Here is a 57,191-nt window from a genome sequence, read left to right as displayed (position 1 = left end):
TATGTTTCAGGCCGTATAAGGACACTTCGGTATTTTTCATCCCAACAGGAGATAAAGGCATCGAATACGTAAATAGAAGTGACCGCCATGGTTTCTGCCGTTTGTTTCCAGTCCAGGTTTTTGGCTTTTGAGGCAATGCCTGCGATTCCCATCCAATGGCCTCCGGGAGTAATTTTCTTCTCCGCATACATCACATGTCCTTTGACATTCATTTTATAGGGATTGCAGTCCCAAAAATAGGCTATTTCCTCTTGAACGTCATCCATCTGATTACCTGCTTCCATTACCTCATAAGCGTCCTGATAGAAACGACTATCAGGAACGGTGTCAAATGGCGGTGGTGGTGGCGGAATGAATTGATTTGCTGAATCCAAGAAGAACGTTCTTATTTTATTCCAATGGGGTTCGATCCCTTCCATATAGGCTGGAGGTGTGGGCCGCCAGCTTCCGGGGTCGTTTCGGATCGTGTATTTCTCAAAAGACCGGCTCTGGTGGTAATTGTCCTGTGCGGCATAAGCCAAAATTTGTTCGCCAATGGATTCACCCAAGTCAACAGCAGCTTCAAAGTCGGATTCGGGCATGCCTGCCTCCTGGATATTCTCAAAGGCAGCATCCCGGTATTCCATCATGTCCTGCTCAGAAAAAACCAATTGGGTGGCGACTTTATAATAGGCTGCCAGAGCTACGAGGTGGTAATTAATTATTTCCGGATCGCCTTCCATCTGAATCAAAAGGGGATTCGATCCTTTCAACTGACCCATTAACGAATTAAAGGTCTCCGGTTCTGCCAAAACAGCTGCTTCGTAGGCGGCTATTGCCGGGTACGCATAAATGCGACTTGCAACTGGTGGAGAAAAAATGTCGTGAACAATAATATCAGTCAATTGTCCATTGGCATCAATCAGCAAATGATTCTCCTCCAATAAGGCTTTGTAATCTTCGTTCGGAGAACAAGCAGAAAAAAGAATTGACCAGCCAAAAATGGCCATAATGAGGTTTATTCGTAGGTGTTTTGTCGCTAAGTTCATCTTAATTGAAATTAACCGATGGATAGATAAGTGAATCATTCATTTGCCAAGTGAGCATTGTTCTTGTTCAGGTGTGATTCGTGTTCTTTCAGGATCCATTCCCCAACTTTTTTCCCCTGATCCTGCCCCCGGGTAATGGCATCCATATAGTGAATTCCCCCATAAAGCCTAGAAATACTGGCTTCCTCAGAGGCCTGAAGAAAGGATTCGTAATCTCTGGTTCCCAAGCCATATTTTTCTTCCACAGTGTCCGTGTAGGGAAACCGGTTGCCAAAGAAATGGCTAAGAATGACAGCGGAAGTGGTAGAAATGGTGGAATGTCCGCTAAGGTATTCCGGAAACGGCGGCGTCTGCAACATGGGTTTATAGGAAGGATCCAGGTATTTACGGATGGCAGTTTCGGGTCGGATGCGATCGCTCCTGTATTTTTCGTCCCAACAGCTGATGAATCCGTCCATTAATCCTAAAGCGACTAAGGTGTTGATTTTCATCGCTTCTTCAAATTCCAGCCCTGCTTTGCGGCAAGCAATATCCGTAATTCCCATCCAGTGTCCTCCCGGAGAAATTTGTTTGACACCTACCATAAGGTGTCCGGTCTCCTCCAGGGCAAACGGATTACAATCCCAGAATGCAGCTATTTCACGCTGCTCCTTATTCATTTCCAATTCATACACCTCTTGCATTAACTCATAAAACTCAGAATCAGGGTTAGATGAAAAAGGAACCGGCGGCTTGGGTTTAAATTGATCCGAACTGCTGAGCAAAAAGGGCCTTACCGTATTAAAGTAGGGTTCTACCGGCGCAAAATATCCGGGAGGGGTAGGATACCATTTGCCTTCTCCGGGAGAGGGCTGGTAGCGGGGAAAATTACTAATTTCCCGGTATCGGTCCGCATTCGCGTATTCCAGTATTTGGCTGCTGATAAATTCCCCGAACTCCTTTGCCCTCGAGATTTCCTGCTCATCATAGCCCCAGTAGCTGCAGGAGTCTGCAAAGGCTTGCTGAAATGTTTTCATTTCCGTACCGGAGGGTTGCATGGCCCCGGCGGTGTGAGTCATGGCAAAGATAGCGCTCATAGGAAGCGAAGGGCTCTCCCAATCGGGTTGAGCAATGGCGTCAAGTTCATTTAGAAATCCAGAAAATGAAGGGTTTTCCTCATTATTTGTGGCCAATACTTCATAGCCTGACAGACAGGCATAGGCATAGAATCGCCCCGCAAGGGGAGGGTTGGTGATGTCATGCACCATTAAATCCGTCATTTTTTCAGTGACCCATCCAATACTTTCGGCTGGCAAAGGTTTTTTTTCTCCTGTCGATTGGCAGGACAAAAACAAGGGAACCAGCAGGGTTCCCAAAATGAAGGGGGTGTTCAAATTTATTTTTATCAACGAATTACCTTTTAGATTCATTTAAAATTCAATTTCCTGATTTTGTAAGCGATAGGCAACTACCGGTCCCTGGTTGATGCCAACAAGAAGGATTCCATTTAAGATTTTCAGACTTCTTACATCTCCTTTGATTGCTAAGCCAGCACTTTTTTGAGGTAAGTATCTAAAACCACCGTCCTCGTTTCCCAGCAGTACAGTTCCATAATTAGCATCGTACTTACCAAAACGTAATCGGGCCCTCTCAATGTTCCCTCCGAGTAGTAAATCCATGTGACCGTCCTTATTAAGGTCCGAACTTTCTATAGAGAAAACCGGGGAAAACTGAACTTCTGCTGGTAAAGAGCCTTTTTTAAGTAATTGATTACCCTGGCTAATAAATAGGCTGGTTTCCAATGTCGTGGCCTTGAGGTATCCTGCGTTTTCAAGTTCTGTTTCAGAAAAAATATTTTCCAGCTTCGCTTCTGAGTAACTTTCATAATCCGTAAAACGGGTTCTCATCATGGAAATCTGATCCAGAAGTTCATCCCGGGTAAGGTATGGATAGGGTTCGCCGCCAATGTAAAAACTCAGAATGGGATCCATTGCCCCGTTATTATCGAAATCCTTATAATACATTTCTGCAGGCTCTTCTGCACTTGCTCTTACCTGGCTATTTAACCCATGGTTTCCCACTATCAAATCTGGCTTTCCATCTGCGTTCACATCGGTTACATGCAGCGTGTTCCACCAACCATGCTGCGGATCTTCAAAATAGTTTTTAGTAGAACGAAAGAATTTGTCCCCTTTCTTTTCAAATACGGAAATGGGCATCCATTCCCCGACTACGACCAACTCGGTTGTTTCGTCGCTGTTGAGGTCTACCCAGGCCGCGTCGGTAACCAGGCCAAGACTGGAAAGTTCCGGAAGCCAGTCCTTGGTTTTGTCTGCCATTTTACCCTGACCTTCATTTAGGAGCAGGTAGCTTTGCGGGGTTTCCGGGTACCTTCCAGGTATCACCCTGCCGCCGACAAAGAGGTCTTGAAGCCCGTCATTGTTGATATCATGTGCGGCGAGGGCACCGGTACTTGTAAGCATTTTCGGTAGCAAATCTGTTGCCCGGGAGAAATTTCCCTGCCCGTCGTTTACATAGAGCCTGTCTTGTAATAAAGGGTCTTTCGGTAACAGGGAACCGTATCCACCACTCCCCACGTAAAGGTCGGCATGGCCGTCGCCTGTAAAATCTTCCAAAAGTGCATCTGTATCCTGGAAATCCCGATCATTATCCAAATCGGGGTTACTTTTTATCCAAAAACTTCCGTTGGCTTGTTGTAGGTAAATTTTTCCAGGTTGTCCCTTTTCTCCTCCTACAAAAAGATCATCCAAACCGTCCCCATTTAGATCGGATTGTTTCATCACCGGGCCTGAGAAAGAAATGGGATTGACCAGGAGCGGTTGCCGCTTAAAATCATTGATGGTGTTACCAGGAGACTGGTGTTCGATTGGAGAGGGTATTTTAACAAAAAGAGCAGGGGATTCTTCAGAAACCGGTAGCCTGTCCACTGCGTTTTCCTGCATCAAGCTTATAGTTTGATTGCTTTGAATATCGAATATTTTTTCAGACATACCTTCGGGCCAGGTAACTACCAGTGAATCAATCTGCGCTACTTCTCCCAGACCAAAATGCAGGATAGGAGAGACGCTGGACTGGTATCCCCTGGTAGGCATTTGTTCCAGGGTTTGTAACTGATTTTGATAATGAAGGGTGACTTTGGTACCAACACCGAGGGTATTTGCAGTGTTACCTGTTAGTTTAATTTTTAAAAAATGGTTGTTTTTAGCTAGCGAATCTGAATTGTTTTGATAGATAAAAGCAGGCTGGTTGATGTTGTTGACTACGAGGTCCAGGTCTCCGTCGTTATCCAGATCCGAATAGGCAGCCCCGTTGCTATTGGTCTGTTGATTGATTCCCCATTCTTCCGATTTTTTTTCGAAAAACAAACCGTCTTCATTCTTAAAAATGTAATTTGTCAAATCCGAAGAGGGCATGCTTTGCACCAATTCGAGAATATTTTCTCTCCGTAACCCATTTTGATTGTTTTTCAGGTAATCGGCCATGTATTTCAAAAAATCCTGATTGGTGTAATCCCGAAAATACCCGTTAGTGACGTAAAGGTCCTTTTGCCCGTCATTGTCAAAATCCGCCAATAAGGCAGCCCAGCTCCAATCGGTGTTGGAAACCCCTGCGAGCTGCCCCACTTCACTGAACAAGCCATTCCCATGGTTGATATGGAGCATGTTGCGCATGTACTGATGGTGAAAGCCGACATTCAGCTTGTATTCAAACTTTTCATAATTGTCCGGTGCCATCAATAATTTTTGTCGCTTGTTATCTTCCGGCAGCATGTCAAGTGTAAAAATATCAGGATACCCGTCATTATTGATGTCTGCAATATCATTGCCCATGGAAAAATGAGAGGTATGCCCCAGGGCATCGTCAATCACGTCAGTAAAGGTTCCATCGCCGTTATTCAGGTAGAGGTAGTCCGGTGCCGTATAGTCATTACTGACGTAGATATCGAGCCACCCATCATCATTTACATCTGCGATTCCGGCGCCTAGTCCGTAGGACAAGGCTACCTGCTGTATACCCGCTTCTTGGGTAATTTCCGTAAAAGTTCCACTATCGTTTCTGAAAAGTTGCGGTCCTGCCGGATCGGTGTTTTTCAGGATTTCGGCAGTGCTTGCTTCGTCTAGTACAGGTAGGGACTTTGGATTATGATTAAGTAGAAAAAGGTCCAGATCCCCATCATTGTCAAGATCAAAAAAGCTAGCTTGTGTGCTGGTAGCCTCACTATCGATACCAAATTGGGCTGCCATTTCTTTAAAAATGGGTATTCCCTGTTCGTTCACGCCTTGATTGATATACAATTCATTTTTTCGTTTTTCCGGAGGTAAGCTTCCGGAGTAGCAAACGTAAATATCCAATAGGCCGTCTCCGTCCACATCGGCGAATGCCACCCCCGTCTTCCAAGGCCCGGGTCGTGTTTGCACTCCTGCAATTTGTGTGACATCGTCAAACTCCATGTTACCCCGGTTTAGGTAAAGCCTATTTTCTACCATATTACCCGAGAAATAGACATCATCAAACCCATCTCCATTCAGGTCGCCAACAGCTACTCCACCTCCGTTATAAAAATATTCATACACCAAGATGTTCGTGTTCAATCCTTCGGTGAGGGTATTTTCAAAATCTACCCCGGTTATTTCCTTCGTTAAGAGGGTAAATTGCTTTATTTCAAGTGTTTTTTCCACTTTTTCCTGGCAGGAAAATGAAAAAAGGACTAATCCAAAAAGCTGTATTTTAAATAGGTAGTAATTGTACATAGGGATGACTTGATAATCATGCAAATATAGCAAGAATTGGGGAGCATCCGGGAATTTTGTACGAGGTATATAGCTCGTCGTCAGGTAGGGAGTGGCAGTGGCACTAGTTGGCAGCTTAAAGGGCACAAAAAAAGGCGATCCTACGATCGCCTTTTTAATGATTAAGTCTGAAGAATTAAGTTAATCTTCATAACCTGGATTTTGGATGAGGTTTTCATTTCGTTGTGATTCATCAAAACTAATGGGCATCCAGTACATTTTATCCAGCCATAACCTGTTTTCTTTACCCGGATCAATCTCGATCACTTCATAGGAATAATCGTAGAATTCCGGATCGTAACGGTAGATGGAAAGCTCCTTGCCTGGCTTGAGTGTACCCACGATACTGATACCGTTAGGCTGTCGACCTTGCGTTTCCGGAGCGATCATCCAACGTCTGGCATCGTAATAACGCTGTTCCTCGTGGACCATTTCCTTACGTTTTTCGTTAATGAAAATATTCCACAATTCTTCCCCTGAGGCAGTGACTGCCGGCAGTCCTGCTCTGAATCGGATTTTGTTCAGCCAATTTCTAGCTTCTTCATCGTTACCCAAGGCAATATTGGCTTCCACATAATTGAAGACCACTTCTGTGAAGCGGATGTGAGGCCAGGGTATCTCCTGCCAGGTATTCTGATCCACAAAATTTGGATCTGGTTCGATGAATTTACGTAGGTAATAACCGGTGTAGCTGCCATTCCAATCTTCGATGGGGCTGTTTCGGGTATCTAATCCGAAATGCGTTACCTTTTCTCCCTGGGCATTTACGACCTCATAGGTACCTGTTTGTATTTGTCCCAGAGGGTCTCTCGCCTGATTGGCTGGAGACCGTGGCTTCCATGGCGCTCCTTCGTATAGGAAAGTCGCGTAGAATCGGGGCTCGCGATCTTCATAAGGTGCGCTGGCATGCTCTTCATTATCCCAGTTAAAATCACTGCCATCCATCATTTGGTAGTCATCGATCAACAATTGAACAGGTGTATTTCCAGCCCAGTTGTTGTAACCGTTAGGGCCGTTGTGTAAGCCATGACGACCGCCAGTTTCTGGTTTTTGAGATAGGAAATACCTTCCAAATATCATCTCATTTTCTCCACCATTTCTGGAAAGGGAATTGTTGATATAGGTTTGGGTGGCTTCTTCCGGAGAGAGTGGTTCCGTCAGATCAAGCATGTTCCCACTTGCCATGTCTAATACAGCCTTAGCCGCATCAAGCGCTTTCTGGTATCTTTCGGTTTGGCTGCCAGAAGTGTATCCGATCAACTCTTTATTTTGGTATCCGGCAATTACGTCAGAGTTAGCAGAGGCAGTGGGCATGTCATGCAGGTCTGATGCGGCATAGATCAATACCCTCGATTTAAGTGCCAGGGCAGCGATTTCACTTGCTCTTCCCCGCGCAGGATCGTGCTCGCTCAATAGATCCGCGGCCTTGTCCAGATCAGCAACGATGAAATTCACCACCTCCTCATACGTATTTCGGGGCACTGCATAGGTTTCCTCACCCAGTGTAAAGGTACGGTCCGCTATAGGTACCGCTCCGAAATTCCGAAGTAATTGATGATGATAATAAGCCCGCATAAAATGGGCCTCTCCCAACAATCGATCTACAATGCCCCCGTCGTTTGGAAACTGAGGGTCTGTAAGGTTTTCGATTGCAATGTTCGTTGCCCGTAAGCTATTGTACATGTTTGGCCAGTTTCGGGTACCGTCCAGCCAACCTGGGTTTTGTGGATTGGAGCGGGCTTCCGTAACCGTAGTGATATTTCTACCCGGGTGGGTGAAGATGGCCTCATCCGTAAGTGAGGCTAAGGCCTGCTCACTGAATCCACCTTGTCCCAAACCGGTGTACAGGTCGGTGACAAAGGCTTCTGCAAGTCCTGCATCTGCCCATACGGCCGATTCAGATACTTCTCCTAATGGTTGAGTGTTCAAAAATTCCTCGTCACAAGATAAATTGAGAAAAGAAATGGCGAGACCCAACCCTAAATATTTAATATTTTTCATCATATTCAAAGTTTTTGGATTTAGAATGTAACGGACAGACCTGCATTGATTACCCTTGCCTGAGGATAGTACTGGCCGGTGGCATTATCAGATTCCGGATCGTATACCTTTAACTTATCCCAAGTAAGTAGGTTCAGTCCGTTGGCATAAAATCTGACATTGCTGAGACCAAATCTTTCTCCAACTTGCTGAGGAATCGTGTATCCGATTTCCAGGTTTTTCAAACGAATGTAATCGGAACTTCTGTACCAGAAATCGTTTCCACCGGAGTAATATTGATCACTTCGGTTAGCAATTCTTGGATACTCGGTGCTTTCGTTATCAATGGTCCATCGGTTTTCATAAAATTCCAACAGGTAGTTACCAATGTTTCCGGATTCTCCCAGACTAACCAACGCGATGGCCCCTGCGGCTCCCTGGAAAAGTACGGACATGTCCCAATTTCTGAAGTTGGCACCCATGTTTACACCTCCCTGAAGTCTTGGGATATTGTTTCGATCTAAACGTACCCTGTCCAAAGGCGTAATGGCACCGTCACCATCATAGTCCTTGAAGCGCATGTCTCCCGGACGTAATTGATTGGTAATGTCGGTATAATCCAATGTTTCCGCTTCAATAGCGTCTTCGTTAGGGAAAACACCGTCATAAAGGTATACAGGATTTGGCGTATTCATGGGTTTGCCTGTGGATCGTTGCCAATCCGGTGCTCCCGGAGGCTCGTCCCAGAAAAGGATTTTGTTTTTAGCATAGCCACCATTGGTACTGATGCTATAGGACAAGTCTCCTGTCTGACCACGGTAACCTAATCTGAAATCAAAACCTTTATTTTCAACTTCTCCAATATTTTCTGCTGGGAGAAGTGCTGCTAGTCCACTTGATTGAGGAACAGAAGCATTTTTTCTCCAAAGGATGTTGGTTCGTTTGTTATAGAAGTAATCAAATTCGAAGAATATTTGCCCCTGAAGCAGTTGGCCTTCCAGTCCAATATTGGAGTTGTTGGCAACTTCCCAGGTAATGGCTGTGTTTGGTACTCTGGTTTCGAAAAGGGTCTTTGCTTCGGTATCTCCGAGAATGTGACTTCTAAATCCATACGTGGACAAAAACTGATATTCCTGTAATGACCCATCGTAGAAGATTTGGTCGTTACCCATTTGTCCCCAAGAACCTCTAACCTTCAAGAAGTCCATTACAGGAACGTTGTTTTTCCAGAAATTCTCTTCCGAAATAACCCATCCGGCCATCACACCTGGAAAGAAACCGAATCGGGTAGGTTCAGGGAAAATATAGGAACCATCGTATCTCCAAAGGAATTCAAACAGGTATTTCTCCTGATAGTTATAAGCAACACGGCCAAAGTAATTGAGGCGGGCACGCTCATAAGCGCCACCACCATTGTCTTTTTCAGCATCGCCACCGGCGAACATCTGGTCAATGGCTGGTGAAATAAAATACCTTCGATAGGCAAAGAAATCGTCCCCTTCTACAGTCTCCTGGTTAACACCAGCCAGTGCATTAATTACGTGGTCCCCGATTTCCTTTTCATAGCTAAATACACCTCCCAGGAGGATGTTCAACTGATTAATATTGGCTTGCCTTAACCTGGGTTCAGCGGGCCCTCTCTTGCTTGGTACCAGGACTGGAGTGACTCCATCCTCCTCAAATCCATTGCCTCGCTGATACAAAATCCAGGGAGTTTCCCATCTTTTCTGAAACCTGCTCAAATTATCCACTGCCGCAGTTCCCTGAAATTTCAAACCTTCCACTCCTGGAATTTTGATATTCAAAGCGCCGTTGGTTTGGAAGTAGTTTCGGGTATCCCGGTCATAGCCGGTTGCGTTTGTAGTGATTACCACAGGATTTTCTCCGTTTTCAATGTCCGGTCCAGGTCTGCCGTCAGGCCAGAAAGCAGGCTCGTGAGGTTTTCCTCGCATCTGCATTCTAAAAATAGCTCCTGCACCACGGGTAGGGAAAAACCGGTACTCCTGTCGTGCTAAAACACCCAATTGCAAATCAACATACTCACTGATTTTTGCATCCAGGTTGATCCGCATGTCATACTGCTTATAACCAGTCGCTGAGTTTTTGTAATAGGCGTCCTGGTTTTGGTACCCCAAGGAGGCCATGTACTGCAAATTCTCCGAACCGCCATTCAACTGAAGGTTATGCCTTACCTGTGGAGACCATGTTTTTAAGGTTTCTCCGTACCAATCAGTATTGGGGTAATTCCAGGGATCTGTTCCCGCTCTGTGCAAAGCCAACGCCTCGGGGCTGAAAGGAGCTGTCCTTTCCTGGCCGTCTGGTCGGGTGTAGGTGCCTGTAGAACGAAAGGCGTCGGTAGCTGCTCTCCATTCACCGACAGGAAGTTCGTACACGCTCAGGTCATTCAGCATTTCTCCGTACTGAGCAGCATCAGACAATTCAGGAATAACGGTAGGCTGGGCAAAGCCCTGGTTGAATTGGTAGGTCAATTCAGGCTTACCTTCTTTCCCTCTTTTGGTAGTAACCAGTATTACTCCGTTTGCTGCCCTTGCACCGTAAATGGCCGCAGAAGCGTCTTTCAATACGGAGATGGTCTCGATGTCATTTGGATTAAGTCTGTCAATACCACCTGCTCTGGCAGGGATACCGTCAATTACAATCAAAGCATCGTTATTCCCAAGGGTGTTTGACCCCCGGATTCGAATTCCAGCGCCATCATAGCCTGGCTCGCCACTGCGGTTTACGGCAATTACTCCCGCCATTCGACCGGCGATAGAATTCGTCAGGTTCATAGCTGGCGATTTCACCAATTCTGCTCCCTCTACGGTAGCAACAGATCCCGTAATGGTTTCTTTCTTTTGCTCACCGTACCCAACGACGACGACCTCACTCAGGGATTGCATGTCTGGAGCAAGAGTAATGTCAATGGTGCTCTGGTTTCCCACCACAACTTCCTGGCTGACAAAACCTACAAAGGAGAATACCAGCGTTTCGTCCCCGGATTGTAATGATATTTGATAGTTTCCGTCAAGATCGGTCACAGCACCACGGGTGGTGCCTTTCACCAATACAGAAACCCCCGGTAGGGGCAAGTCGTCCTCCGATGAAATGACTGTTCCCGTCACCTCCCTGGACTGCGCATGTACTGTCAGGCTGCTCGCTAAAAGCAAGGCCAAACCCAACAAAAACAGTTTTGTTTTGGGTAAATAGTTTTGCATTCTTTAATTAATTAGGTTAATAATTATTGAAGTTATTGTTAAAATAACACTTTAAAATTGACGGTATTTTTTGGCATATGCAATAGGCTGTTAAAAGACGTTAATTCTACCGGGTAAACAACCCATAAAAAATGGGGTTAATTTAACAAAATATTTAATAATTAGCCATTTTTGCTAACCATTCATTAATGAAAACAAGAAATATTTAGAAGAAAGACAAGTCAATAAATCTTTAATTTTCACCAAAAAAAAATCAAAAATTCTTTAGAAATGCTGGAATCCACTTCAGATTCAGGGTAGTTACCCGAAAACGCCGGCGGTCACCATTTGCGTGTATTTCAATTGGTTGGGTAAGAAAAAAATTCGTCAGGAAGTGATAGCTATTCTGGCAATCCGGACATAAGTGTACGCAATACACGCATAAGATACCTCAACCCTTCGTTTAAACCAGGAAAATACGGAGAAACGGTTGTTTTTTTTTTATTCGGTAAATTCGTTAACTTTACAAGGTAAGGTTTAATACAGGAAAGAATAGTCAGCTTCTAGCTGTCTGTTCTTTATTTTTATATCCATCCCTGATTAAAATGGGAATTAAACCTTCATGATTTCCGCTTCCTTCTTTTCAAAAAGGTCATCAATTTTAGTAGAGTAAGTATCTGTGTATTTTTGAACCGTGTCTTCGCCACGCTTTACTTCATCCTCAGATGCTCCGTCCTTCAGTAGTTTTTTGAGTTCGTCGTTGGTGTCTTTCCGAACGGTTCGGATACTGATTTTCCCATTCTCGCACTCATTTTTAACTTGTTTGACAAGGTTTTTCCTTCTTTCTTCTGTGAGAGGCGGTATGGTTAGCAGAACCATCTCTCCATTATTCTGAGGATTTAGCCCCAGATCGGAGTTGATAATTGCTTTTTCCACTTCCTGAATCAGGGATTTTTCCCAAGGCTTGATCGCCAGAGTTCTGGCATCGGGGGTAGTGATGGAGGCTACCTGCTGAATGGGGGTAGGGTTTCCATAATACATCACCATGATTCCATCCACAAAATTGGGCATGGCTTTACCTGCCCGGATCTTGAGCAGCTCCGCAGACGTATGCTGAACCGCTTTTTCCATCAATGATTTCGCTTCCTCTAATAGTAACTGAATCTCTTCCATTGGTTTTTATTAGTTTGATGTAATCAATGTTCCTACTTCATTTCCCTGTATCAGGTGCAGCAGATTATCCGTTTTGTTCATGTCAAAAACGATAATTGGCAGGTTATTTTCCTGACAAAGAGTAAAGGCCGTCATGTCCATGACATTCAGATTTTTTTCGTACACCTCTTGGAAAGTAATGTTGGCATATCGGGTTGCATTTTTATCTTTTTCCGGATCAGCGGTGTAGACACCGTCTACGCGGGTGCCTTTTAGAACCACTTCAGCTTCGATTTCAATCGCCCGCAGACTGGCCGTCGAATCCGTCGTAAAATAAGGATTACCAATCCCAGCCCCAAAAATGACAATCCTTCCTTTTTCCAAATGCCGGATCGCTCTTCTTCGGATAAAGGGCTCGCAGACACTTTCTACCTTTATCCCCGACATCAAGCGTGTGTACATGCCATTCTGCTCCAGCGAACTTTGAAGCGCCATGGCGTTTATCAAAGTGGCCAGCATACCCATGTAATCCCCCTGAACACGATCTATTCCTACTTTTCCAGCTTGAACGCCTCTGAAGATATTCCCCCCTCCGATGACGATGGCTATTTCCACACCCAGGTCATGCACGTTTTTTATTTCTGTTGCGTATTCCTGTAGACGTTTGGAGTCTATACCATAATTGTTATCGCCCATTAGGGCTTCTCCACTTAACTTCAGGAGAATTCGTTTGTATTTCATACGATTATCATTGTTTTTTAGCGGCCATAACTTGTCCCGCGCCGAAGGTCCGGGTGGAATCTCGCATGGTTTATAATCAGCCTACTGTGTGACGCTTTCGTTATGCTCGATTTTATGTTGGAATATTTTTTTCACTTAATGACAGGCCAAGCTTTAAAATACAGACTTTGCTTACTTTTTTTTAAATTATAGCCCGACAAATATAAATCCTTGTTTCAAGAATACTAAATCTTATTCCTAAAAATGGACTAATGTCTGTTTTTTTTACCTCTCATTACTTGACGAAAATCTCTCTGAAACTCTTAAAATCAAGTACTGATTCTTTCGAATCGTCGGATTTTTAGGCTCTTAAACTGCGCAGTTTGCAGTTGCTACTTTGGTATTTAAAGCATAATTAGTTGTTTGTTTAGTTTTGTACCGGCATTTTCCTAATTTTAATTCGACGAAAGGGCAGGGCTTCAAGGGAGACATGGTAAACCGGCCCTCGGCATGCTCCAGTCTGTTCCCTTTTTATAAATTAAAAAAAAATATCCGTGTATTTCAAAACTGATCACGTACTTACCTTGCTGGGAGCTCTTCTATGCTTTCTTTCCTGTAAACCGACTTCTCAGACCCTGGTTGAGAGGGTTTCTGAGGAGGTGTTTTCTCCGGATACCGTTTTCCAAAATCAAAATCGACCATCTGCAGAATTAATCAGGGAAAAAGAAATGGCGCTTCAGAATTACAAAAACAGCGCAACCCGATCCTTTGACTTGTTACATACCGAGCTCAGATTGGCCTTCGATTATGGCCGACAAGCTGTTCTCGGGGATGCCTTGCTTACCCTGACTCCTTATTTTTATCCGCAGAATGTACTGGTATTGGATGCTAAAGATTTTGAAATACACAAAACAGTTCTTAAAAATGAAGAACAGGAAATTCAGCTACCCTTCACCTACGATCAGAAAGAAATGACCTTATTTCTTCCTCATGAAATAGGCAAGGAGGATACCTTACAAATTGAAATCAGCTACACGGCTTTTCCAGAAAATGGTGCCTCCGAAACATCGGCTGCTATTTCGGATTCCAAAGGGCTTTATTTCATTAACCCTGATAGCACCGATTCTGCCAAACCCGTTCAAATCTGGACCCAGGGAGAAACGGAATTCACCTCCAAGTGGTATCCGACCATAGATCATCCCAATGAGCGGCAAACGCACGACTTTTACCTGCGGGTTCCGGATGGGTATACTAGCCTTAGCAACGGGAGGTTACTAAGTAGTGAAAAGCACGAGAATGGATACCGAACCGATCATTGGCGAATGGATTTACCGCACGCCCCCTACTTATCTGCCTTGGTAGTTGGTGAATTTGCAGTCATTGAGGCAGATACGGTGGCAGGGGTACCCCTTCGCTATTTTGTAGAGCCGGAATTTGAGGAAGGCGCCAAAAAAGTGTTTGCCCATTCGGCTGAAATGATGCGCTTTTTTTCAGACATCCTGGATATTCCATTTCCGTGGCAAAAATACGATCAGGTAGTGGTTAGGGATTTTGTGTCCGGGGCGATGGAAAATACTACCCTGTCGATTTTTATGGAAGGGCTGCAATTGAATGAAAGGGAAGCCCTGGATAGTGAGTGGGATTATATCATTGCGCATGAATTGTTCCACCAATGGTTTGGGAATTACGTCACCACCGAATCCTGGGCGAATTTAACCTTAAACGAAGGATTTGCAGACTATTCCGAATACCTGTGGATGGAACACAAGGAAGGCAGGGACCAGGCCGACATGCATCATTTCAATGCACTGGAACAGTATTTGGATGAGGCTGATGAAAAACAGGAACCCTTGATTCGTTACTTTTATGAAGACAGCGAAGACATGTTTGACAGCCACACTTATGCCAAAGGAGGAAGGGTATTGCACATGCTGCGGCGGTATCTGGGGGATGACGTTTTTTTTCAGGCACTGCATAACTACCTTAAGGAAAATGCGTTCGGAAGCGTGGAAATTCACCAGCTGAGGCTGGCATTTGAGAAGGTCTCCGGCATGGACCTGAATTGGTTTTTTAACCAATGGTTTTTTAATCCCGGCCATCCTGAGTTAGCCGTAAGCTGGGATTTTTCCCAGAAAGACAACATTCTATTGACCGTGGAGCAGGTGCAAGACCTATCGGAAAGGCCGCTTTACAAAATTCCTTTCACAGTCAGTGTGTACAAAGAAGGTGAGCGAATAGAAAAAGACTTTATGCTGGATAAAGCTTCACAACAATTTGCATTGGAAAATGGCATTGGGACGGAATGGGTTGTATTCGATGAGCACCACACCTTGCTGGCTGAAAAAGTGCATCAGCGGGGAAAGGAATTTTTGGAAAAGCAGTTTTTTACTTCGCACTCTGGCCTGGCAAGGGTAGAGGCCCTCGACAGCCTTACCTCGCTTTATGAAGGAGAGGCAATGATTGAAAGGGCTGTAGAAAAAGCACTGAATGATTCTTTTGCGGTGGTGCGCGAACTAGCCCTTCAAAGGATGCTTCGGATGGCGGACAATCGTGAATTCATTTCACAATGGGAAACTAAAATCCTGGATATAGTTGAAAATGATTCAAATAATGCCGTTAGATCGGTAGCCTTGGAAGTACTGGCCGGGTTTGATTCTGAAAAATACCAATCCTTGTTTTACCGAATGGTTAACGACTCTTCCTATCAGGTATCAGGTGCGGCACTGGTAGCAATGATGGAGTTGGAGGGGGAAGCTGAAAGAAAAAAAGAAATTTTTGAACGATTCAGGGCTGAAGAAAATATTCGGGTACTAGCACCTCTGGCAGATTACCTGACGCAAACGGCGCAGGTGGAAGAAGCCACCTGGATGGACGAAAAATTGGAGCTTCTTTCGGGGGAATCGCTTTATTATTTCATTGGGTATTACGGAGATTATTATGCCAGTGTGGAGGGAGCACCCGATTCGGAAGCCATCTATCGCTTGGGTGAACTGGGCCGTGAGCACCCGCTGAATTATGTTCGCCTGGCCGCTTTTCAATCCCTGTTTGGATTTATAGATGAGGAAGGGGTTATTGAACTTGCCAAATCGCTGTTTACATCCGAAAAAGATGAAATGGTAAGGCGGTATCAGGAATATTACCTGGAACCCTACCTAGATGAGGAGTAAATTCCTGATCGTGAATGAGATACTTTTGATTTTGTAAAAAACAGAAGATTTTTTTTTATAATATTTTGAATGTTTAGTAAAAGGGTATAATTTTGCCATCCGTTACGACAACAAAGGAAATCCTATGAAGTTTTGAGTAGGTCAATTTGTTGTTATTTGGGGGAATACCAAAGCGGCCAACTGGGACGGACTGTAAATCCGTTGACTTATGTCTTCACAGGTTCGAATCCTGTTTCCCCCACCAATTCAATTGGATTTTTACCTCAAGGGTAAATTTCAAATATTCCGAAAAGGGTTGTTGTTTTATTAATAATAGCTTGATATTTTTGGATTCTAAAAATAAAATAGGGAATTTGGATGCCTCTAAAGAATTGAGGAATTCTAATTTGAATTGTAACGAGTAACAATAAGCGGGAGTAGCTCAGTTGGTAGAGCGGCAGCCTTCCAAGCTGCAGGTCGCGGGTTCGAGCCTCGTCTCCCGCTCTATGCTTTTATAGGGCATAAAACTGGATGTAAAAAGCCGACGTAGCTCAGTGGTAGAGTGCTTCCTTGGTAAGGAAGAGGTCACGGGTTCAAATCCCGTCGTTGGCTCTGAACATTTCAAACATTTAATGAAATTTAATCTTTAACTAAACAGAGGATTTTCACGCATGGCAAAAGCAACCTTTGACCGTTCCAAACCCCACGTTAATATAGGTACGATTGGTCACGTCGATCATGGTAAGACTACTTTGACTGCTGCCATTACCACTGTATTGGCCAGAAAGGGTCTTTCTGAATTAAGAGACTTTGCTTCCATCGACAACGCGCCGGAAGAAAAGGAAAGAGGTATTACAATCAATACCTCACACGTAGAGTATCAAACGGAGTTAAGGCATTATGCCCACGTTGACTGTCCCGGTCACGCTGACTACGTAAAAAACATGGTTACTGGTGCTGCCCAGATGGACGGTGCAATTCTTGTAGTTGCAGCGACTGATGGTCCAATGCCACAAACCAGAGAACACATTCTTCTTGCTCGTCAGGTAGGTGTACCCGCTTTGGTGGTATTCATGAACAAAGTAGATTTGGTAGATGATCCCGAACTACTTGAATTGGTGGAAATGGAAGTAAGAGAATTGCTTTCTTTCTATGAGTTTGATGGAGACAACATTCCTGTTATTGCAGGATCAGCCCTTGGAGCCCTGAACGGGGAAGCCAAATGGGAAGATGCAGTAATGGAATTAATGACTGCAGTGGATGAACACATTCCGCTTCCTGAGAGGGCTATCGACAAAGATTTCCTGATGCCTGTAGAGGACGTATTTTCTATCACTGGTAGAGGTACTGTTGCTACCGGAAGAATTGAAAGAGGAGTCGTTAACTCTGGAGAAGCAGTTGACATCATCGGTATGGGAGCGGAAGGACTTAAGTCTACCGTTACCGGTGTAGAGATGTTCCGTAAGATTTTGGATCGCGGTGAAGCAGGTGACAACGTTGGTTTGTTGTTGAGAGGTATTGAAAAAGCTCAGATCAAACGAGGGATGATTATCTGTAAGCCCGGATCTGTTACGCCTCACGCTCATTTCAAAGCGGAAGTTTACGTACTTTCGAAAGAAGAGGGTGGTAGACATACTCCATTCTTCAACAAATACCGTCCTCAGTTCTATTTAAGAACCACAGACGTAACAGGCGAGATCAAACTTCCTGAAAATGTTGAGATGGTGATGCCAGGTGATAATGTAACCATTGAAGTATCCCTTATCAGTCCGGTTGCTTTGGAAAAAGGTCTTCGATTTGCTATCCGTGAAGGTGGCAGAACGGTAGGAGCCGGCCAGGTTACTGAAATCTTGGACTAATTTTGATTTACTGATCATAGTACGAATGCGATCCTGATATTAATCGGGATCGCATTTGTTTCTTTGGCCTTTAATCACTACTTTTGCGTTCCTTATTTGAGGTTCGTAAATACGGGCGTAGTTCAATGGCAGAATAGCGGTCTCCAAAACCGTTGATGGGAGTTCGAATCTCTCCGCCCGTGCAATCAAACTAAGGGTAAAACCAGGTAAGAAACTTTGGGATCAAAGTTTTTGAAGCATGTTATAGAAATGAATCCATCTTCAGAACCTGAGGATTTAAGGGTTCTTTATTAACCAATTTCACAAGGATGAATGTAAAAAATTTTGTAGTCGAGTCCATCGATGAGATGAAAAACAAGGTCACCTGGCCTAAGTATTCATCTCTACAAAACAGCGCGGTACTAGTGCTGGTGGCTTCCTTGATTTTCGCTCTGGTCATCGGTTTAATAGACCTGACGTTCGAAAATATCATGACATGGTTTTATGATTTATTTTAAAGAATTTTAAAAAACGGGATGGCAGATCACAAATGGTACGTGCTCAGGGTAGTGGCAGGTCAGGAGAAAAAAGCGAAGACTTATCTGGACAATGAAATTGCCCGTCAAAAACTGGAGGAATTTATCCCCGAGGTTTTGATACCTTCTGAGAAAGTATATGAGATGCGAAACGGCAAGAAACGTGTTAGGGAGAGAAATTTCTTTCCTGGCTATGTTCTGGTTAATGCGGATCTCGGTCATGGAGAAGCCAATCACGTAATTACGAGCATACCGGGAGTTATCGGTTTTTTAGGGTCAAACCAAGGGGGGGCTTCCAAAACCCCTGAGCCATTACGTCAATCAGAAATTAACCGGATTTTAGGTCGGGTTGAGGAGATTGATGAGTTTGCGGAAAAACTAGATACACCATTTATAGTCGGAGAGACCGTTAAAGTAATGGACGGTCCCTTTAGTGGTTTCTCGGGTGTGATTGAGGAAGTGTTTGAAGACAAGAAGAAGCTTAATGTTATGGTTAAGATTTTCGGTCGAAACACTCCTGTTGAGTTAAACTTTATACAAGTAGAAAAACAAGATTAGGAAATGGCTAAAGAAATCTCTGGTTATCTAAAACTACAGGTTAAAGGTGGCCAGGCAAACCCATCTCCTCCAGTTGGTCCGGCCCTTGGTTCAAAAGGGTTGAACATCATGGAGTTCTGTAAGCAATATAATGCCAGAACTCAGGATAAAATGGGCCAGGTTCTTCCTGTACTTGTGACGATTTATTCGGACAAGTCATTTGATTTTGTTGTAAAAACACCACCGGCGGCAGTAATGTTACTGGAGGCGGCAAAATTAAAAAGTGGTTCATCAGAACCCAACAGGAAAAAGGTTGGCTCAGTGTCCTGGGATCAGGTAAAAGAAATTGCAGAAGTGAAAATGCCTGATTTAAATGCTTTTAAAGTAGATTCCGCCATGAAAATGATTGCGGGTACTGCTAGAAGTATGGGCCTCACAGTTTCAGGAAAAGCTCCTTGGGAGGAATAATACGTAAAAAATGGCTAAGTTAACAAAAAGTAAAAAAGAAGCTCTTTCTAAATACGACCCTAGCCAACACTATTCCCTGGCAGAGGCTTCTTCAATTGTTAAGGAAATATCAAAGACCAAATTTGATTCCTCAATAGACCTAGATATTCGTCTGGGAGTGGATCCACGAAAAGCTGACCAGATGGTCAGAGGTGTAGTGGCTCTTCCTCATGGAACAGGTAAGGAACTAAAAGTATTGGTACTTTGCAGTCCTGACAAAGAAGAAGAGGCCAAAGAGGCTGGAGCCGATTATGTTGGTTTAGATGAGTACATTGCTAAAATCGAAGGGGGATGGACTGACATGGATGTCATCATTACTACTCCGAATGTAATGGCTAAAGTAGGTAGATTGGGTAGGGTTTTGGGTCCGAGAGGATTGATGCCAAACCCCAAATCCGGTACGGTGACCCTTGATGTAGGGAAAGCGGTTAAAGAAGTAAAGGCTGGTAAAATCGACTTTAAAGTAGATAAGTTTGGAATTATTCATGCAAGCGTTGGGAAGGTTTCTTTCAGCCCTGAGAAAATTCAGGAAAACGCTCGTGAATTAATTTTAACCATCTCTAAATTGAAGCCATCTGCTGCGAAAGGTACTTATTTCAGAAGCATTCATTTATCCAGCACCATGTCTCCGGGTATCGTGATCGATAAAAGTAGTATTCAAGGTATATAATTATGACGAGAGAAGACAAAAAAACCATAATTGAAGAACTTACCGACAAACTGAAGACTACTCCGCATTTTTACATTGCCGATGCTTCGGGATTCAGTGTTGCTCAGGTAAATAGCTTCAGAAAAATGTGTTTCGATAAAGGGCTTGAATATCGGGTTTATAAAAATACCCTGATCAAGAAAGCCCTTGAAAATATGGAGGCAGATTACGCAGAGTTCGCTGAACAAACGTTGAAAGGCTTTTCCGGTATCCTGTTTTCTCAGGAGATAGGTAACCTTCCTGCAAAGGTAATTCTAGATTTCAGAAAGAAGCTGGGCCCTAAAAATAAGCGTCCCTTGTTTAAAGGAGCCTCCGTTGACGGAGATCAATTTTTAGGTGAAAGCAACCTGGAAGTTCTTTCCAATCTGAAATCCAAAGAGGAACTGGTCGGAGAAGTTATCAGCTTGCTGCAATCTCCTGCTACCAATGTTTTATCAGCGCTTCAAAGTGGAAAAAATACTCTTGCTGGTCTGGTGAAAACATTGGCCGAAAGAGAAGCTTAAAAAAATCATTCAAATTAGTAAAAACAATCAATTTAAATAGTTAATACAATGGCAGATCTTAAAGCATTCGCTGAGCAGTTAGTTAATTTAACTGTAAAAGAGGTAAATGAGTTAGCCGCAATTTTAAAAGATGAATATGGTATCGAACCTGCCGCTGCTGCCGCTACTGTAGTAGCTGGAGGTGGAGCCGCTGGCGAAGGTGCTGCTGAAGAAGAGAAGTCTTCTTTTGATGTTGTCTTAAAAGCTGCAGGTGGACAAAAATTGGCGGTAGTTAAACTTGTTAAGGAATTGACAGGGTTGGGACTAAAAGAAGCCAAAGAAGTGGTAGACAGTGCTCCTAAAGCCGTAAAAGAAGGAGTAAGTAAAGAAGAAGCGGAAGCTCTGAAAAAGCAACTTGAAGAAGCTGGAGCAGAAGTTGAGCTTAAATAGAATTGAATAGCCAACTCCGATTGGATTTGGTTACTCAGCATTAGACCTGACTTATCAGTCAGGTCTTTTCCTGTTTATGGACAGTTAATAAATTGCACTTTTTTAAGTGTAAATTGTCCTATATTTATAAAAACTTTCACTAAAATTATATACTGCCTTGGCTATCCAGAATCAAACCGAAAGGAAAAGTTTCTCATCCATAAAGGTAGTCAAAGACTATCCGGATTTCTTAGATATTCAGCTGCAATCTTTCAAAGATTTCTTCCAGTTGGATACTCCTGCAGAGAAAAGAAGGCAGGATGGTCTTTTCAAGGTGTTTTCCGAAAATTTCCCTATCAGTGATTCCCGGGAAAATTTCACCCTTGAATTTATCGACTATACCGTAGATCCTCCCAAATACAATGTATCCGAAAGTATTGACCGAGGTCTTACCTATTCAGTACCATTGAAAGCAAAATTGCGACTGCTTTGCTCCGATGAAGACAACGAGGATTTTGAAACCATCGAACAGGAAGTTTTTCTTGGAAATCTTCCTTATATGACGGAAAAGGGTTCTTTTGTAATCAATGGAGCAGAACGAGTTATCGTGTCTCAGCTTCACCGGTCCCCGGGTGTTTTCTTCGCTCAAAGTAAGCATACCAACGGTACCAAACTTTATTCTGCCCGAATCATTCCTTTTAAAGGTTCCTGGATAGAGTTTGCTACTGACATCAATAATGTCATGTATGCGTATATTGACCGGAAAAAGAAATTCCCCGTAACAACTCTTTTACGAGCTATTGGATATGGATCTGATAAGCAAATTCTGGATTTGTTTGGTCTTTCCGAAGAAGTAGAATCCAATAAGTCTACCCTCAAGAAAATCATCGGCAGGAAACTCGCAGCACGTGTTTTGCGAACCTGGGTAGAAGATTTTGTAGATGAAGATACCGGAGAGGTAGTTTCCATCGACAGGAATGAAGTCTTATTGGAAAGAGACAGCATCCTTACGGATGAAGACATTGAATTGATTTTGGAATCCGGCACCAAAAGCGTCATTCTCCATAGAGAGGACGTAAATATTGCCGACTATTCCATTATTTATAATACCCTACAGAAGGACAACTCCAATTCTGAAAAGGAAGCAGTGGAGGTAATCTACCGACAGCTGCGAAACACCGAAGCTCCGGATGAAGCTACTGCAAGGGAAGTAATCCATGGTTTATTTTTCTCTGATAAGCGTTACGATCTGGGAGAAGTAGGCAGGTACAGGATCAATAAAAAACTTGGTCTGGACATTGACTCAGAGAAGATTGTATTGACTACCGAGGATATCATATCCATCGTAAAATACCTGATCGGGCTTATCAATTCCAAGGCAGTAGTGGATGATATTGACCACTTGAGCAATCGTCGTGTAAGGACTGTAGGCGAACAGCTTTACAGCCAGTTTGGCGTTGGGCTTGCACGAATGGCCCGAACGATTCGTGAGAGGATGAATGTAAGGGATAACGAGGATTTCAAGCCTGTTGATCTGATCAACGCCAGAACGCTTTCTTCCGTGATTAACTCTTTCTTTGGTACCAACCAGTTGAGTCAGTTTATGGACCAAACCAATCCCTTGGCCGAATTGACACACAAAAGAAGGTTATCTGCCTTGGGCCCCGGGGGGCTATCGCGGGAACGTGCCGGGTTTGAGGTACGAGACGTGCACTACACGCACTATGGTCGTTTGTGCACCATTGAAACCCCGGAAGGACCAAATATTGGTTTGATATCTTCTCTTTGTGTACACGCAAAGGTAAATAGCATGGGCTTTCTGGAAACTCCTTACCGAAAGGTTAGTGAGGGTAAAGTAAGTATGAATGCCGAAGATATTGTATTCCTTACCGCTGAAGAAGAAGACGACAACAACATTGCCCAGGCAAATGCGCCATTGGATGGAAAAGGAAACTTTGTAAATGATAAGGTAAAGGCCAGGTTTGAGGGGGATTTCCCGGTTTTGGAACCCAAAGAGATCTCCTATATGGATGTGGCGCCAAACCAGATTGTTTCGGTGGCAGCTTCCCTGATTCCTTTCCTGGAGCACGATGATGCCAACCGGGCCCTGATGGGATCTAACATGCAGCGGCAGGCCGTTCCATTGTTAAAAGCAGAGGCACCGATCGTAGGTACCGGATTGGAAGGAAAGGCAGCAATCGATTCACGGTCGCTGATTCTTGCCGAAGCGGACGGTGTAGTGGATTACGTAGACGCTGAAAAAATCATTACCAAATACGAGCTTTCCAGTGATGAATTGCTGGTCAATTTCAGTGATGAGTATAAAACCTATGATCTGATAAAATTCAGAAGAACCAATCAGGACACCACTATTAACCTTACCCCGATTGTCTTAAAAGGACAAAGGGTCAAAAAGGGACAGGTGCTCGTTGAAGGGTATTCTACTAATAAAGGAGAGCTGGCCTTGGGTAAAAACCTACTAGTGGCCTACATGCCTTGGCAGGGGTACAATTTTGAAGATGCCATTGTAATATCCGAGCGGGTGGTGCGTGAAGATGTCTTCACCTCCATCCACATAGAGGAATTTCAGTTGGAGGTCAGGGATACTAAACGGGGTGAAGAAGAACTAACGTCAGAGATCCCCAATGTATCGGAAGATGCAGTGAAAAACCTGGACGAAAACGGAATTATCCGTGTTGGTTCCGAAATCAAAGAAGGGGACATCATCATTGGTAAAATTACGCCAAAGGGTGAAACGGATCCCACGCCGGAAGAGAAACTGTTACGCGCTATTTTCGGTGACAAGGCAGGCGATGTAAAAGACGCCTCTCTGAAAGCCTCTCCTTCCTTAAATGGAGTAGTGATTGAGACGAAGTTGTTTTCAAGACCTAAAAAGGACAAGGACCTACGTGTCAAAGCTAAAGCCGAGGTAGAACGATTAAAGCAGTCTTACGCCAAGGATTTGTTAGCTGTTCGGGCTAGAATGATCGAAAAACTGGTGCAGATTCTCGAAGGAAAAGTTTCCAATGGCGTTCGTCATAAGTTTGGGGACGAGATCATCAGCAAGGGGATGAAATTCAATTACCAGAACATTGAGAATAACCTATTTCCGGCAAAGAACCCCTACAGGGATGAGAGTAATTACAACGTGGCTGAAGAGGTAAACCTGATATCCGATATTATTTTGGATGATTGGACCGATGATGCCCATGCTAACTCACTTGTTCAGAAGTTGGTTAAAAATTATACCAATACCCGGAATGAAATTTCAGGTATCTTCAAAAGGGATAAATTTACCTTGGAGGTAGGAGATGAATTACCCGCGGGTATCGTTCAGTTGGCGAAAGTTTACGTAGCTAAGAAGCGAAAGCTTAAGGTTGGCGATAAAATGGCGGGTAGACATGGAAACAAAGGTATTGTTGCTCGGATCGTTCGGGATGAGGACATGCCATTCCTGGAGGACGGTTCTCCTATGGACATCGTACTTAACCCGCTTGGTGTACCATCCAGGATGAATATCGGTCAGATTTTCGAAACAGTACTGGCTTGGGCAGGTAAGAAATTGGGTAAGACCTATGCCACGCCAATCTTTGACGGAGCGACCACCGATGAGGTAGCAGCAGAGTTGGAAAAAGCAGGACTTCCTTCTTTCGGCAGGACCTATCTGTTTGACGGATTGACCGGTAAGAAATTTGATCAGCCCGTTACAGTGGGGGTTTCCTACATGTTGAAACTTGGTCACTTGGTGGACGATAAGATGCATGCCCGATCAATTGGGCCATATTCGTTGATTACCCAGCAGCCTTTGGGTGGTAAAGCCCAATTTGGTGGTCAGCGTTTTGGAGAGATGGAAGTGTGGGCTCTGGAGGCTTTTGGAGCATCGCACGTGTTGAGAGAAATCTTAACCGTGAAATCCGATGACGTCATTGGCCGGGCCAAAGCCTATGAATCCATTGTTAAGGGGGAAAATTTACCAAAGGCAAACATTCCGGAGTCTTTCAATGTACTGGTACATGAACTCAGGGGACTTGCTTTGGAAATTACGCTTGACTAACTTAGAAACCAATAGGCCTTTCGAGGCCATCAAATACACAAAAAAACTATGGCGTTCAGAAAAAATAAGAAACTAAACAACGACTTTTCAAGAGTCACCATTAGTTTGGCTTCACCAGAGTCCATACTGGACAGTTCGCATGGGGAAGTTACACAGCCAGAAACCATCAATTACAGGACCTACAAACCAGAGATGGGTGGTCTGTTCTGTGAGCGGATATTTGGCCCGGTGAAAGACTGGGAGTGTCATTGTGGAAAATACAAGCGCATACGATATAAGGGAATAATTTGTGACCGCTGCGGTGTGGAGGTCACTGAGAAGAAGGTAAGAAGGGAGCGAATGGGACACATTGAATTAGTGGTTCCTGTGGCTCACATCTGGTACTTTAAATCCCTACCCAATAAGATTGGTTACCTGTTGGGTTTGCCTACCAAAAAGCTGGATCAAATTGTTTATTACGAGCGATATGTGGTCATTGAGGCAGGAATTAAGGCAGATGACGGCTTGCAATACCTGGATTTCCTTACGGAAGACGAATACCTGGACATCATGGACAAGCTTCCCAAGGAGAATCAGATGATGGACGATGATGATCCCAATAAATTCATTGCCAAGATGGGAGCTGAAGCTTTGGAGATGCTTTTGGCAAGGCTGGATCTGGATGACTTGTCCTACAGTCTGCGTCATCAGGCCGCAACCGATACCTCTCAGCAGCGAAAAGCAGAGGCTTTGAAGCGTTTGAAGGTAGTAGAAGCATTCCGTGATGCAAGAACCAGAATCGAAAACCGTCCGGAATGGATGGTCGTTCGAATGGTTCCGGTGATTCCGCCAGAACTTCGCCCGTTGGTTCCTTTGGATGGAGGTAGGTTTGCAACTTCCGATTTGAATGACTTATACCGAAGGGTAATCATTAGAAATAACAGGCTGAAGCGACTCATAGACATCAAAGCTCCGGAGGTAATTCTTCGAAATGAAAAAAGGATGCTTCAGGAGGCGGTAGATTCCTTATTTGATAATTCCCGAAAAGTGAATGCCGTAAGATCCGATGGGAATAGGGCCTTAAAATCCCTTTCAGACATGTTGAAAGGAAAGCAAGGTCGGTTCCGTCAGAACCTTTTGGGTAAACGGGTGGATTATTCCGGTAGATCGGTAATTGTCGTAGGCCCTGAATTGAAGTTGCATGAATGCGGGCTTCCTAAAAACATGGCGGCGGAATTATTTAAGCCGTTTATTATCCGAAAACTCATAGAACGAGGGATCGTAAAAACGGTGAAGTCTGCCAAGAAAATAGTAGACAGAAAAGATCCGGTAGTTTGGGATATCCTGGAGAACGTATTGAAAGGACATCCGGTACTACTTAACCGGGCGCCAACGCTACACCGTTTGGGAATTCAGGCATTTCAGCCCAAGTTGATTGAGGGAAAAGCCATACAGTTGCATCCGTTGGTATGTACCGCTTTTAATGCTGACTTTGATGGAGATCAAATGGCGGTACACGTTCCTTTAGGACACGAGGCCATATTGGAGGCCTCTACGCTGATGCTCTCCTCACACAATATTCTTAACCCTGCCAACGGGGCTCCTATCACTGTTCCTTCGCAGGATATGGTACTCGGTTTGTACTATGTAACCAAAGGAATGAAATCTACGGAGGAGTTTCCGGTAGAAGGAGAGGGCATGACATTCTACGGTCAGGAAGAAGTGTTGATCGCTCTCAATGAGGGAGCCATATCCAAGCATGCGCACATAAAATGTAAAGTGAAGGTGCGGAATGAGGATGGAACACTTTCTGAAAAAATTGAGGATACAGTTGCCGGTAGGTTGATTTTTAATCAATTTGTACCGGAGCAGGTAGGTTATGTAAATGAACTGCTTACTAAAAAGAAATTGCAGCAGATCATTGCAGAGGTAGTGAAAATATGTGGCATTGCCCGTTCTGCTCAGTTTCTTGATGATATCAAGCATTTGGGATTCCAGATGGCCTATCAGGGAGGATTGTCCATGGGATTGGACGATGTGATCATCCCAGAAGAGAAGGAACCGCTGATAGAAAAAGCCAAAAGTGAGGTGGATCAGGTGTGGAACAATTACCTGATGGGTCTGATTACGGACAATGAGCGGTACAACCAGGTGATTGATATCTGGACCAGAACCAACTCTAACCTGACAAACATCCTGATGCGTCAGATGGAGGAAGATAATCAAGGCTTTAATGCCATCTACATGATGATGCACTCGGGAGCCAGGGGTTCGCGGGAGCAGATTCGACAGTTGGGTGGAATGAGAGGCCTGATGGCCAAGCCGCAGAAAAACCTTCAGGGTTCTGTGGGCGAAATCATTGAAAACCCGATTTTGTCTAACTTTAAAGAAGGCTTGGACGTACTGGAGTACTTTATTTCTACGCACGGTGCCAGAAAAGGTCTTGCTGATACAGCATTGAAAACAGCAGATGCAGGGTACCTTACCCGAAGGCTGGTAGATGTGGCTCAGGACATGATCATTTCTGAAGAAGATTGTGGAACACTTAGAGGTCTGATCGTTCAGGCATTGAAAGATAATGATGAAATAGTCGAGCCTTTATCCGAGCGTGTCGTAGGAAGGATCGCTGTTCACGATGTAATTGATCCTATAACCGATGAGGTGATTGTTGAATCGGATGAAGAGATCACGGATGTGGTGGCAAAAGCCATCGATGAATCTGCGGTCGAGGAAGTAGAGATCCGCTCGGTACTTACCTGTGAAACTCGTAGAGGTGTTTGTTCCAAATGTTACGGGAGAAACCTGGCCACTGGCACACAAGTGCAGGTTGGGGAATCCGTAGGAGTAATTGCTGCTCAGTCTATCGGGGAGCCGGGAACACAGCTGACGTTGAGGACCTTCCACGTAGGTGGTACGGCTTCTAATATTTCCGTAGAAGCCAGCATCAATTCTAAGTTTGATGGTATCATCGAATTCGAAGAAGAACTAAGGTGGATTAAAACTACCAATAAGGATGGCGAAGAGGTTTCCATCGTAATGGGAAGATCGGGAGAGATCAAAGTAAATGATGTAAAATCAGGTAAGACCTTGGTTTCCAATCACGTTCCTTATGGTGCCATCCTGAATGTGACGGAGGGACAGAAAATTGGCAAAGGCGAATCTTTATGTACCTGGGATCCCTATAATGCGGTGATCCTGTCCGAATTTGATGGAAAAGTTGATTTTGAAGCCATTATTGAAGGTGTCACCTACAAAGAAGTAGCGGATGATCAAACCGGATACAGGGAGAAGGTAATTATTGACACGAAAGATAAGACAAAAAACCCTGCCGTATTGGTGGATCACGGGGACGAATCTAAGTCGTACAATATCCCAGTAGGAGCTCACCTTTCAGTAGAGAAAGGAGAAGAGGTAAAGGCTGGCCAGATTCTGGTGAAAATACCTCGATCTGTAGGCAAGACTCGGGATATTACCGGAGGTTTACCGCGAGTAACCGAGTTATTTGAAGCGAGAAACCCTTCCAATCCTGCTGTGGTATCCGAAATAGACGGCGTGGTAATTTACGGAGGTATTAAAAGAGGAAACCGGGAGATTTTCATCGAATCCAAAGACGGTGTTAGAAAGCGGTACATGGTTTCGCTTTCCAAGCATATTTTGGTTCAGGAAAATGACTTTATCCGTGCCGGTGAGCCCCTGTCTGATGGAGCCATTACTCCAAACGATATATTGTCAATCAAAGGGCCAACAGCGGTACAGGAATACCTGGTGAATGAAATACAGGAGGTTTACCGATTACAGGGTGTGAAGATCAACGATAAGCACATAGAAGTGATCGTGAGCCAGATGATGCAAAAAGTAGAAATTCTGGATGCGGGTGATACCGGATTCTTGCAAAACCAGATTGTTGACAAATGGGCGTTCCGTGAGGAAAACGACACGATCCTTGACAAGAAGGTGGTGATGGAATCGGGTGATTCTGCGACGCTAAAACCAGGTATGATTATCACCGCCAGAAGGCTGCGAGATGAAAACTCAAGTTTGAAGCGTAAGGATATGAAATTGGTTCAGGTTCGGGATGCTCAAACCGCAGTTTCTCAGCCTACTTTGCAAGGTATTACGGCCTCTTCTTTGGGTACGGAAAGCTTTATTTCCGCGGCTTCCTTCCAGGAAACGACCAAGGTATTGAGTGAAGCAGCAATCCGAGGAAAGCGAGACGAATTGTTGGGCTTGAAAGAAAATGTGATTGTTGGGCATTTGATACCAGCAGGTACCGGACAGCGAAAATTCAATAATCTGATCGTAGGATCCAAAGAGGAATACGAAATGCTAGTGGCTGAAAAAGAAAGCAGTAGCAAGAAGGTTCGGGAAACCATCAAGTAAAATAATAATAGCGTAAAAAAAAGGCCTGCACCAGACGGCAGGCCTTTTTTTATTTCTAACCAGGTAATAAGCACTCATGGAAGAAGATAAATCACCTGATAAAGAGCAACAGCAGATCAATGTGGAGCTGAGTGATGAGGTGGCGGAGGGAATTTATTCCAATCTGGCAATGATTGCCCATTCCAATTCTGAGTTTGTAGTGGATTTTATCCGGTTGATGCCGGGTATACCCAAGGCCAAGGTCAAATCCAGGATCATCATGACCCCGGATCATGCCAAACGGCTGCTATTGGCTTTGAAGGATAACATTGAGAAGTATGAAAAAGCCTTTGGTAAAATTCAAGGTGGTAATGAGGCTCCAAAATTTCCGCTAAATTTTGGTGGGACCACGGGAGAAGCTTAGGAGAGGAGTCCGATTTGTCCTGTGCCAGTTGCCTGAAAATGGGGTAGCTACGGTTGGCTAAAATATAACTCCTTAATTTTGTTTGTTTTATTGATTTGGTTACCTTTGCAATCCAAAATTTATAAGTTTAAAAGCGAAATAATTAATTTATCTATTAATGCCTACTATACAACAGCTCGTTAGAAAAGGTAGAACCACTCTTGAGAGCAAATCCAAGTCAAGAGCCTTGGACGCCTGCCCTCAACGGAGGGGCGTGTGCACCAGGGTGTACACTACCACGCCAAAGAAGCCTAATTCTGCCATGAGAAAAGTGGCCAGGGTAAGATTGACCAACGGTAAGGAAGTCAATGCTTACATCCCCGGAGAAGGACATAATCTTCAGGAACACTCCATTGTATTAATCAGAGGAGGAAGAGTGAAAGATTTGCCTGGGGTGAGGTACCACATCATTCGTGGCGCTCTGGATACTGCAGGAGTGAAGGACCGTAAGCAGGGGCGTTCCAAATATGGGGCGAAGCGACCAAAGGCCGCCAAAAAGTAATTAAAAAATTATAGAATAAAATGAGAAAAGCGAAACCAAAAAAGAGGTATATTCTTCCTGATCCCAAATTCAATGACACTTTGGTCACCAGGTTTGTCAATTGTTTGATGGTAGATGGTAAGAAAAGTATTGCTTACAGAATCTTCTACGATGCCATAGAAAAAGTAGAGGAGAAAGTAGGTGAGAATGGTCTTGAGGTTTGGAAAAAGGCGCTTAATACTATTACTCCAGCTGTAGAAGTGAAGAGTCGTAGGGTTGGTGGAGCCACTTTCCAGGTACCTTTGGAAGTTAGACCAGAGCGAAAAGTATCACTGGGAATCAAGTGGATGATCACCTTTGCAAGAAAAAGAGGAGAAAAGACAATGATGGACCGATTGGCTGGAGAAATTATTTCGGCATCTAAAGGTGAAGGAGCTGCAGTCAAGAAAAAAGACGATACGCACAGGATGGCAGAAGCCAATAAAGCATTCTCGCATTTTAGATTTTAATAGATAATGGCTAAAAAGGACTTAAAATATTTAAGAAACATTGGTATCATGGCACACATCGACGCCGGAAAGACGACCACTTCCGAGCGTATTTTGTATTACACCGGTATATCTCATAAGATCGGTGAAGTACATGATGGAGCGGCTACCATGGACTGGATGGAGCAAGAACAAGAGAGAGGTATCACCATTACCTCTGCTGCTACTACCACCAAATGGAAGTATCCTACTATCCAGGGATTGGCCAATGATGATACCAAAGATTATCAGATCAACCTGATTGACACACCCGGTCACGTCGATTTTACGGTAGAAGTAGAACGATCATTAAGGGTATTGGATGGGGCTGTTGCCTTGTTCTGTGCGGTATCGGGTGTCGAACCACAATCTGAGACAGTTTGGAGACAAGCTGATAAATACCACGTTCCAAGAATTTGTTTTGTCAATAAAATGGACAGAGCAGGAGCGGATTTTTTCAAAGCGGTTGCTGAAATAAAAGAAAAATTAGGTGCCAATCCGGTTCCGCTTCAGATTCCTATAGGGGCTGAAGATACCTTTAAAGGTGTGGTTGATCTGATTACTAACCAGGCTGTAGTCTGGAATGAGGAAGATCAGGGCATGACCTATAAAGTGATTGACGTTCCGGAAGACCTGAAGGAAACCGTTGCGGAATACCGACAAAGTCTGGTTGAGCAGGTGGCTTCTTATGATGAGGCGCTGATGGAAAAATTCTTTGAGGATGAAAATTCCATTACCAAAGAGGAAATGATGGCTGCCATTCGAAAGGCAGTGATCAATATGGATTTCTCCCCAGTACTTTGTGGTTCTGCTTTTAAAAATAAAGGGGTTCAAGCCTTATTGGATGCGGTGATTGCTTATTTGCCTTGTCCTTTGGATTTGCCGGCAGTTAAAGGAACTGATCCCGATACGGAAGAACCTGTATTGAGACACCCTGACAGTGATGACCATTTTGCTGCGTTGGCATTTAAAATTGCCACGGATCCTTTTGTAGGCCGTTTGGCTTTCATGAGGGTATATTCGGGCAAGTTGGAAGCTGGTTCGTATGTTTTCAACACCAGGACGGATAAAAAGGAAAGGATCTCCCGACTTCTTCAAATGCACTCCAATAAGCAGAATCCTATTGATCGGGTTGAAGCAGGTGACATTTGTGCTGGTGTAGGTTTTAAAGATATCAAGACCGGTGATACCCTTTGTGATGAGAAGCATAAAGTAGTTCTTGAAGAGATGACCTTCCCTGAGCCGGTAATCGGTTATGCCATTGAAGCCAAAACACAGGCAGATGTGGATAAATTGGGAATGGCTATTTCCAAGTTGGTAGAGGAAGATCCTACCCTACATGTAAATACCGATCATGAAACGGGTCAGGTTATTCTTCGAGGAATGGGAGAACTTCACCTGGAGATCATTATAGACCGTTTAAAGCGGGAATTCAAAGTAGAGATTAATCAAGGTGCTCCTCAGGTAGCTTACAAGGAAGCCTTGTTTACAAGCGTAGAGCACAAGGAAGTCTATAAAAAGCAAACCGGTGGAAAAGGTAAATTTGCCGATATCGTCTTTGAGATGGGCCCAAGAGAACCGGATCCAGAAACTAATGAAATCAAACCTGGTTTGGATTTTGTCAATGGAATTGTCGGTGGCGTCATTCCAAAAGAATTCATTCCTTCCATTCAAAAAGGTTTTGCCGATGCGATGAAAAACGGTCCTTTGGCTGGATATCCGATAGAGGCAATGAAAGTAAGGTTGTTCCATGGATCTTTCCACGATGTGGATTCGGATGCAATTTCTTTTGAAATGGCGGCTAGAATTGGTTTCAAGGAAGCGGCTAAAAAATGTAAGCCCCAATTATTGGAACCCATTATGGCAGTGGAAGTTGTTTCCCCTGATGAATACACGGGACCTGTGACAGGTGATCTTAACCGTAGAAGAGGCCTTATGAAAGGAATGGATACCAAAGGCGCAGCCACGGTAATCAAAGCTTCTGTTCCATTATCCGAATTATTTGGATATGTGACTGATTTGAGAACCATCTCTTCAGGACGGGCTTCTGCCTCGCTTACCTTTTCACATTATGATCCAGTTCCAAACAACATTGCTGAGGGCATTATTGCCAAAGTAAAAGGAGAGAAGGCATAAATTTATCTAAAATGAATCAGAAAATCAGAATAAAGTTAAAGTCATACGATCACAGCCTGGTGGATAAGTCATCAGAGAAAATCGTCAAAGCTGTAAAATCAACAGGTGCCGTGGTGGTAGGCCCCATTCCCCTACCTACTAAGAAGGAGAAGTTCACGGTATTGAAATCTCCCCACGTCAATAAAAAGGCAAGAGAGCAATTTCAGCTTTGTACCTATAAAAGACTTGTGGATATTTATTCCAACAGCTCCAAAACGGTGGACGCCTTGATGAAAATAGAGCTTCCTAGTGGAGTGGATGTAGAGATCAAGGTTTGACCTTCACGAAGCATACAAGAGGAAAGCCCGTACCAATTTTGGTACGGGCTTTTTTCGGTTCTTCAGATTTGGTATCATTTAGACAGGAGGAAAATAATCTCCTGTAAACAGGGCTACAAGTAGCTAATTGTTTGAAAATATTCAGGTTGCGGTTTGCAAGCTGGAATTAAATTACTAACTTTGCAATCCTTTAAAAGGGCACAGGTGTGTAAATGCTTGTGTATCATCGTATATTATATATCCAAAGATGTCTGGAATAATAGGAAAGAAAATCGGAATGACTAGTATTTTTAGTGCCGATGGACGTAATGTCGCATGCACGTTAATAGAAGCTGGTCCTTGCGTAGTAACGCAAGTAAAAAATGTTGAATCAGACGGGTACAACGCTGTACAACTGGCATATGGGGAGCGTAAGGAAAAAAACACGCCTAAACCATTGATCGGCCACTTTAAGAAGGCCGGCACCACGCCAAAGCAGAAAGTTGTTGAATTCAGGGATTTCAGAGTGGAATTCGAAGGCCAGGTGGACATGGGTAAAACTGTGATTTCCGATCAGGTTTTTATTGAAGGAGACTTTGTGGATGCCATCGGAACTTCCAAAGGAAAAGGTTTTCAGGGGGTAGTAAAGCGGCACGGCTTTGGCGGTGTAGGCGGTGCTACTCACGGACAGCACAACCGGCAAAGACACCCCGGCTCCATAGGTGCCTGTTCCTGGCCCTCCAGGGTTTTTAAAGGCATGAGAATGGCTGGAAGAACCGGAGGAGACAGGGTCAAAGTGCTTAATTTGAAAGTACTTAAAATTTATCCTGAGAAAAACCTGCTTTTGGTAAGTGGGTCTATTCCGGGAGCCAAAAATTCTTTTGTGATTCTAGAGAAGTAAGAAGATGGAATTAGCAATATTAAAACAAACCGGTGAAGATACCGGAAGGAAAGTAACGCTTTCGGAGGATATCTTTTCTCAGGAGCCTAATGATCATGCCATATACCTGGATGTCAAACAATATTTGGCTAACAAACGACAGGGCACGCATAAGTCAAAGGAAAGAGCTGAGATTACCGGTTCTACGAAGAAAATCAAGAAACAAAAGGGTACGGGTGGTGCGCGTGCCGGATCGATCAAATCTCCTATTTTCAGGGGAGGCGGTAGGGTATTCGGACCGAGACCCAGAGATTACTCTTTTAAGCTAAATAAAAAGCTGAAGCAAGTAGCCAGAAAGTCAGCTCTTTCCTATAAAGTGAAAGAAAACGGCCTGGTTATTTGCGAAGACCTGGTCTTTGATGCACCACGGACCAAGGAATACATCAAGCTGCTAACCAACCTATCCTTATCCGATAAGAAAACACTTGTTGTTGTAGCGGATATTAACAAGAATTTGTATTTGTCTGCCCGGAATTTGCAAAAAACCAAAGTCCGCATGGTAAATGAATTGAACACGTACGAATTGTTGGACGCCGATAGTTTGGTCCTTTGTGAAGGTGCAGTGAGTAAATTAGAAACCCTTTTATCGAAGTAAAATCATGGATATATTAAAAAGACCTTTGATTACAGAAAAGATCTCGGCCATGAATGAGCGTGGTGTCTATGGTTTTGTTGTAGAAAAGACTGCAAAAAAGCCACAGATCAAGGCTGCCGTTGAAAAAATGTACGGCGTCAAGGTAGTTGATGTACGTACAATGCGCTATGCCGCCAAAAAGAAAACCAGGTACACGAAAGCTAAAATTGTTTCCGGTTATACCAATACGTTCAAGAAGGCAATCGTTCAGGTGGCAGAGGGTGAAATCATTGATTTTTACGGAGAAATTTAATTGAATCAAGACAATGGCAGTTAAGAAATTAAAACCTGTAACCCCCGGTACCCGATTTAGAGTAGCTCCTTCTTTTGATGAGATCACTAAATCCACCCCGGAGAAGAGTCTTTTGGCTCCTTTAAAGAAGTCCGGAGGTAGAAATCATACCGGTAAAATGACTTCCAGATACCTGGGAGGTGGACATAAAAGAAAACTAAGAGTCATAGACTTCAAAAGAACGAAAGAAGGCATACCTGCAGTGGTCAAGAGCATTGAGTACGATCCAAACAGGACCGCAAGGATTGCTCTGTTATACTATGCAGACGGAGCTAAAGCTTACATGCTGGCTCCTGAAGGACTTGAAGTAGGACAGACCGTTTTGTGTGGCGAAAAAGCCAGCCCGGAAGTGGGTAACACTTTGTTTTTGAAAGATATTCCATTGGGTACCATCATTCATAATATTGAATTGAAGCCCGGTAAGGGTGGTGCTATGGCCCGAAGTGCGGGAGGCTATGCCCAGTTATTGGCCAGGGAAGGGAAGTACGTCACCGTAAAACTCCCATCTGGTGAAATGAGAATGGTGTTGGCCAGCTGTAAGGCTACTATTGGAACCGTCTCCAATGGAGATCACATGAACGTGGTACTTGGAAAAGCAGGTCGGAAGCGATGGTTGGGCAGAAGACCCCGAACCAGAGGTGTGGCCATGAACCCCGTAGATCACCCTATGGGTGGTGGTGAAGGTCGATCTTCAGGAGGTCATCCTCGTTCGAGAACTGGCTTATTGGCGAAGGGTAAAAAGACCCGATCGGACAAAAAATATTCTAATAAATTTATCATTAGCAGAAGATCTAAATAAACATGGCACGTTCATTAAAAAAAGGCCCATATATAGAGCATCATTTGGCAAAAAAGGTGGATGTCATGAACGATTCCGGAAAGAAGTCGGTGATCAAAACCTGGTCAAGACGGTCCATGATATCTCCGGATTTTGTAGGGCATACCTTCGCCGTGCATAATGGAAACAAGTTTATCCCTGTGTTCGTGACAGACAATATGGTTGGGCACAAGCTTGGGGAGTTTGCACCAACCAGGAATTTCCGTGGACACATTGCCAAAAAAGATAAAGGAAAGAGATAATCATGGAAGCAATAGCGAAATTAAATAATGTTCCTACCTCTCCCAGAAAAATGCGTTTGGTAGCAGATTTGGTACGGGGAAAGAAAGTAGGTCAGGCATTGAGTATCCTGAAATTCACACCTAACCACGGTGCTATAAGGTTGGAAAAGCTGTTATTGTCAGCGATTGCCAACTGGCAGGCAAAAAACCCGGATGAAAAACTGGAAGACGCAGAACTGTATGTCAAAACCATTGCAGTAGATAGCGGGAGAATGCTAAAAAGGCTACGACCTGCTCCTCAGGGTAGGGCCCATAGAATCCGTAAAAGATCAAATCATGTAACGCTAATAGTAGACTCCTACGAAGGAGACGTTACCGCTGATATTGTTGAATCAAATGAAAATGAAGACTAAAATATGGGACAAAAAGTTAACCCAATTGGTTTAAGGCTTGGTATCATTAAGGGGTGGGACTCTAACTGGTATGGTGGACGTGATTTCGCCGAAAAGCTCTTTGAAGACCAGAGTATCAGGAATTATGTATTTGCTAGGATTCCCAAAGGTGGAATTTCCAAGGTTATCATCGAGCGAACTCTGAAGAGAATTACATTGACCATCCAGACTGCCCGACCTGGGGTGGTTATTGGTAAAGGCGGATCTGAGGTAGATAAATTACGAGAGGAGCTCAAGAAGCTTACCAATAAGGACGTTCAGATCAATATTTTCGAGATCAAGCGACCAGAACTGGATGCTAAATTGGTGGGAGAGTCTATTGCCCAGCAGTTAGAAGCCAGGATTTCTTTCCGTAGAGCGATGAAGCAATCCATAGCTGCCACCATGAGGGTTGGTGCAGAAGGGATAAAAGTCAAACTTTCCGGAAGATTGGGTGGTGCTGAGATGGCCAGATCAGAGATGTATAAAGAAGGGAGAATCCCCCTTCATACCATTCGGGCAGATGTGGATTATGCCATTTCAGAGGCACAAACCGTATATGGTAAAATCGGCATTAAAGTATGGATCTTCAAAGGTGAAGTGTATGGAAAGAGAGATCTTTCCCCTAACCTAAGCGCGGGCAACGATCCTAAAGGCAATGCGCCTGCGGGAAACAGGAGAAGAAGAGAGGGTGGCCCGAAGAGAAGAAAAAGAAATAACTAAACATCTTTAACTGAGCAATCATGTTACAGCCAAGAAGAACGAAATTTAGAAAAATGCATAAGGGGAGGATCAAAGGGATTGCCCAGAGAGGTCATACATTGGCTTTTGGCAATTTCGGCATCAAATCCCTTGAGCCTGGATGGATCACTTCGAGACAAATAGAAGCAGCCCGTATAGCCATGACACGTGCAATGAAGCGGGAAGGGCAGGTTTGGATTCGAATTTTTCCAGATAAACCCATCACCAAAAAGCCTGCAGAGGTGAGGATGGGTAAAGGTAAAGGAGCTCCTGAATACTGGGTGGCGGTAATCCGTCCCGGGACAATCCTTTTTGAAGCAACCGGAGTTCCGATGGAAGTGGCTCAGGAAGCCTTGAGACTAGCCCAACAAAAGCTACCGGTAAGCACGAAATTTGTGGTACGAAGAGATTACGCTGGATTATAAGATGATGAAAAATTCTGAAATCAATGCTCTGACAGAGAGCGAAATCACAGAGCGGATTGCCGCAGAAAAGGAGAACTTGACGAAACTACGTTTTGCTCATGCCATTTCTCCTATAGAGAATCCTAATAGAATCAGAGAATCTAGGCGTTTGGTCGCAAGATTGAATACTTTTTTACGAGCCAAACAACTAGCTAAATAAGAAATAAAATGGCTACTATAGAAAGAAACCTACGCAAGGAAAGAATAGGTAAGGTGGTTAGCAACAAAATGGATAAATCCATCACTGTAGCTGTGGAGAGGAGAGTAAAACATCCTATGTACGGTAAATTTGTTGGTAAAACCACCAAATTCACGGCTCATGACGAAAACAATGATTGCAATCCGGGAGACCTGGTTAAAATCAGCGAAACGCGTCCGCTGAGTAAAAATAAAAGATGGAGATTGGTCGAAATAATTGAAAGGGCTTTATAAATCATGATACAACAGGAATCCAGATTAAGTGTTGCGGATAATTCGGGTGCCAAAGAGGTACTTGTAATTCGCGTATTGGGAGGAACCAAAAGAAGGTACGCCTCTATTGGAGACAAGGTTGTGGTGACTGTAAAATCAGCCCTATCGTCCAGTAGTATGAAAAAAGGTACCGTATCCAGAGCGGTAATTGTAAGGACACGTAAAGAAGTCCGAAGAAAAGACGGGTCATATATCCGGTTTGAAGATAATGCTGCCGTACTTCTCAATAACAATGACGAACCCAGAGGGACCCGTATATTCGGCCCTGTAGCCCGGGAACTCAGGGAGAAGCAGTTTATGAAAATTGTATCTTTGGCCCCCGAAGTATTGTAAACATGGAAAGAAAATTTAATAAACAACCCAAATTGCACATCAAATCAGGGGATACTGTATTGGTACTCTCCGGAGATGAAAAGGGCAAAAAAGGTAAAATCCTTTCTGTCGATCAGACCAAGAGAAGAGCTATAGTGGAAGGATTGAATATGGTTACCAAACATATCAAACCAACTGCGAATACTCCTCAGGGCGGTATTGAAAAGAAAGAAGCTCCTATCCACATTAGCAATTTGCAATTAGTGGATCCCAAATCTGGGGATGCTACCCGAATAGGGAGAAAAAGAAATGAAGACGGAAAATTAGTAAGGTACTCTAAGAAAACCGGGGAGGTAATCAATGGCTAAACCTAGATTAAAAGAAAAATTCGATAGTGAAATCACTTCGGATCTTAAAGATAAGTTTCAGTTTTCAAGTGTAATGCAGGTTCCTAAATTGGTCAAAATTGTTTTGAACAAAGGAATCGGCGCCGCTGTGGCTGATAAAAAACTAGTTGACCAAGGAGTGGAAGAACTTTCATTAATAACTGGTCAGCGTGCAGTAGCGACAAAGGCAAAAGTCTCCATCTCTAATTTTAAGTTAAGGGACGGGATGCCTATTGGTGCTAAAGTAACCCTGAGAGGTGACCGGATGTTTGAATTTCTGGATCGCTTAGTGAGCATCGCGCTGCCGAGGGTACGGGATTTTAAAGGAATCTCTGACAAAGGATTTGACGGTCGTGGTAACTATACGCTGGGGGTAACCGAGCAAATTATCTTTCCTGAAATTAGTATAGAAAAGGTAAATCGGATTTCCGGAATGGATATCACGCTGGTAACCAGTACCAATAGTGATGAAGAAGCTTATGCTTTATTGAAATCCCTCGGTATGCCTTTCGTTAATAAAAATAAAGAAGAATAAACATGGCAAGAGAATCGATCAAAGCCCGCGAAAGAAAAAGAGAGCGTTTGGTGGCAAAATATGCCAAAAAGCGTGCTGAACTTAAAGCTGCCGGCGATTATGAAGCATTGGACAAGCTTCCAAAAAATGCTTCTCCAGTTCGACTTCATAACCGGTGTAAACTTACAGGCCGCCCTAAAGGGTACATGAGAAAATTCGGTATTAATCGGGTGACTTTCAGAGAAATGGCTTCAGCAGGTAAAATCCCGGGAGTAACTAAGTCTAGCTGGTAAAAATTATATAATAGTTTTTATTCTAAATTTCATTGTGTAACTTTGCAGGCCCGTTCGGGTTTTGCAGTTAGACTAATACAAATATGACTGATCCAATAGCTGATTATCTCACCAGGTTGAGAAATGCCATAAAGGCTTCTCACCGGATAGTAGAAATGCCTGCTTCTAATATGAAGAAAGAGCTTACAAAAGTTCTTTTTGATAAGGGTTACATCCAGAATTATAAATTTGTGGAAGAGGGTCCTCAAGGCACTATTAAAATTGCTTTGAAGTACAATCCTCAGACCAAAGAAAATGCGATTGTAAACCTTTCTCGAATTAGTAAGCCAGGTTTAAGAAAATATGTAAATAAAGATTCCCTCCCACGAGTAATCAATGGTTTGGGAATTGCCATTTTATCCACCTCCAGAGGAGTGATGACTGACAAAGAAGCCCGCGTCGAGGGAGTGGGTGGAGAAGTGCTTTGTTACGTTTATTAATGCATAGATATGTCTAGAATAGGTAAAAAACCGATAAATATACCCGCGGGTGTGACTGTAGACGTTTCTGATCACAATCAGGTAACTGTTAAAGGTCCCAAAGGTACACTGGTTCAGGAAGTTAATCCTGATATTTCAGTAAAAGTAGCCGACAATCAAGTGGTTCTGGAAAGACCCACGGATTCAAAACGGCACAAATCATTGCACGGACTTTTCCGTTCGCTGGTGAACAATATGGTCATCGGTGTAAATGAAGGATATAAGAAAGAATTAGAGCTGGTAGGTGTGGGTTATAAAGCCACTAACCAAGGTCAGGTTCTTGAACTTTCCCTGGGCTATTCCCACAATATCTTTTTAATGGTCCCGCAGGAAATAGCTATCAAAACAGAAACCCCCAAAGGAAAAAACCCTTTAATCTCACTGGAAGGTATCGATAAGGAGTTGATTGGTCAGGTTGCTGCAAAAATCAAATCTTTACGTAGAGTAGAGCCATTTAAAGGCAAAGGTGTACGATTTGTAGGCGAGTATGTTAGACGTAAAGCTGGTAAAACTGCTGCTAAAAAATAATTAAAAGATGGCTTTCAAGAAAAATATTAGAAGATTAAGAATAAAAAAAGGTATTCGAAGGAAAATTTCCGGTACCGATGCCCGACCCAGACTTTCTGTGTTCAAAAGTAATACAGGGATTTATGCACAATTGATTGACGATCTGAAAGGTCAAACTCTTGCTGCAGCTTCCTCTAAAGAACTGGGTTCCAGCAAAAATGTAAACGTTTCTGTTTCGAAAGAAGTAGGGAAGAAACTAGCTGAAAAAGCCGTAGGTAATGGCCATAATGAAGTTGTTTTTGACAGAAGCGGATACCTTTACCATGGAAATGTAAAAGCTTTGGCCGAAGGAGCCAGAGAAGGAGGCCTTAAATTTTAATCATTATGTCCCAAATTAGTAAAAAACCCATTCGGGCTACAGATACAGAGTTAAGCGAGAAAGTCGTTGCCATTAACCGCGTTGCGAAAGTAGTTAAAGGAGGTCGTAGATTTTCTTTTTCAGCAATTGTAGTTGTTGGTGATGGTAAAGGTGTCGTTGGATTTGGTTTAGGTAAAGCAAACGAGGTAACGGATGCGATTACTAAAGGAATCGAGGATGCCAAGAAAAACCTGATCAAGGTTCCCTTGCTCAAAGGAACTATTCCTCATGAGCAGTTAGGGAAATACGGTGGCGGCTTGGTGCTTGTAAAACCGGCAGCTCCTGGTACGGGGGTCTTAGCTGGAGGTGCCATGCGTGCTGTCCTGGAAAGTGCAGGGTACACCGATATCCTGGCCAAATCGAAAGGTTCTTCTAATCCACATAACGTGGTTAAAGCTACCATTGACGCATTGGTTCACTTGAGAGATGCCATAGCTGTGTCTCAGCAGAGAAGAGTAAAATTATCGAAAGTATTTAATGGATAATCACATGGCTAAGATCAAAATTACCCAGATCAGAAGTATCATCAAGCGACCAAAAAACCAAAAGGCTACCATTACAGCCCTTGGGTTAGGAAAAATCAACAAGACTGTGGAAAGGGAAAATACCCCACAGCTTCAGGGGATGATAAGTAAAGTAAGCCATTTAGTTAAGGTACAGGACGTTTAAACAATGGCAGTTTCGGCTTTCCATTCGTTAAACCATTCGAAAATAAATTTAAAATGAAATTACATACATTAAAACCAGCGGAGGGTTCCATCAAATCCAGAAAAAGGATTGGCCGAGGCCAGGGATCCGGTAGAGGCGGTACGTCTACAAGAGGGCACAAAGGAGCTAAGTCCAGGTCCGGTTACAAATCCAAACTTGGTTTTGAAGGCGGACAAATGCCTTTGCAACGAAGGGTTCCCAAATTCGGTTTTACCAGTCATAATCGAGTGGAATATCAGGCGATCAATCTGGATACCCTTCAGGAGTTGGTCACCAATCTAAATGTAGACAGCATTGATTTTGATTTGCTGCACCAAAATGGACTGGTTTCCAAAAAAGATCTTGTAAAAGTCCTCGGAAGGGGCGAACTTACTTCCAAAATTAACGTAAGTGCCCACAGTTTCTCTGCTTCTGCGATTGCAGCAATTGAAAAGGCTGGAGGATCTGTAAATAAGATTTAATACATGAAAAAGTTTATTACAACAGTAAAGAACATCTTTTCGATAGAGGATCTGAGAATCAGAATCCTGAACACCGTAGGCTTGCTTATTGTTTTCAGGATTGGATCCTTTGTAGTCCTTCCTGGCGTGGATCCGAGCCTTCTTGGGGAAGCGGCTACAGGAATTTTCGGATTGATTGATACCTTTTTGGGTGGTTCTTTCAGTAGGGCTTCCATATTCGGCTTGGGTATTATGCCCTATATCTCTGCCTCAATTGTGCTACAATTGTTGACTGTTGGTGTACCTTATTTTCAGAAATTACAGAAAGAAGGTGAATCGGGAAGGAAAAGGATAAATCAAATTACCCGGATTCTGACAATTTTGATCACGTTCGCGCAGGGTATTGGTTACATTACAGCTACCATTCCTGATGAAGCCATTGTCATCGACAAGACATTGTTCATGGTCTCTGGCTTGATACTATTAACTTCCGGTACCATGTTCTGTATGTGGATCGGTGAGAAAATTACCGAAAAAGGAATTGGTAACGGTATCTCTATGTTGATTATGATTGGTATTATTTCCGCACTTCCAGGAGCGATCATTTCTGAAAGCTTATCCAAAGGTGGTGGAGGTATTCTATTGCTAATTTTGGAAGCTGTGATTTTGTTCTTTGTTGTTGTAGGTGTAGTTGCCTTGACAGAAGCTGTTCGAAGAATTCCCGTTCAATACGCCAAGCAGGTAGTAGGAGGGAAAGTGTACGGTGGACAAAGGCAGTACATTCCGATAAAGGTAAATGCCTCCGGAGTAATGCCGATTATATTTGCACAGTCTCTAATGTTTCTGCCGGCGTTGATTGCTCAGATTTGGGCTGAAAACAGCGATATCGCTGCCTATATCGGGACCACTTTCAGTGATTTCACTTCCTGGCAGTATAACCTGGTGTTTGCCATCATGATCATTTTATTCACCTTTTTCTACACGGCCATAACCGTTAATCCGGAGCAGATAGCTGAAGATATGAAAAGGAACGGTGGTTTTGTACCCGGTATTAAACCTGGTGCACCTACCTCAGAATTTATCGATAATATCATTTCCAGGATTACCCTTCCCGGTTCCATTTTACTGGCCCTGGTAGCGATCATGCCTGCCTTTGCGATTATCGCCGGTGTTAGTGGTGAGTTTGCCCAGTTTTACGGGGGAACTTCCTTGCTGATCATGGTAGGAGTTATTTTGGATACACTCCGTCAGATAGAGAGTTATTTATTGATGAGGCATTACGAAGGGATGATGAAAAGTGGTAACATGAAAAATGACCCTTCCAGTTTCGCTGTAGCCTAAAGATGATACAGTACAAGTCGGAAGAAGAAATTGAAATAATCAAAGAAAGCGCGCAGATCCTCGGAAAAGCGCACGGTGAAGTTGCCAAACATGTAAAGGAAGGGGTAAAGACCTCTTTTTTAGATAAAATTGCTGAGGAATTTATACGGGATCACGATGGAGTTCCTTCTTTTAAAGGATACAACGGATTTCCTTCGTCCCTGTGTATTTCCGTGAATGAAGTTGTTGTTCATGGTTTTCCAAGTCAGTATCAATTGAAAGATGGCGATATAATCTCGATAGATTGTGGAGTCTTTCACCAAGGTTTTCATAGCGATTCCGCTTATACTTACCCTGTTGGTGAAGTCTCCCCGAAAATTCAAGCGCTTTTAAAAGCTACTGAAGAATCGCTCTATCAAGGAATAGAAAATGCTGTTTTTGGTAAGCGAATTGGTGATATTGGCAATTCTATTCAGAAATTTGTGGAAGCCAAAGGGTATACAGTCGTTAGAGAGTTGGTAGGTCATGGATTAGGCCGGCAATTACATGAAGCTCCTGAAGTACCGAACTGGGGAAAGAGGGGTAGTGGTCCTAAGTTGCGTGAGGGTATGGTAATCGCCATAGAGCCCATGGTGAATTTGGGTACGCGCAATGTGGTTCAAGAAAGAGATGGCTGGACTATCCGGACTGCGGATCGGAAACCTTCAGCTCATTTTGAGCATACGGTAGCTATTTTCGAAGATAAAACAGAGATATTGACCACACATAGGTACATAAAAGAGAATTTTAAAAGTTAACTATGGCTAAGCAGGCATCAATTGAACAGGACGGCACCATCGTTGAAGCATTATCCAATGCAATGTTTAAGGTGGAGCTGGAAAATGGACATCAATTAATTGCACATATTTCTGGTAAAATGCGGATGAACTACATCAAGATTTTGCCTGGAGACAAAGTGAAATTGGAAATGTCACCTTATGATCTTTCTAAAGGGAGGATTGTTTACCGTTACAAGTAAGGAATAGGTTCCGTTTCCGTTGGCAAGAACGTATAAAGAAAATAATCAGTGATATGAAAGTTAAAGCATCTATTAAGAAAAGGAGCGTTGACTGTAAAGTAATCCGCAGAAACGGGAAACTTTATGTGATCAACAAGAAGAATCCAAAGTTTAAACAAAGACAAGGTTAATTACTATGGCTAGAATTGCAGGTGTCGATATACCCGACAATAAACGTGGCGAAATAGGCCTTACCTATATTTTTGGTATCGGCAGAAGTACGGCAAGAGCCATCCTTATCAAAGCTGGCATTTCTTTAGATAAGAAAGCCGGGGAGTGGGATGATGACGAATCTACTGCCATCAGGAACATTATTTCCGAGGAGTACAAGACAGAAGGTGTACTAAAATCTGAAGTACAGTTAAGTATTAAGCGGTTAATGGATATTGGTTGTTACAGAGGCTTGCGTCACAGGAAGGGATTGCCCGTCCGTGGTCAAAAGACCAAGAACAACGCCAGGACCAGAAAAGGTAAGAGAAAAACTGTTGCCAACAAGAAGAAAGCGACTAAATAAATCCTGACATAGATTATGGCTCAGAAAAGAAACGAAAAAACCAAAGCTAAAAAGCGGGTTGTTAAAGTAGAAGCAGTGGGTCAGGCCCATATCAAAGCTTCTTTCAATAATATCATCATTTCCATTACCAACAATTCAGGACAAGTGATTTCCTGGGCATCTGCTGGTAAAATGGGATTCAGAGGTTCTAAGAAGAATACGCCTTATGCGGCTCAAATGGCTGCTCAAAACTGCGGACAGGTGGCCTACGATCTCGGTTTGAGAAAAATTGAGGTATTCGTAAAGGGTCCGGGAGCAGGCAGGGAATCTGCCATTAGAACCTTGCAAAACGTGGGGTTGGATGTGACTACCATTACCGATGTAACTCCATTGCCACACAATGGTTGTCGTCCTCCAAAACGCAGAAGAGTTTAATTTAAAGAAAAATACGCATGGCTAGATATAGAGGTCCAAAAGCAAAAATTGCCAGAAAATTTGGCGAGCCCATTGAAGGACAAAGCAAAGTGCTTCAAAAGAAGAATTATCCTCCCGGAATGCATGGAAGAGGAAGAAGAAAGAAGCAGTCCGAATTTGCCATTCAGTTGATGGAAAAGCAAAAAGCCAAATACATATACGGTGTATTAGAAAGGCAATTTGCACGCATGTTTAACATTGCCTCCAGAAAAAAAGGTGTAACCGGTGAAAATCTACTCCAACTTTTGGAAGCCCGATTGGATAATACCGTTTATCGTTTGGGCATAGCTCCCACCAGAAGAGGTGCCCGTCAATTGGTATCCCATAAGCATGTCCTTGTTAACGGTAGTCTGGTAAACATTCCTTCATTTTTATTGAAACCCGGAGACGTAGTGTCTGTCAGGGAGAAATCAAAATCGTTGGAGACCATTACAGAAAGCCTTAGAGGCAGAGGAACCACCCGGTATAGCTGGCTGGAATGGGATAATGGATCCCTTAGCGGGAGGTTTGTCAGTATTCCACTGAGGGAAGATATTCCGGAGAACATCAAGGAGCAGCTGATCGTTGAATTGTACTCTAAGTAATCATTAACATTCCAAAAAAAGAATTAAAGATATGTCCATATTAGCATTTCAAATGCCAGAGAAAGTGGTAATGGAAAAAGCAGACGATTTTCATGGTCTGTTTACCTTCAAACCACTTGAAAAAGGATACGGGGTAACCATTGGCAATGCCCTAAGAAGGATTCTTTTGTCTTCGCTGGAAGGATATGCCATTACTGCTGTCAAATTACCAGGGGTAGTTCATGAGTTTTCCAGCATTGAGGGAGTGGTAGAAGACGTTACTGACATCATACTTAATCTTAAGCAGGTCAGGTTCAAAAAGATCCATGATGCCATTGATAATAAAATCACGGTAGAGGTTAAAAATCAAGATGTTTTCACAGCAGGTGATATTGCCAAATTCACTACTTCTTTTGAAGTGCTGAATCCTGAATTGGTCATTTGTCACCTGGATGATTCCAAGAGTTTGGAAATTGAGCTGAGTGTCGATAAAGGCAGAGGATACCTCCCTGCAGAAGAGTCCAAGCCAAAAGAACAGATTTATGGGACCATTTCGGTAGATGCGATTTTTACCCCCATCAAAAATGTAAAATACCGGATTGAAAACACACGAGTGGAACAAAAGACGGATTATGAGCAACTCATCATGGAGGTTTCTACGGATGGATCCATTCACCCGGAAAAAGCACTTCAGGAGTCGGCTAAAATCCTGATCCAGCATTTTATGTTGTTTTCTGACCAAACTATGGTCATTGATGCCCCTGGAAGTGGAGCCATCGAACCTATTGATGAAGAATACCTGCACATGCGGAAGTTGTTGAAGACCTCTCTTAGTGATTTGGATCTTTCTGTCAGGGCATTTAATTGCCTGAAAGCAGCGGATGTCAAATCTCTAGGTGATTTGGCGAAGCTGGAAATTTCAGATATGATGAAGTTCCGCAATTTTGGTAAAAAATCCCTGGCTGAATTGGAGCAATTGATTCAGGAAAAAGGTCTGACGTTTGGCATGGACCTGTCTAAGTATAAACTTGATGAAGAATAATTAATAATGAGACACGGTAAGAAATTTAACCATCTGGGTAGAACCGCCTCGCATAGGAAGGCCATGCTTTCGAATATGGCACAGTCTCTCTTGGAACACAAGCGGATCAGTACCACACTTGCCAAAGCCAAGGAGCTGAGGAAATACGTAGAACCCCTGATCACCAAAGCCAAAATGGATACTACTCACAACCGTAGGGTTGCTTTTGGTTATCTGAAAAACAAAGAAGCGATTAAACTTCTTTTTGGAGAGGTGGTAGAGAAAGTAGGAAACCGTCCGGGAGGGTATACACGAATTATCAAAACCGGCTATCGACTGGGGGATAATGCCGAAATGTGTATCATCGAATTGGTAGATTACAATGAATTGCTATTGAAAGAAGATAAGCCTGCTAAAAAATCCGGAAGAAGGAGAAGCAGAAGAGGTTCTGGAAAAAGCAGTGAATCCGAAGATACTACCAACGATGTGCAGGCATCTGACAAAACGGAAAAAAAGAAGGCTGAAAAGAAGGAAAGTCCAAAGGCGGCAGCAAGCGAAGAATCTGATTCTTCAGAAGCCACTGCCGAGACTTCTACTGAAGAGCCGAAAGCTTCTGGTGAACAAGTCGATGCTCCTAAAAAGGATGCACCCAAAAAAGATGAGGACAAAAAGGATGACGATAAAAAGTCTGAATAAGATATGTCGGTTTTGTAAGGATAAAATCAGGGATTGGCCGTTAGGTTCAATCCCTTTTTTTATATCCTTTTCTTTGAATGCTTTCTACTACTTAGAAATTTCTTAAATTTGCCTATCAAAAATAACTATGAACAGAAAAAAAGCCACCCTTCTTTTAGCAGATGGAACGGCCTTCACCGGGAGCCTGGTCGGTAGCCATGGCACCAACGGCGGGGAAATCTGCTTCAATACCGGAATGACCGGATATCAGGAAATTTATACGGATCCTTCCTATACCGGACAAATCATTGTCAATACCACCCCCCATATTGGGAATTATGGCGTAGTGGATGAGGATGAACAGTCGGAACGGCCATTGATTTCCGGGATTGTGGTAAATGATTTTTCCGAAATTTACAGCAGACTAGATGCCTCGGGCTCCCTTCAGGAGTACCTGGAACGGCATGGCATTACCGGGATAGCGGATGTGGATACCCGAAAGCTGGTGCGACACATTCGGTCTAAAGGAGCTATGAATGCTATTATCAGTTCTGAGTTTGACGACCTGGATCAGTTAAAAAAGGAACTGGACAAAGTACCTGACATGAACGGGTTGGAATTGTCCTCAACTGTTTCCACCACCCAACCTTATTTTTTTGGAGACGAAAACGCGCCTATTAAAATAGCCTGTGTGGATTACGGTATAAAAAGGAATATCCTGCGGTGCCTGGCCGATCGCGGAGTGTACTGCAAGGTGTTTCCTGCAAAGACTTCCTTTTCAGAAATGGAAGCCTGGAATCCGGATGCTTACTTTCTTTCCAACGGCCCCGGAGACCCGGCAGTAATGGAGTATGCGGTTATTACCACCAAGGAAATCCTGGAGCAGGATAAACCCCTTTTTGGAATTTGCCTTGGGCATCAGATTTTAGCCAGGGCATGTGATGTTTCTACGTATAAAATGCATCATGGGCATCGGGGGCTAAACCATCCCATCAAGAACCTGCTGACCGGAAAAAGTGAAATCACTTCTCAGAATCATGGTTTTGTGGTAACTCGCGAAGATATCGATCAAAACAATCAACTTGAAATCACTCATCTTCATCTAAATGACGGAACGGTAGCTGGCATCAAATTGAAAAACAAACGCGCATTTTCTGTACAGTACCATCCTGAAAGTGCTCCCGGACCACACGATTCCAGGTATTTATTTGAACAATTTATTTCCCTAATACAGAATTAAAACATTAACCTTATTTTGTTATGACATTGATACAATCCATTCACGCAAGACAAATTTTAGATTCCAGGGGCAACCCGACCGTAGAAGTAGATGTTTTTACCGATAATGGTGCTTTTGGTAGGGCTGCTGTTCCCAGCGGAGCATCTACCGGTGTTCACGAAGCAGTAGAGTTGAGAGATGGGGACAAAAGTGTATACATGGGCAAAGGAGTTCTCAAGGCCGTTGCCAATGTAAACGATGTAATCGCCCCCGAATTAATTGGTTTTGACGTTTTTGAGCAAAATCAAATTGATCAGATCATGCTTAGCCTGGATGGCACTAAAAATAAATCCAAACTGGGAGCAAATGCCATTCTTGGGGTTTCCCTGGCAGTAGCCAAAGCAGCGGCTATGGAGTCAGGCCAGCCTTTATACCGCTATATTGGAGGTGTTAATGCCAATACACTGCCTGTACCCATGATGAACATTCTGAATGGTGGTTCGCATGCAGACAATGGCATCGATTTTCAGGAGTTTATGGTGATGCCGGCCGGAGCCCCTACGTTTTCTGAGTCCCTTCGGATGGGAGTTCAGATATTCCATGAATTGAAGGCCGTCCTGAAGAGCAAAGGACTTTCTACCAATGTGGGCGATGAAGGTGGCTTTGCTCCGGACCTTAAAAACAACGTAGAGGCCATTGAAGTGGTCTTACAGGCCATCGAAAAAGCCGGTTTTCGTCCGGGTGAAGATGTGTTCATAGCCATGGATCCAGCTTCTTCTGAATTTTATGACGAGGAAAAAGGATTGTATGTATTTAAAAAATCTACCGGTGATGAACTGACTTCCGAACAAATGGCCAACTACTGGACAGAATGGGTAAATAAATACCCTATCAAATCCATAGAAGATGGCATGCAGGAAGACGATTGGAAGGGTTGGAAAATGATGACCGAGGCCGTAGGAGATAAAATCCAGATTGTAGGAGACGATCTGTTCGTGACCAACGTAGAAAGATTGCAAAAAGGAATTGATGAAAATATTGCCAATGCCTTGCTTGTAAAAGTAAACCAGATTGGATCGCTTACTGAAACCATTAATGCGGTGGATTTATGTCATCGAAATAAATACAAGTCGGTAATGTCTCACCGGTCCGGAGAGACTGAAGATTCAACCATTGCGGATCTGGCGGTAGCATTGAATACAGGACAGATCAAAACCGGTTCGGCCTCCCGTTCCGACAGGATGGCCAAGTATAACCAGTTGCTTAGGATCGAAGAACAACTCGGTGATTCGGCTTATTTCCCAGGATTGAAATTTTAATATATCACATCTAGTTGGTAACTTATAGTTTACCATTCACACTAAAAAACCCTTTTAGGCTCAGGCTTAAAAAGGGTTTTTTCTATTTAAAGGAAGCAGCATTCTTTTTTCTTTACCATGCCCAGGGTGGAAATTACATCTACCTGGTTTTTTGAGGATCCGATCCTAGGTTTTTAATTCCCAAACACTTAGGTTTATTGAAATATGGTGAGGTTAAAAATAGGAGCAACCTTTTTTTTCGCACTACTACTACTTTTGTTGGGATCAGCTGTGGCAATTCCCCTAATGGCCCAAAAGATTACCGTGGAAGGTAGGGTTGTGGATAAGGAATCAAGTTTGCCCCTGCCCTATGTCACGGTATTTGTTAATAATACGGCAGAAGGTACAGTGGCAAATGAAAATGGACTGTTTGAGCTTGAAATGGCACCCGGGCATCATGAACTGGTACTTTCTTTGGTGGGATATGAAAACTTGATTTTTTCGGAAAATTTCTCTGGTGAGCTACCCCGGTTTGTTTTTCAGATGGCTCAGAAACCAATTGATCTGAATGAGCTACAGGTGGATGGGGAAAGAAGCAGTGAGTGGTATGAAAATCTTAGGATCTTTGAATACCATTTTTTAGGGAATAGCTGGTATGCATCAAGTTGCAACATTATCAATCCGGAGGTTTTAGTAATTGACTTTGACCAGTCTGTATTAAAAGTTCACAGCACTGATTTTTTAATTATTGAAAATTACCAACTAGGTTATCGGATAAATTATCTTCTGACATCCTTTGAGCTGGACACAGACAAAAAAAGATTTCATTATCTTGGCTATCCCCGGTTTACGGAAATGGAAGGTGGAAAAATGAAACAACGTAGGTGGGAAAAAAACAGGGTTTCCGCCTACCAGGGTTCCTGGTTGCATTTCAAGCGAAGTCTCAGAGATGGTGCTACGAATGAAGCCGGTTTCGAAGTCAGGAAAATGAAGCTGGTTCCCAATCCGAATCGGCCTGCGGAAAGGGTAATTCTAGAGGCAAAACAGCAACTAGAAATTACGAAAGATTTAGCATTCAGCATTTTTAGGGACTCTCTTTCGTCGATAGCAATAAAGGAGTCACTTCCGAAAATTATTCCGAAAGTAGATTCTGTACTTTTAAAGGAAATCGATTATAGTAAAGTCATTGATGGAGAAATCACATTGGAATTCGAGGACTTTTTGGAGGTCAGGTATGTCAAAGGAAAGGTCAGCAGGGAATTTATCAATTCGTTTGTCCCAGGAAAAGCACCGAAGTCGCCTCATCCAATTTCGATTATGAGCCAAACGGTCCCCGTATTGATTTACCCTACAGGTTTGGAGTCCAATCCACTTTCCCTGTTTCTGGAAGGGTATTGGAGTTGGCAGAAAATGGGTGACGCTTTACCCATTGATTATGAATTACCCAAATAAAAATTAGTATGGATATGCCGTTTTTGGAAGGTTGGCATTTGTTTTCCTATATTTGGAGAAAGATAAAGGAAGACAATGGCGAAATACCTTAAGTACACCAAAAACTTCTACTTCGTTTTTACCGTTTTATTCATTGTCTGGATGGTTTTGATAGATAGTAACGACATCATCAGTCATTTCAAGCTCCGTTCCAAATTAAGCGATTTGGAAGACCAAAAAGCGTATTATCAGGAGCGGAAAGAAAAAATCCAGGCAGAAAGAGAAGAGTTGTTGAGCAATTACGAACTGTTGGAAAAGTTTGCTCGGGAACGCTATTTGATGAAACGGAAAACGGAAGACCTCTATGTTATTGTGGAAGAATAAATACTTGTTATTACTTTCGGTAATTTTTAATCTGACTTATTTTTTTCCAGCTACAATAGGAACCGTTCTCGCCCAACGTGTTATTTATCCTGAAGACAACCCTCCTCTGAAGGAGCGAATGTACTTTGGGGGCAATGGAAGCCTTCAGTTTGGCACCATCACCTTCGTGGAGGTATCTCCTTTGGCTGGCGCGATGATTACCGAAAGGTACTCCGCAGGTGTAGGAGCCACCTACCAGTATCTGAATGACCGTCGTTTCCAAAATGGGGATGCCCATATCTTCGGAGGTAGAATATTCAATCGATTTAATGTCTTGCCGAAGATTTTCTTACACGCCGAATACGAGGCCTTAAATGTGGAGGTAGCCAATCCTATCCCGAATACAACTGATGTGATTTTCACAAGAGACTGGGTACCCGGCTTATTTGGAGGCGCAGGATATTTTACTCCTTTTGGAGATAGAGGGGGGATGAACTTCATGTTATTGTATAATTTTACCTACGATAATAGAAGATCGCCATATAATGAACCTTATGTTATAAGAGTGGGTTTTGTATTCTAAAGCTATCTGAAGCATGGATTCATTTATAGACCGCTTACACCAAGCCCATAACCACTGTCCGGAATGCCCCTCTCCCAAAGTAATCAACCGGTTTTTTGATGAAATCCTGGGAATGCTATTTCCGGAACATGCTCATGAAATCTACCGGGAGCGGGCAAATCTGGAGTCAAAGTTTTTTGATTTGAAGGTGCAACTTCGAAAAATACTGAAAAATAACGAGGCCCTTCATCATGGAGACGGAGAGATCCTTGCCGATGCATTTTTTGATCGGTTAGAGGCAGAGGTTTTTGAAAAGTTACACGAAGACCTCCATGCCATGTTTGAAGGAGATCCTGCCGCCAAGTCCAAAACGGAAATTATCCGGTGCTATCCCGGCTTCTATGCTATTGCTGCCTACCGGGTAGCTCATTTGCTGCACCTGTTGGGTATCGCCTTGATTCCAAGAATGATTACGGAATATGCTCACAGCAAATCGGGAGTGGATATTCATCCCGGAGCGAAAATTGGCAGGTTTTTCTGCATAGACCATGCGACTGGTATTGTCATCGGAGAAACCACCGTAGTGGGAGATCGCGTTAAGATCTATCAGGGTGTAACCCTTGGAGCCCTAAGCGTAAATAAAGAAGACGCGGATAAAAAGCGCCATCCAACCATTGAAGATGATGTGGTAATTTATGCCGGTGCTACCATCCTGGGAGGAGATACAGTCATTGGAAAAGGAAGTGTGGTCGGGGGCAATGTATGGCTTACAAAAAGTATCCCCGCAAAAAGTAAAATTTATTACCAAACTAAAATATACGACGGGTCTTCCAATCTTACAGATTTTTATGTATTGAAAAGCGATGCCTGAACATCCTATCTATGAAGTTATTTGAGCTGATCGGAAATACACCCTTAATAAAATTAGAAAACATCCCCGTGAATCCAGGGGTAACCATTTATTGCAAATTAGAAGGGCAAAATCCAGGTGGCTCCGTTAAGGACCGTGCCGCCTATTTCATGATCCGCGCCGCCCTGGACAGGGGAGAAATCCGCAAAGGCGCTAAACTCATCGAAGCCACATCCGGAAATACAGGCATTGCCCTGGCCATGGTAGCCAATCTATTAGGGGTAAGCATGACCCTGGTCATGCCGGACAATTCCACCAAAGAGCGAATACTATCGATGGAGGCCTATGGTGCAAAAGTGATACTTACCCCCGCCGAAAAAACCATCGAATATTCCCGGACCTTAGCCGAAGAAATGGCAGCTAAGGAAGGATTTTTTATGCTGAATCAATTTTCCAACCCGGACAACTACCGGGCACATTATCAAACCACCGGCCCGGAAATCTACAAGGATACGAATGGAAAGATTACTCATTTTGTCTCCGCAATGGGCACTACCGGAACCATCATGGGAGTATCCCGATACCTGAAAGAAAAAAATCCGGAAATTCAAATCGTGGGTACCCAACCCACAGACGGATCCAGTATTCCAGGTATCAGACGATGGTCTCCGGAATTCCTACCTAAAATTTTTGAACCGGAACGGGTAGATAAGGTGATCGATGTGAGCCAGGATCAAGCTACTGAGATGACCAGGCGGATGGCTCGGGAAGAAGGGATTCTTGCCGGGATGAGTAGTGGGGGGGCACTACATGCAGCCCTAAAGTTGTCTCAAACACTGAAGGAAGGAGTGATTGTGTGCATTACCTGCGACCGGGGAGACCGCTACCTAAGCTCGGATTTATTTGGTTAAATTAAACTAAATTTTCAATTTTCTTTTTTTCAATGTCATTTCTCGTTTTTTAAAAACTGAATTCAGCGTTAAATAGAGATATTTTTCGATATCATTACTTCTGTTCTACCTCCAGATGTGCAAAGTATGGTTTAGTCCAGGTAATTACTGGGTTGGTAGAAGTACAAAAAAGAGAACTAACCAACGGAATGGAGGGATGCCATTCGCTTTCGCCCTGCTCTGTTGCATGTGTTGGATTTATTGCCATTTTACCTTAGGATTACGAAACGGAAACCAAACTTGCCTTGGCAAGAATGTTTGTAGAAGTCCCCAAAACGGTCAACCAGTGTGCAAATGGAATCGTCCCATCTTATTGGGTAGATAGTATTCAAATCCTGACAATGGTTGGGTACCTGGCTTATTCCTGGTGGCTGCTGTACAGGAATGATTCACGCTGAGTTATTCCCTTTAAAAGGGAATCGCTTACCAATCCAATTCCTGTAGTTGGATTTCTTTTTACATTTATCAGCTTTGGTTACCTTTCTTACCATCCATTCTGGATGGTTGAGATTTTGGATGGTTTCCAACTTCCCGGCAAGGTGGTGTTTTTTACCTGGATGACCTTAATGACCATAGCCATACTTAGTATTTACCTACACCTTAATCCCGAAAGACTGTATGGATTCCAGACATCTCATGCAATGGAAAACCGCCTAAATGTACCCCCAAATACCGATTTAGCTGTCAAAGATATAGCTAGTCCTGAAAACGAATTGGCGACCATTAGGAGGGACTAATTTCTTGAGCAAAAGGATATTTTTTAAGGCAACATTTAAAAGTCGATGATTCGACAGCAATGGTTGGCGTAAACAGTCAAGATTTGGGAGCGTTGCTTCAACAGGTGTACCAGTAAGGTTTCAGGGAATTGATAAACCATTACCGGGTAAAATACGCCATCAATAAACTGGAATCTCGATATTTGGATGACTACTTTCCGAAAGGTAAATCAAATATGGATTTTCCTTGGTTTCAATAGAGGTTTGGCATTATTTTTAAGTCATTCAATCCTCACTATCTCCTGAAAAAACCTATGGAATTTGGTGAATTTGTGGCTTACCTGGTTTTAAGCCTTGCCATGCTAAATGCAATTGTATTGATCCTGGCTACTAAAAGAGCAAAGGTGTCTCAGCAATATATGGGATTCGCTATTTTGTTTTTTAGTTCGTTTCTTTTTTTTCAGCATCTTGAAGTTGCTTCTGCATGGCTACCTGCGTTGACGTATTTGCTCATGCTGTGCGTAGGCCCCTTTTTTTACTTTTTTATAAGAAATACGCTGGTTGGTTCCAAACGAAACAGCTACTTGGATTTGCTCCATTTTATTCCATTCATCCTGTCTGCAATCCCGATAGTGCTGCTTTTTGCCGGAGAGGAACTGTCGGGATTTGTACTCTCATTCCCCCAACCGATGGAAGGTGCAGCGCCAGGACGTTCGGTGTTTCTATTTGCCGGGTCTATAGAATTATTGCTTTGTTCACTACTGATTTATTTTTTCTTAGGACTGCGTTTATTACTTTACCTCCCACCCATCAATATCCATTTTTCTGAACAGCGAAAATTAAAAAGATGGTTGATCCGGATTAGCTGGCTTTTTGGGTTTTTGCTGGTCCTTTTTACTCTGAGCCAGGATTATGTGGGATGGTTTGCCGAGCAAAAGGATTTGCTAATAAACCAAGGAATGCCTGTTGTTCTATTGGTATTGAGTGTCGCCATGCACTTCAGACCCAGCCTGATTTACGGTTTTGATTTTGGGGAGCAATCAGAAACGTGATGAGGATTTCCTTCAAATTATGAGCATGATAACTGACGGCGATATGCAGATGAATTGCGATTTTAAGGCTGGTTTTTCGAGGATATACCACGAGCAACACAGATATTGAAAGTTTTTGGTAGTAGGTTTAAATAACAGGTCGTAATCATGTAGCTAAACCCATTCGAAAGTTCCTTCTTGTAAAAATTCCCTTGGTCAAACCTTACGAATCCCCTATATTTCTGCCTATGAAAAACTATACCGCAATCAAAGCTGCCTGTCAGTCAAATTCAGATTTCACTTCCCAGATACTTGATGATTTTTTACTGCATTATGCAGCAGATAAAGATAAACTGGGTAAAGAAGTTGATCAAAGGTTGAGAACTTACCGACATATTATTCAAGGTATGGACAAAGGCTGGGTTAATATGGTTAAGTCCCAGTATATCATGCATCGGGTATTCAAAGAAGGAGGGCTGATTCATAAATATTTAAAACATGCTGCCCTTGCCCGAATTCCTGAAGAGGGCCGAAAGTGGCTCGAAGAACAAGCAGCTATGCCATGGAAATTTAGTTTTTCCAGAATAGTTGAAAGCCCGGAACCCGATTTTTTTACCATGGAAGACCTTTTTACCGGGGAGCGGTATTTACTTTATTCAACCGGCGTTTCCCGTGTTTTGCAGCAGGGAGAGGT

General features: G+C 43.3%; 62 protein-coding genes and 4 tRNA genes (2 of these 66 cut by a window edge). 58 read left to right on the top strand and 8 right to left on the bottom strand.

Annotation, left to right across the window (positions count from 1 at the left end; genetic code table 11):
- The 7 genes from GKS34_RS05615 to pyrH all read right to left on the bottom strand — a co-directional run.
- On the bottom strand, window positions 1–1,028 hold the 5' portion of the coding sequence (locus GKS34_RS05615) for a vanadium-dependent haloperoxidase (RefSeq protein WP_240459208.1). It extends 361 nt beyond the left edge of the window; the window shows 1,028 of its 1,389 coding nt (coding positions 1–1,028); the start codon lies at window positions 1,026–1,028; the stop codon falls past the left edge of the window.
- 35 nt (window positions 1,029–1,063) lie between these two features.
- Window positions 1,064–2,437, bottom strand: a complete 1,374-nt coding sequence (locus GKS34_RS05610) for a phosphatase PAP2 family protein (RefSeq protein WP_163383831.1) — start codon at window positions 2,435–2,437, stop codon at window positions 1,064–1,066.
- The gene (locus GKS34_RS05605; protein WP_163383830.1) at window positions 2,438–5,779 is read right to left on the bottom strand and encodes a VCBS repeat-containing protein; all 3,342 of its coding nucleotides are present in this window, start codon (window positions 5,777–5,779) and stop codon (window positions 2,438–2,440) included.
- Between the two features lie 180 nt (window positions 5,780–5,959).
- On the bottom strand, window positions 5,960–7,819 hold the full coding sequence (locus GKS34_RS05600) for a RagB/SusD family nutrient uptake outer membrane protein (protein WP_205602032.1): 1,860 nt from the start codon (window positions 7,817–7,819) through the stop codon (window positions 5,960–5,962).
- 20 nt (window positions 7,820–7,839) lie between these two features.
- Window positions 7,840–11,016 carry a SusC/RagA family TonB-linked outer membrane protein gene (locus GKS34_RS05595; protein ID WP_163383828.1) on the bottom strand — a complete coding sequence of 1,059 codons (3,177 nt, stop codon included), beginning with the start codon at window positions 11,014–11,016 and terminating at the stop codon, window positions 7,840–7,842.
- 591 nt (window positions 11,017–11,607) lie between these two features.
- Window positions 11,608–12,168 (bottom strand): ribosome recycling factor, encoded by a 561-nt coding sequence (frr, locus tag GKS34_RS05590; RefSeq protein ID WP_163383827.1) that lies wholly within the window; start codon window positions 12,166–12,168, stop codon window positions 11,608–11,610.
- Between the two features lie 9 nt (window positions 12,169–12,177).
- Complete coding sequence (gene pyrH, locus GKS34_RS05585; RefSeq protein WP_163383826.1) at window positions 12,178–12,888, bottom strand: UMP kinase; 711 nt, start codon at window positions 12,886–12,888, stop codon at window positions 12,178–12,180.
- 533 nt (window positions 12,889–13,421) lie between these two features.
- On the opposite strand from pyrH, the gene GKS34_RS05580 reads away from it, so the two are divergent.
- The 55 genes from GKS34_RS05580 (at window position 13,422) to cysM (ending at window position 54,711) form a co-directional block, all read left to right on the top strand.
- The gene (locus GKS34_RS05580; protein WP_240459207.1) at window positions 13,422–16,034 is read left to right on the top strand and encodes a M1 family metallopeptidase; all 2,613 of its coding nucleotides are present in this window, start codon (window positions 13,422–13,424) and stop codon (window positions 16,032–16,034) included.
- Between the two features lie 158 nt (window positions 16,035–16,192).
- Window positions 16,193–16,278: transfer RNA gene (locus tag GKS34_RS05575), tRNA-Tyr, on the top strand.
- Between the two features lie 166 nt (window positions 16,279–16,444).
- Window positions 16,445–16,517: transfer RNA gene (locus GKS34_RS05570), tRNA-Gly, on the top strand.
- 36 nt (window positions 16,518–16,553) lie between these two features.
- Window positions 16,554–16,625 (top strand) — tRNA-Thr (locus GKS34_RS05565).
- A 59-nt stretch (window positions 16,626–16,684) separates the two neighbouring features.
- Complete coding sequence (gene tuf / locus GKS34_RS05560) at window positions 16,685–17,872, top strand: elongation factor Tu (protein WP_163383825.1); 1,188 nt, start codon at window positions 16,685–16,687, stop codon at window positions 17,870–17,872.
- 111 nt (window positions 17,873–17,983) lie between these two features.
- Window positions 17,984–18,054: transfer RNA gene (locus GKS34_RS05555), tRNA-Trp, on the top strand.
- A gap of 126 nt (window positions 18,055–18,180) precedes the next feature.
- Window positions 18,181–18,369 (top strand): preprotein translocase subunit SecE, encoded by a 189-nt coding sequence (secE, locus tag GKS34_RS05550; protein WP_162341754.1) that lies wholly within the window; start codon window positions 18,181–18,183, stop codon window positions 18,367–18,369.
- Window positions 18,370–18,387: 18 nt separating this feature from the next.
- Entirely contained in the window at window positions 18,388–18,945 is a 558-nt protein-coding gene (gene nusG / locus GKS34_RS05545) for a transcription termination/antitermination protein NusG (protein ID WP_163383824.1), read from the top strand.
- 3 nt (window positions 18,946–18,948) lie between these two features.
- Entirely contained in the window at window positions 18,949–19,392 is a 444-nt protein-coding gene (gene rplK / locus GKS34_RS05540) for a 50S ribosomal protein L11 (RefSeq protein WP_162341756.1), read from the top strand.
- 10 nt (window positions 19,393–19,402) lie between these two features.
- Entirely contained in the window at window positions 19,403–20,101 is a 699-nt protein-coding gene (gene rplA / locus GKS34_RS05535; RefSeq protein WP_162417655.1) for a 50S ribosomal protein L1, read from the top strand.
- A gap of 2 nt (window positions 20,102–20,103) precedes the next feature.
- The gene (gene rplJ / locus GKS34_RS05530) at window positions 20,104–20,643 is read left to right on the top strand and encodes a 50S ribosomal protein L10 (protein WP_163383823.1); all 540 of its coding nucleotides are present in this window, start codon (window positions 20,104–20,106) and stop codon (window positions 20,641–20,643) included.
- 48 nt (window positions 20,644–20,691) lie between these two features.
- Window positions 20,692–21,072: a 50S ribosomal protein L7/L12 gene (gene rplL, locus GKS34_RS05525; RefSeq protein ID WP_162341762.1), complete on the top strand. Its 381-nt coding sequence runs from the start codon at window positions 20,692–20,694 to the stop codon at window positions 21,070–21,072.
- 157 nt (window positions 21,073–21,229) lie between these two features.
- Complete coding sequence (gene rpoB, locus GKS34_RS05520; protein WP_163383822.1) at window positions 21,230–25,105, top strand: DNA-directed RNA polymerase subunit beta; 3,876 nt, start codon at window positions 21,230–21,232, stop codon at window positions 25,103–25,105.
- A 48-nt stretch (window positions 25,106–25,153) separates the two neighbouring features.
- Window positions 25,154–29,464: a DNA-directed RNA polymerase subunit beta' gene (rpoC, locus tag GKS34_RS05515; RefSeq protein ID WP_163383821.1), complete on the top strand. Its 4,311-nt coding sequence runs from the start codon at window positions 25,154–25,156 to the stop codon at window positions 29,462–29,464.
- A 76-nt stretch (window positions 29,465–29,540) separates the two neighbouring features.
- Window positions 29,541–29,867 carry a DUF3467 domain-containing protein gene (locus GKS34_RS05510; protein WP_163383820.1) on the top strand — a complete coding sequence of 109 codons (327 nt, stop codon included), beginning with the start codon at window positions 29,541–29,543 and terminating at the stop codon, window positions 29,865–29,867.
- Between the two features lie 157 nt (window positions 29,868–30,024).
- Complete coding sequence (rpsL, locus tag GKS34_RS05505) at window positions 30,025–30,408, top strand: 30S ribosomal protein S12 (RefSeq protein ID WP_009053171.1); 384 nt, start codon at window positions 30,025–30,027, stop codon at window positions 30,406–30,408.
- A gap of 20 nt (window positions 30,409–30,428) precedes the next feature.
- Window positions 30,429–30,896: a 30S ribosomal protein S7 gene (gene rpsG / locus GKS34_RS05500; RefSeq protein WP_163383819.1), complete on the top strand. Its 468-nt coding sequence runs from the start codon at window positions 30,429–30,431 to the stop codon at window positions 30,894–30,896.
- 48 nt (window positions 30,897–30,944) lie between these two features.
- On the top strand, window positions 30,945–33,050 hold the full coding sequence (gene fusA, locus GKS34_RS05495) for an elongation factor G (protein ID WP_435380110.1): 2,106 nt from the start codon (window positions 30,945–30,947) through the stop codon (window positions 33,048–33,050).
- Window positions 33,051–33,061: 11 nt separating this feature from the next.
- Window positions 33,062–33,367 carry a 30S ribosomal protein S10 gene (rpsJ, locus tag GKS34_RS05490; RefSeq protein WP_014020620.1) on the top strand — a complete coding sequence of 102 codons (306 nt, stop codon included), beginning with the start codon at window positions 33,062–33,064 and terminating at the stop codon, window positions 33,365–33,367.
- A 247-nt stretch (window positions 33,368–33,614) separates the two neighbouring features.
- Window positions 33,615–34,247, top strand: coding sequence for a 50S ribosomal protein L3 (gene rplC, locus GKS34_RS05485; protein WP_163383817.1), 633 nt, complete (start codon window positions 33,615–33,617; stop codon window positions 34,245–34,247).
- Window positions 34,248–34,251: 4 nt separating this feature from the next.
- A complete protein-coding gene (gene rplD, locus GKS34_RS05480) occupies window positions 34,252–34,881 on the top strand; it encodes a 50S ribosomal protein L4 (protein ID WP_163383816.1) in 630 nt (209 codons plus the stop codon).
- Between the two features lie 4 nt (window positions 34,882–34,885).
- Window positions 34,886–35,173, top strand: coding sequence for a 50S ribosomal protein L23 (gene rplW, locus GKS34_RS05475; protein WP_162417661.1), 288 nt, complete (start codon window positions 34,886–34,888; stop codon window positions 35,171–35,173).
- A gap of 13 nt (window positions 35,174–35,186) precedes the next feature.
- On the top strand, window positions 35,187–36,011 hold the full coding sequence (gene rplB, locus GKS34_RS05470; protein ID WP_163383815.1) for a 50S ribosomal protein L2: 825 nt from the start codon (window positions 35,187–35,189) through the stop codon (window positions 36,009–36,011).
- A gap of 2 nt (window positions 36,012–36,013) precedes the next feature.
- Window positions 36,014–36,292 (top strand): 30S ribosomal protein S19, encoded by a 279-nt coding sequence (gene rpsS / locus GKS34_RS05465; RefSeq protein ID WP_073095400.1) that lies wholly within the window; start codon window positions 36,014–36,016, stop codon window positions 36,290–36,292.
- A 2-nt stretch (window positions 36,293–36,294) separates the two neighbouring features.
- Window positions 36,295–36,684: a 50S ribosomal protein L22 gene (gene rplV, locus GKS34_RS05460; protein ID WP_162341782.1), complete on the top strand. Its 390-nt coding sequence runs from the start codon at window positions 36,295–36,297 to the stop codon at window positions 36,682–36,684.
- A 3-nt stretch (window positions 36,685–36,687) separates the two neighbouring features.
- A complete protein-coding gene (gene rpsC, locus GKS34_RS05455; RefSeq protein ID WP_162417663.1) occupies window positions 36,688–37,425 on the top strand; it encodes a 30S ribosomal protein S3 in 738 nt (245 codons plus the stop codon).
- A 20-nt stretch (window positions 37,426–37,445) separates the two neighbouring features.
- Window positions 37,446–37,868, top strand: a complete 423-nt coding sequence (gene rplP / locus GKS34_RS05450; protein WP_163383814.1) for a 50S ribosomal protein L16 — start codon at window positions 37,446–37,448, stop codon at window positions 37,866–37,868.
- Between the two features lie 4 nt (window positions 37,869–37,872).
- Window positions 37,873–38,067, top strand: coding sequence for a 50S ribosomal protein L29 (rpmC, locus tag GKS34_RS05445; RefSeq protein WP_163384198.1), 195 nt, complete (start codon window positions 37,873–37,875; stop codon window positions 38,065–38,067).
- Between the two features lie 8 nt (window positions 38,068–38,075).
- Entirely contained in the window at window positions 38,076–38,339 is a 264-nt protein-coding gene (rpsQ, locus tag GKS34_RS05440) for a 30S ribosomal protein S17 (RefSeq protein WP_162341790.1), read from the top strand.
- Window positions 38,340–38,342: 3 nt separating this feature from the next.
- Window positions 38,343–38,711, top strand: coding sequence for a 50S ribosomal protein L14 (gene rplN / locus GKS34_RS05435; RefSeq protein WP_163383813.1), 369 nt, complete (start codon window positions 38,343–38,345; stop codon window positions 38,709–38,711).
- Window positions 38,712–38,713: 2 nt separating this feature from the next.
- The gene (rplX, locus tag GKS34_RS05430; RefSeq protein ID WP_162341794.1) at window positions 38,714–39,058 is read left to right on the top strand and encodes a 50S ribosomal protein L24; all 345 of its coding nucleotides are present in this window, start codon (window positions 38,714–38,716) and stop codon (window positions 39,056–39,058) included.
- Window positions 39,051–39,611, top strand: a complete 561-nt coding sequence (gene rplE, locus GKS34_RS05425) for a 50S ribosomal protein L5 (protein ID WP_162341796.1) — start codon at window positions 39,051–39,053, stop codon at window positions 39,609–39,611. The genes rplX and rplE overlap by 8 nt, the downstream gene beginning before the upstream one ends.
- A gap of 2 nt (window positions 39,612–39,613) precedes the next feature.
- Window positions 39,614–39,883, top strand: a complete 270-nt coding sequence (gene rpsN / locus GKS34_RS05420) for a 30S ribosomal protein S14 (protein WP_026956459.1) — start codon at window positions 39,614–39,616, stop codon at window positions 39,881–39,883.
- Window positions 39,884–39,966: 83 nt separating this feature from the next.
- Window positions 39,967–40,362: a 30S ribosomal protein S8 gene (rpsH, locus tag GKS34_RS05415; protein WP_162417666.1), complete on the top strand. Its 396-nt coding sequence runs from the start codon at window positions 39,967–39,969 to the stop codon at window positions 40,360–40,362.
- Between the two features lie 9 nt (window positions 40,363–40,371).
- On the top strand, window positions 40,372–40,929 hold the full coding sequence (gene rplF / locus GKS34_RS05410) for a 50S ribosomal protein L6 (protein ID WP_163383812.1): 558 nt from the start codon (window positions 40,372–40,374) through the stop codon (window positions 40,927–40,929).
- Between the two features lie 7 nt (window positions 40,930–40,936).
- A complete protein-coding gene (gene rplR, locus GKS34_RS05405) occupies window positions 40,937–41,287 on the top strand; it encodes a 50S ribosomal protein L18 (RefSeq protein ID WP_163383811.1) in 351 nt (116 codons plus the stop codon).
- A gap of 5 nt (window positions 41,288–41,292) precedes the next feature.
- Window positions 41,293–41,811 carry a 30S ribosomal protein S5 gene (gene rpsE, locus GKS34_RS05400; RefSeq protein WP_163383810.1) on the top strand — a complete coding sequence of 173 codons (519 nt, stop codon included), beginning with the start codon at window positions 41,293–41,295 and terminating at the stop codon, window positions 41,809–41,811.
- 4 nt (window positions 41,812–41,815) lie between these two features.
- Window positions 41,816–41,995: a 50S ribosomal protein L30 gene (gene rpmD / locus GKS34_RS05395; RefSeq protein WP_205602030.1), complete on the top strand. Its 180-nt coding sequence runs from the start codon at window positions 41,816–41,818 to the stop codon at window positions 41,993–41,995.
- Window positions 41,996–42,048: 53 nt separating this feature from the next.
- Complete coding sequence (gene rplO / locus GKS34_RS05390; protein ID WP_162341808.1) at window positions 42,049–42,495, top strand: 50S ribosomal protein L15; 447 nt, start codon at window positions 42,049–42,051, stop codon at window positions 42,493–42,495.
- Between the two features lie 3 nt (window positions 42,496–42,498).
- Entirely contained in the window at window positions 42,499–43,815 is a 1,317-nt protein-coding gene (gene secY, locus GKS34_RS05385; RefSeq protein ID WP_163383808.1) for a preprotein translocase subunit SecY, read from the top strand.
- Between the two features lie 2 nt (window positions 43,816–43,817).
- On the top strand, window positions 43,818–44,591 hold the full coding sequence (gene map / locus GKS34_RS05380) for a type I methionyl aminopeptidase (protein WP_163383807.1): 774 nt from the start codon (window positions 43,818–43,820) through the stop codon (window positions 44,589–44,591).
- A gap of 2 nt (window positions 44,592–44,593) precedes the next feature.
- Window positions 44,594–44,812: a translation initiation factor IF-1 gene (gene infA, locus GKS34_RS05375; protein WP_073095415.1), complete on the top strand. Its 219-nt coding sequence runs from the start codon at window positions 44,594–44,596 to the stop codon at window positions 44,810–44,812.
- Window positions 44,813–44,865: 53 nt separating this feature from the next.
- Window positions 44,866–44,982 (top strand): 50S ribosomal protein L36, encoded by a 117-nt coding sequence (gene rpmJ, locus GKS34_RS05370; RefSeq protein ID WP_014772314.1) that lies wholly within the window; start codon window positions 44,866–44,868, stop codon window positions 44,980–44,982.
- Window positions 44,983–44,987: 5 nt separating this feature from the next.
- Complete coding sequence (rpsM, locus tag GKS34_RS05365) at window positions 44,988–45,365, top strand: 30S ribosomal protein S13 (RefSeq protein ID WP_163383806.1); 378 nt, start codon at window positions 44,988–44,990, stop codon at window positions 45,363–45,365.
- Window positions 45,366–45,380: 15 nt separating this feature from the next.
- The gene (gene rpsK / locus GKS34_RS05360; protein WP_014020645.1) at window positions 45,381–45,779 is read left to right on the top strand and encodes a 30S ribosomal protein S11; all 399 of its coding nucleotides are present in this window, start codon (window positions 45,381–45,383) and stop codon (window positions 45,777–45,779) included.
- Between the two features lie 17 nt (window positions 45,780–45,796).
- Window positions 45,797–46,402 carry a 30S ribosomal protein S4 gene (gene rpsD / locus GKS34_RS05355; RefSeq protein ID WP_163383805.1) on the top strand — a complete coding sequence of 202 codons (606 nt, stop codon included), beginning with the start codon at window positions 45,797–45,799 and terminating at the stop codon, window positions 46,400–46,402.
- 31 nt (window positions 46,403–46,433) lie between these two features.
- The gene (locus tag GKS34_RS05350) at window positions 46,434–47,423 is read left to right on the top strand and encodes a DNA-directed RNA polymerase subunit alpha (protein WP_163383804.1); all 990 of its coding nucleotides are present in this window, start codon (window positions 46,434–46,436) and stop codon (window positions 47,421–47,423) included.
- A 6-nt stretch (window positions 47,424–47,429) separates the two neighbouring features.
- Window positions 47,430–48,098 carry a 50S ribosomal protein L17 gene (gene rplQ, locus GKS34_RS05345; RefSeq protein WP_163383803.1) on the top strand — a complete coding sequence of 223 codons (669 nt, stop codon included), beginning with the start codon at window positions 47,430–47,432 and terminating at the stop codon, window positions 48,096–48,098.
- A gap of 127 nt (window positions 48,099–48,225) precedes the next feature.
- Window positions 48,226–49,317, top strand: coding sequence for a glutamine-hydrolyzing carbamoyl-phosphate synthase small subunit (gene carA / locus GKS34_RS05340; protein ID WP_163383802.1), 1,092 nt, complete (start codon window positions 48,226–48,228; stop codon window positions 49,315–49,317).
- 20 nt (window positions 49,318–49,337) lie between these two features.
- Complete coding sequence (gene eno, locus GKS34_RS05335; RefSeq protein ID WP_163383801.1) at window positions 49,338–50,615, top strand: phosphopyruvate hydratase; 1,278 nt, start codon at window positions 49,338–49,340, stop codon at window positions 50,613–50,615.
- A 204-nt stretch (window positions 50,616–50,819) separates the two neighbouring features.
- Entirely contained in the window at window positions 50,820–52,046 is a 1,227-nt protein-coding gene (locus GKS34_RS05330) for a carboxypeptidase-like regulatory domain-containing protein (protein WP_205602029.1), read from the top strand.
- 75 nt (window positions 52,047–52,121) lie between these two features.
- Window positions 52,122–52,409, top strand: coding sequence for an FtsB family cell division protein (locus GKS34_RS05325; RefSeq protein WP_163383799.1), 288 nt, complete (start codon window positions 52,122–52,124; stop codon window positions 52,407–52,409).
- Window positions 52,390–52,971 (top strand): hypothetical protein, encoded by a 582-nt coding sequence (locus tag GKS34_RS05320; RefSeq protein ID WP_205602028.1) that lies wholly within the window; start codon window positions 52,390–52,392, stop codon window positions 52,969–52,971. Before GKS34_RS05325 ends, GKS34_RS05320 begins: the two co-directional genes overlap by 20 nt.
- 13 nt (window positions 52,972–52,984) lie before the next feature.
- Window positions 52,985–53,821 (top strand): serine O-acetyltransferase, encoded by an 837-nt coding sequence (locus GKS34_RS05315; protein WP_163383798.1) that lies wholly within the window; start codon window positions 52,985–52,987, stop codon window positions 53,819–53,821.
- Window positions 53,822–53,832: 11 nt separating this feature from the next.
- A complete protein-coding gene (gene cysM / locus GKS34_RS05310) occupies window positions 53,833–54,711 on the top strand; it encodes a cysteine synthase CysM (RefSeq protein WP_163383797.1) in 879 nt (292 codons plus the stop codon).
- Window positions 54,712–54,805: 94 nt separating this feature from the next.
- On the opposite strand, the gene GKS34_RS05305 is transcribed toward cysM, so the two are convergent.
- Window positions 54,806–54,958: a hypothetical protein gene (locus tag GKS34_RS05305; protein ID WP_163383796.1), complete on the bottom strand. Its 153-nt coding sequence runs from the start codon at window positions 54,956–54,958 to the stop codon at window positions 54,806–54,808.
- A 292-nt stretch (window positions 54,959–55,250) separates the two neighbouring features.
- On the opposite strand from GKS34_RS05305, the gene GKS34_RS05300 reads away from it, so the two are divergent.
- The 3 genes from GKS34_RS05300 to GKS34_RS05290 form a co-directional block, all read left to right on the top strand.
- Window positions 55,251–55,487, top strand: a complete 237-nt coding sequence (locus tag GKS34_RS05300; RefSeq protein ID WP_163383795.1) for a hypothetical protein — start codon at window positions 55,251–55,253, stop codon at window positions 55,485–55,487.
- A 293-nt stretch (window positions 55,488–55,780) separates the two neighbouring features.
- Window positions 55,781–56,518 (top strand): hypothetical protein, encoded by a 738-nt coding sequence (locus tag GKS34_RS05295; RefSeq protein WP_163383794.1) that lies wholly within the window; start codon window positions 55,781–55,783, stop codon window positions 56,516–56,518.
- Window positions 56,519–56,745: 227 nt separating this feature from the next.
- A protein-coding gene (locus GKS34_RS05290; protein WP_163383793.1) for a hypothetical protein crosses the window boundary here: on the top strand, window positions 56,746–57,191 show its 5' end (the start). The gene runs 769 nt beyond the window's last position; the window shows 446 of its 1,215 coding nt (coding positions 1–446); its start codon is at window positions 56,746–56,748; its stop codon lies beyond the right edge, outside the window.

It is taken from the genome of Cyclobacterium jeungdonense (assembly GCF_010994275.1).
GTDB classification, from domain to species: domain Bacteria; phylum Bacteroidota; class Bacteroidia; order Cytophagales; family Cyclobacteriaceae; genus Cyclobacterium; species Cyclobacterium jeungdonense.
The sequence above is the reverse complement of the archived record's forward strand: the minus strand, read 5'-3'. Positions and strand labels throughout refer to the sequence as shown.

Coding starts and splice junctions, on each gene's coding strand:
- rpsS (WP_073095400.1), top strand. CDS start 36,014: ATGGCACGTTCATTAAAAAAAGGCCCATATATAGAGCATCATTTGGCA.
- infA (WP_073095415.1), top strand. CDS start 44,594: ATGGCTAAGCAGGCATCAATTGAACAGGACGGCACCATCGTTGAAGCA.
- rpsM (WP_163383806.1), top strand. CDS start 44,988: ATGGCTAGAATTGCAGGTGTCGATATACCCGACAATAAACGTGGCGAA.
- rpsJ (WP_014020620.1), top strand. CDS start 33,062: ATGAATCAGAAAATCAGAATAAAGTTAAAGTCATACGATCACAGCCTG.
- rplF (WP_163383812.1), top strand. CDS start 40,372: ATGTCTAGAATAGGTAAAAAACCGATAAATATACCCGCGGGTGTGACT.
- secY (WP_163383808.1), top strand. CDS start 42,499: ATGAAAAAGTTTATTACAACAGTAAAGAACATCTTTTCGATAGAGGAT.
- GKS34_RS05510 (WP_163383820.1), top strand. CDS start 29,541: ATGGAAGAAGATAAATCACCTGATAAAGAGCAACAGCAGATCAATGTG.
- rpmC (WP_163384198.1), top strand. CDS start 37,873: ATGAAAAATTCTGAAATCAATGCTCTGACAGAGAGCGAAATCACAGAG.
- tuf (WP_163383825.1), top strand. CDS start 16,685: ATGGCAAAAGCAACCTTTGACCGTTCCAAACCCCACGTTAATATAGGT.
- map (WP_163383807.1), top strand. CDS start 43,818: ATGATACAGTACAAGTCGGAAGAAGAAATTGAAATAATCAAAGAAAGC.
- carA (WP_163383802.1), top strand. CDS start 48,226: ATGAACAGAAAAAAAGCCACCCTTCTTTTAGCAGATGGAACGGCCTTC.
- GKS34_RS05325 (WP_163383799.1), top strand. CDS start 52,122: ATGGCGAAATACCTTAAGTACACCAAAAACTTCTACTTCGTTTTTACC.
- GKS34_RS05315 (WP_163383798.1), top strand. CDS start 52,985: ATGGATTCATTTATAGACCGCTTACACCAAGCCCATAACCACTGTCCG.
- GKS34_RS05295 (WP_163383794.1), top strand. CDS start 55,781: ATGGAATTTGGTGAATTTGTGGCTTACCTGGTTTTAAGCCTTGCCATG.
- rpmJ (WP_014772314.1), top strand. CDS start 44,866: ATGAAAGTTAAAGCATCTATTAAGAAAAGGAGCGTTGACTGTAAAGTA.
- rpsN (WP_026956459.1), top strand. CDS start 39,614: ATGGCAAGAGAATCGATCAAAGCCCGCGAAAGAAAAAGAGAGCGTTTG.
- rpsC (WP_162417663.1), top strand. CDS start 36,688: ATGGGACAAAAAGTTAACCCAATTGGTTTAAGGCTTGGTATCATTAAG.
- rplP (WP_163383814.1), top strand. CDS start 37,446: ATGTTACAGCCAAGAAGAACGAAATTTAGAAAAATGCATAAGGGGAGG.
- nusG (WP_163383824.1), top strand. CDS start 18,388: ATGGCAGATCACAAATGGTACGTGCTCAGGGTAGTGGCAGGTCAGGAG.
- rplJ (WP_163383823.1), top strand. CDS start 20,104: ATGACGAGAGAAGACAAAAAAACCATAATTGAAGAACTTACCGACAAA.
- rpoC (WP_163383821.1), top strand. CDS start 25,154: ATGGCGTTCAGAAAAAATAAGAAACTAAACAACGACTTTTCAAGAGTC.
- rpsL (WP_009053171.1), top strand. CDS start 30,025: ATGCCTACTATACAACAGCTCGTTAGAAAAGGTAGAACCACTCTTGAG.
- rplC (WP_163383817.1), top strand. CDS start 33,615: ATGTCTGGAATAATAGGAAAGAAAATCGGAATGACTAGTATTTTTAGT.
- GKS34_RS05350 (WP_163383804.1), top strand. CDS start 46,434: ATGTCCATATTAGCATTTCAAATGCCAGAGAAAGTGGTAATGGAAAAA.
- rpmD (WP_205602030.1), top strand. CDS start 41,816: ATGGCTAAGATCAAAATTACCCAGATCAGAAGTATCATCAAGCGACCA.
- rplR (WP_163383811.1), top strand. CDS start 40,937: ATGGCTTTCAAGAAAAATATTAGAAGATTAAGAATAAAAAAAGGTATT.
- GKS34_RS05595 (WP_163383828.1), bottom strand. CDS start 11,016: ATGCAAAACTATTTACCCAAAACAAAACTGTTTTTGTTGGGTTTGGCC.
- rplV (WP_162341782.1), top strand. CDS start 36,295: ATGGAAGCAATAGCGAAATTAAATAATGTTCCTACCTCTCCCAGAAAA.
- rplX (WP_162341794.1), top strand. CDS start 38,714: ATGGAAAGAAAATTTAATAAACAACCCAAATTGCACATCAAATCAGGG.
- rplW (WP_162417661.1), top strand. CDS start 34,886: ATGGATATATTAAAAAGACCTTTGATTACAGAAAAGATCTCGGCCATG.
- GKS34_RS05330 (WP_205602029.1), top strand. CDS start 50,820: ATGGTGAGGTTAAAAATAGGAGCAACCTTTTTTTTCGCACTACTACTA.
- GKS34_RS05305 (WP_163383796.1), bottom strand. CDS start 54,958: ATGGCAATAAATCCAACACATGCAACAGAGCAGGGCGAAAGCGAATGG.
- GKS34_RS05600 (WP_205602032.1), bottom strand. CDS start 7,819: ATGAAAAATATTAAATATTTAGGGTTGGGTCTCGCCATTTCTTTTCTC.
- rpsD (WP_163383805.1), top strand. CDS start 45,797: ATGGCTAGATATAGAGGTCCAAAAGCAAAAATTGCCAGAAAATTTGGC.
- GKS34_RS05605 (WP_163383830.1), bottom strand. CDS start 5,779: ATGTACAATTACTACCTATTTAAAATACAGCTTTTTGGATTAGTCCTT.
- rplE (WP_162341796.1), top strand. CDS start 39,051: ATGGCTAAACCTAGATTAAAAGAAAAATTCGATAGTGAAATCACTTCG.
- GKS34_RS05300 (WP_163383795.1), top strand. CDS start 55,251: ATGGTTGAGATTTTGGATGGTTTCCAACTTCCCGGCAAGGTGGTGTTT.
- rplB (WP_163383815.1), top strand. CDS start 35,187: ATGGCAGTTAAGAAATTAAAACCTGTAACCCCCGGTACCCGATTTAGA.
- rplA (WP_162417655.1), top strand. CDS start 19,403: ATGGCTAAGTTAACAAAAAGTAAAAAAGAAGCTCTTTCTAAATACGAC.
- rpsK (WP_014020645.1), top strand. CDS start 45,381: ATGGCTCAGAAAAGAAACGAAAAAACCAAAGCTAAAAAGCGGGTTGTT.
- rpsQ (WP_162341790.1), top strand. CDS start 38,076: ATGGCTACTATAGAAAGAAACCTACGCAAGGAAAGAATAGGTAAGGTG.
- pyrH (WP_163383826.1), bottom strand. CDS start 12,888: ATGAAATACAAACGAATTCTCCTGAAGTTAAGTGGAGAAGCCCTAATG.
- fusA (WP_435380110.1), top strand. CDS start 30,945: ATGGCACACATCGACGCCGGAAAGACGACCACTTCCGAGCGTATTTTG.
- rplN (WP_163383813.1), top strand. CDS start 38,343: ATGATACAACAGGAATCCAGATTAAGTGTTGCGGATAATTCGGGTGCC.
- secE (WP_162341754.1), top strand. CDS start 18,181: ATGAATGTAAAAAATTTTGTAGTCGAGTCCATCGATGAGATGAAAAAC.
- GKS34_RS05320 (WP_205602028.1), top strand. CDS start 52,390: ATGTTATTGTGGAAGAATAAATACTTGTTATTACTTTCGGTAATTTTT.
- GKS34_RS05610 (WP_163383831.1), bottom strand. CDS start 2,437: ATGAATCTAAAAGGTAATTCGTTGATAAAAATAAATTTGAACACCCCC.
- rplQ (WP_163383803.1), top strand. CDS start 47,430: ATGAGACACGGTAAGAAATTTAACCATCTGGGTAGAACCGCCTCGCAT.
- rplK (WP_162341756.1), top strand. CDS start 18,949: ATGGCTAAAGAAATCTCTGGTTATCTAAAACTACAGGTTAAAGGTGGC.
- cysM (WP_163383797.1), top strand. CDS start 53,833: ATGAAGTTATTTGAGCTGATCGGAAATACACCCTTAATAAAATTAGAA.
- rplO (WP_162341808.1), top strand. CDS start 42,049: ATGAAATTACATACATTAAAACCAGCGGAGGGTTCCATCAAATCCAGA.
- eno (WP_163383801.1), top strand. CDS start 49,338: ATGACATTGATACAATCCATTCACGCAAGACAAATTTTAGATTCCAGG.
- rplD (WP_163383816.1), top strand. CDS start 34,252: ATGGAATTAGCAATATTAAAACAAACCGGTGAAGATACCGGAAGGAAA.
- rpsH (WP_162417666.1), top strand. CDS start 39,967: ATGACTGATCCAATAGCTGATTATCTCACCAGGTTGAGAAATGCCATA.
- rplL (WP_162341762.1), top strand. CDS start 20,692: ATGGCAGATCTTAAAGCATTCGCTGAGCAGTTAGTTAATTTAACTGTA.
- frr (WP_163383827.1), bottom strand. CDS start 12,168: ATGGAAGAGATTCAGTTACTATTAGAGGAAGCGAAATCATTGATGGAA.
- rpsG (WP_163383819.1), top strand. CDS start 30,429: ATGAGAAAAGCGAAACCAAAAAAGAGGTATATTCTTCCTGATCCCAAA.
- rpsE (WP_163383810.1), top strand. CDS start 41,293: ATGTCCCAAATTAGTAAAAAACCCATTCGGGCTACAGATACAGAGTTA.